Consider the following 55633-nt stretch of genomic DNA (forward strand, 5'->3'; position numbering starts at 1 on the left):
TGTGGTTCGCCGTCGCTCACAACATGATGCGCTTCCTCGCCTTGCACGCCAAGGCACAGGTCGCCGCATGACGAGGAGCCCACGCCAAGCGGCGCCGACAAGCCGCAGCACCGGCCGGAATCGGGAGATCTAGTCAGATCGCGCTCATTCGGCGCCGACTCACCCGAAAAGCCTCAGGGGCGCCGACTCCAACCCATCGGCTGCAAAACCTCCGGGCAAAAGAATCATTCTCACCCTCTGAGGAGCCCGCCCAAAGCGGGCGTCTCGAAGGATGGCCGTAAGAGAAACGCTTCTCACACCGCCGGCTGCGTCGCCAACCTGTCGCGCACCTCGGCCGCGATCTCGAACGAGCGTAGCCGCGCGGTGTGGTCGTAGATCTGCCCCGTGGTCATCAATTCGTCCGCGCCGGTCTCGGCGATCAGCGCCTTCAACTTTTCTTCCACCACCGTGGGCGAGCCGACCGCGGAGCACGACAGCGCTTGCGCAACGCCGGCCGTCTCGGCCGGCGACCACAGCGCGTCCATGTCGCCAGTCGGCGGCGGCAGCGGCCCCGGCGTGCCACGGCGCAGATTGATGAACTGCTGCTGCAGCGATGAGAACATCCGCTGTGCCTCCGCGTCGCTGTCGGCCGCGAACACGTTGACGCCGACCATCGCGTAGGGCTTGTCGAGCTGCGCTGAGGGCTCGAAGCGCGCGCGATATTCGCGCAGCGCCGGCATCATCATCTGCGGCGCGAAATGCGAGGCGAACGCGAAGGGCAGGCCGAGCATGGCCGCAAGCTGCGCGCCAAAAGTGCTCGATCCCAGGATCCACAGCGGCACCTTCGTCCCCATGCCGGGCACGGCGCGGATCGCCTGGTTCGGCTGCACATCGCCGAGCAGCGCCTGCAACTCCAGCACGTCATGAGGAAAATTCTCGGACGTGGTGGCGAGGTCGCGCCGCAGCGCCCGCGCGGTGAGCTGGTCGGTGCCCGGCGCGCGGCCGAGCCCGAGATCGATCCGCCCGGGATAGAGCGATTCCAGCGTGCCGAACTGCTCGGCGATGACCAGCGGCGAATGGTTCGGCAGCATGATCCCGCCGGAGCCGACGCGGATCGTCTTGGTCCCGCCCGCGACATGGCCGATCACCACCGACGTCGCCGCGCTCGCGATCCCCGCCATGTTGTGATGCTCGGCCAGCCAGAAGCGTTTGTAGCCCCACTTCTCGGCGTGCTGGGCGAGATCGAGTGAGTTGGCGAACGCCTGCGCCGCGTCGCCGCCTTGGCGAATGGGCGCGAGGTCGAGGACGGAGAAGGGGATCATATGAGGGCCGCCGGTGTGGAGGGGGCGCGCAATGATGCGCGCTTGCAGGAAACACATGTAGTGGCAGCGCGCAGGATGGGTAGGGCACTTGCGAACCCATCATGCCTCCGCGCAGAAAGCGCGATGGGTTTCTTGCCGCAGTCAGCGGCGGGGCGTAACCTCGCGCAATGACCGTCACGGCCCCCGATCTGAAAGCGTTCTTGCTGGCGACACCGTTCTTCGGCGGTCTCCCAGATCCGAGCCTCGACCTCTTGATCTCAATGCTGGTCGAGTGCCGCTTCGATGCCGGCGCAACCGTCGTGGCGGAGGGCGAACCGGGACGCTCGATGTTCATCGTCAAATCCGGTCGGCTCGTGGTGAGCAAACGGATGAATTCGGGGCGCGTCATCCCAATATCCCGTTTGGAGCCTGGTGATTTCTTCGGCGAGATGACGCTGATCGAAATGCAGAACCGCTCCGCCACGGTGGTCGCGGAGGCCCCGACTGTGTTGTACGAGCTGACGGCCCAGAAGCTCTACGCGTGCTACAAGGCCGACATCCACGCCTATGTGATCGTCCTGCAGAACATCAATCGCGAGCTATGCCGCCGGCTGCGCCGGGCAGACGATCGCTTAGCGGCACGGCAGGTGGATGACGACAATTGATGGTGCGTAGGAGATAGAGCCGTGGCGAAACCATCATCTTTCGTCGCTGAGCAAAGCCTCGATGGGTCTCAGCGATCACGACTTATCGTGCGCGTACTTCTCCAAGACCAACCGATTATACTCGTCTCTCACGGCTCTTCGGGAAACATGCCCTTTTCGATCTTTGGCGATTTTCAGAAGGTCAGGGTCGGTCGGTGCCCTTGATTTCCGCCTAAATCTCGCAAAGAGGGAGCTCGTAGGCGCCGACATTCTTCCAAACAGCCGGTCAAACCATCCCATGGTGTCCTCCCGGACAGGCCGCGAATTACAAGACTATCACCATGAAATGAGGGGTCAACGGACTGTGTGACTGCACCTATTCGAAGAGGCGCAACCGAAAGCTGATGCCGATCGCAACGCTTCCGACCCGTCGGGCAAAACACCCCGCCTCCCGCCCAAACCCGTCAACCCCCTCCTACAAAAATATTCCACTTTACCGAAATTCGGAATTGCGGCATTCTTTCGCCATCCCGGCCCAAGGAGAGGGGCGATCGTACGTCGTCACGAACGGGGGGTGGGGTGCGGTGGACGCGGCAGCGTCGGGCATGCGAGGCGGGACCAGGGCGAGATGAACCTCGTGAGGTCTTGACTGGCGTGCGGACGGACGGCGCTGTGTCCGGCGAAGCTCCTAAAGCGAAGCCGGGCCGACGCGTACGGCAAAACCGTGTGGTCCTGACCGTCGTTGCTACGGTCAAGCCTTGCGGAGATGCTTTTGGGCTCAACCGGGCCTGGAGGTATCGTCAATTCGCGAGGTGACGGAGGCCAGAAGGAACTCGGCTCCGGGGAGAGCAGGCATAAGCCGTCAAACCACTGCGCAGGGAAGGCCGTGTGTTGGGCTTCACCTGTATGCCGCTGTGCAGTTTTCTGCGTGTGCTTTCGCACAGCGGACCGTGGGTGCCAGCCGGCACCCGGCCTTCCCTGCGCCCTCTTCACTTCAAGAGGGCGAAAGAGAAGAGCAAAACTCGGGCGCTTCAAGCCGCGAGAACGCTGCGTCATGTGTCGACACGGGAATGACCGGGCTTTCCCGCTTCGCAGGTCTCGCCTGTCTCAGCGACGGGCGGCGGTCGCCGTCAGCTCCAGTCTGACGCCCGGGCCGAGATTCGCAACGCCGATGGCGGCACGCGCCGGCAGATGGTCCGCGGTGAAATAGCGCTTCCACACCTGGTTGAGCGCTGCCTTGTCGGCGAGATCAGCCAAAAAGATCGTCACCTGCAGAACGCAGGAGAGATCGGAGCCGGCGCCATCAAGCAGGGTCTTCAACTGGCGAAGCACATCGTCGGCCTGGCCTGCCATGTCGAGGCCCGCATCCTCGGGAACGATGCCGCCGAGATAGAGCACGCCATTATGCTCGACGATCTCGTGGAGCAGTCCTTCATAGGGCAGGGAACGTGTGATCACGATCGCATCCGTGGGGGTTGCGGGCTCGCTGCCAGGCGGAGGGCTCGCTTGAATGGGGAAAGCTGGTGCTGCCAGACAGGATTGAACTGTCGACCTCTCCATTACCAATGGAGTGCTCTACCACTGAGCTACGGCAGCATGTGCTGGGATCAGAATCGGCCGCCACTGGGGCCTACCAAGCGGGCCGATATCTGCCACAAGCCCCCCTCCTGTGCAAGCTTGCAAGCCCCGTCAAAACGAGAAAATCGGGCCGATATCGGGGCCAAAATGCCCGTTTTCGCTCGAGATCACCGACTTCCCGCCGATTCGGGGGCCGATATCCCCGCCCAACTGGCCAGTTGGCCCGGGGCCCGGATTCGATCCATTTCGCGTTTCGCACGATCGGATCGAGCTCGCCTCTTGAGCTGCCATGTTCGTTGGGCATGTTATGGCCGATCGCTGCGATGGACCATTGATGACTGACCGGAACGAAAAGAATTCGAAACAGGATCGGGCGTCCCGGGACGACCGGCTGAAATCGGCGCTGCGCGAAAACCTGAAGCGGCGGAAGCTGCAGGCGCGCGAGCGCGCCGCGATCACCGAGCCCTCGCAGAATGACGATGCTTCCCTAAATGAGGGGACCGCCGGCAAGTCCGGCGATTGAAGACCGGCAGCTAGATTTTTGGAATGAGTGGGAATGACGATGGCGCAGGACGAGGTGCAACGAGCCGACAGGGAGGCGCTGATGGCGCAGTTCACACGTCCCGAGCAGACCTTTCCGACGCTGACACAAGTCGAGATCGAGCGTCTGCGCCATTTTGGCGAACTCAGGCGCTATAAGGACGGCGAGCTGCTGTTCGAGACCGGCAAGCCCGGGCCCGGCATGTTCGTGGTGCTGGCGGGCCACGTCGCGATCACCCAGCGCGACGGGCTCGGTCACGTCACCCCGGTGATCGATCAGGGGCCGGGGCAATTCCTGGCCGAGCTCGGCCAGCTCTCGGGCCGGCCGGCGCTGGTCGACGGCCGCGCCGAGGGCGATGTCGAGGTGCTGCTCGTCCCGCCGGACCGCCTGCGCGCGCTGCTGGTGGCCGAAGCCGAGCTTGGCGAGCGCATCATGCGCGCGCTGATCCTGCGCCGGGTCAATCTGATCCAGGGCGGCATCGGGGGGCCCGTGCTGATCGGGCCGTCGAACTCCGCCGGCGTGGTGCGCCTGCAGGGCTTTCTCACCCGCAATGGCCAGCCGCATCATCTGCTTGATCCCGAGAGCGAGCACGATGCCGCCGAATTGATCGCGCGCTATTCGCCGAAGCCGGAGGATTGGCCGCTCGTCGTCACGGCCGGCGGCACGGTGCTGCGCAATCCCAGCGAGACCGAGCTCGGCCGCGCCATCGGCATGATCGGCGGTGCCAAGGACAACCGCATCTACGATGTCGCCATCGTCGGCTGCGGGCCGGCGGGGCTCGCGACCGCGGTCTACGCGGCCTCCGAAGGTCTCTCGGTTGCGGTCGTCGACACCCGCGCCTTCGGCGGTCAGGCCGGCGCCAGCGCGCGCATCGAGAATTACCTGGGTTTCCCGACCGGCATCTCCGGCCAGGCGCTGGCGGGCCGCGCCTTCACCCAGGCGCAGAAGTTCGGCGCCGACATCATGATTCCGATGTCGGTGAGCTCGCTGGATTGCTCGCGCGCCAACGGCACCTTCGCTCTGGCGCTGGATTGCGGCGACACCTTGCGCTCGCGTGCGGTGGTGGTCGCCAGCGGCGCGCGCTATCGCCGGCCTGATATCGCCAATCTCGACAAGTTCGAGGGCCGCGGCGTCTGGTACTGGGCATCGCCCGTGGAGGCGCGGCTGTGCGCCGGCGAGGAGGTGGCGCTGGTCGGCGCCGGCAATTCGGCAGGGCAGGCGGCGGTGTTCCTGTCGGGCCATGCGAAGCGCGTGCTGATGATCATCCGCGGCGGTGGCCTCGGGGCCAGCATGTCGCGCTATCTCATCGAGCGCATCGAAGCGACGCCGAACATCGAATTGATGTTCAACACCGAGATCACCGCGCTCGAGGGCGACGAGACCGCGCTGCTGCGGCGCATCCGCTGGAAGAGCCGGCTGTCGGACGACGAGGATTTTGCCGACATCCGCAATCTCTTCCTGTTCGTCGGCGCCGATCCCGCCACCTCCTGGCTCGACGGCTGCGGCGTGACGCTCGATCGCGGCGGCTTCGTCGTGACAGGCGCGCAGTCCGAGCAGAACCAGGGCAAGCTCGTGGCGCCGCTCGAAACCTCCGTGCCCGGCGTCTATGCCGTCGGCGACGTTCGCTCCGGCTCGGTCAAGCGCGTCGGCGGCGCAATCGGCGAAGGCGCGCAGGTGGTCGCCTCCCTGCACGGCTATCTCGGCGACGCCGCAAAACCGGCGCTTTAAAGCGTTTTCGAGTGAAGTGGATTCCGGTTCGCGTCAAGAAAACGCGTCAAAACAAGAATCTAAAGCCTCGTTCCGATTCCATCGGAAACGGAACGAGGCTCTAGTCAAGGAGAAGGCAAGGGAATGGCAAGCCGAATCCGGCTTGCCATCTAGCCGCGTCCCACAGACTATCGCCTCGTCGCGAGGCCAATCGCGCGTGGAAAAACAAAGATTCCCAAGGGAGGACTCAATGGCTGAAATCGTCGTGCTGTACAAAACACCCAAGGATGCTGCCGCTTTCGACAAGTACTATGCCGAGACGCACATCCCGCTCGCCAAGAAGCTTCCCGGCCTGAAGAAATACGCCGTCAGCAAGGGGCCGGTCGCATCTCCCGCAGGTCCTTCCGGAATCCATCTCGTCGCCATTCTCACCTTCGACAGCGTGGCCGACATCCAGGCGGCATTCGCCAGTCCGGAAGGCAAGGCGACCGGCGCGGACGTGCCGAAATTCGCCAGCGGCGGTGCCGACATCTTGATCTTCGACACCAAGGACGTGTGAAGGATCGCTCCAACTTTCGTCGAAAGCCTGCTGTCGCTTGTGACAGCGCTGCAAGAAATTCAGCCATGCGTTTGTCGAATCGCACGATGACGCGTGGCTGCACCTCTGCATGCGACGACGACGCAGGTGGCAATCCCATGAGGACCGTAATACTACTCTCGTTGTCTCAATGCGGAGAGTAGGGGAGATGTCATGGTCCTTGGGTTGAGTCTGCCTGCCCTTACACTGATCCATGTCATCATCAGCCTGATCGCGATCGTCGCCGGCTTCGTCGTGATGTTCGGCCTGCTCGGCTCGAAGTCGATGCCGGGCCTCACCGCGATCTTCCTGCTGTTCACGATCCTCATCAGCGCCACCGGCTTCCTGTTTCCCTTCAAGGAGCTCTTGCCCTCCCACATCATCGGCATCATCTCGCTGGTGCTGCTCGCGATCGCCTGCTTCGCGCTCTACGGCATGAGGCTCTCCGGGCTCTGGCGTCCGGTCTATATCGTGACCGCGATGATCTCGCTCTATTTCAACGTCTTCGTGCTGGTGATCCAGTCGTTCCTGAAGGTGCCGGCGCTCGCCGCGCTGGCGCCCGCCGTGCCGCCGGCGCCGCCATCGGGGCCGGTGTTCGCGGTGGTGCAGGGCATCGTGCTGGTGTTCTTCGTCGTGCTCACCATCGGTGCCTGGCGCCGCTACAAGCCGATGGCGTTTGCCTGATAGCTGATCCCTCGTCATTCCGGGGCGATGCGAAGCATCGAACCCGGAATCTCGAGATTCCGGGTTCACGCTTCGCGTGCCCCGGAATGACTCTCTCATAACAGGAGCCCCGCAATGCCCACCATCACCACCAAAGACGGCGTCGAAATCTTCTACAAGGATTGGGGCTCGGGTCAGCCGATCGTGTTCAGCCATGGCTGGCCGCTGTCGTCCGACGACTGGGACGGGCAGATGATGTTCTTCGTCACGCGCGGCTACCGCGTCATCGCCCATGATCGCCGCGGCCATGGCCGCTCGGCGCAGGTCGCCGACGGTCACGACATGGACCATTATGCCGACGATCTCGCCGCGCTCACCGCGCATCTCGACCTCAAGAGCGCCATCCATGTCGGCCATTCCACCGGCGGCGGCGAGGTCGTGCACTACATCGCGCGCCATGGCGAGAGCCGGGTGGCGAAAGCCGCGATCCTCTCGGCCGTGCCGCCGCTGATGGTGCAGACCGCAGCCAATCCCGGCGGCCTGCCGAAGAGTGTGTTCGACGGTCTGCAGGCCCAACTCGCGGCCGGCCGCGCACAGTTCTATCGCGACTTCGCCGCCGGCCCGTTCTACGGCTACAACCGCCCCGGTGCAAAACCGTCGGAAGCCGTGATCCAGAACTGGTGGCGCCAGGGCATGATGGGCGGCGCCAAAGCGCATTACGACGGCGTCATCGCGTTCTCGCAGACCGATTTCACCGAGGACCTCAAGAAGATCAATGTCCCCGTGCTGGTGATGCATGGCGACGACGACCAGATCGTGCCCTACGCCGATTCCGCCCCGCTGTCGGCCAAGCTGCTGAAGAAGGGCATCCTGAAGACCTACAAGGGATTCCCCCACGGCATGCCGACCACGCACGCCGAGACGATCAACGCCGACCTGCTGGCGTTTTTTAGGGAGTGAGCGATGCGACCCTTACCCTCTCCCCTTGTGGGAGAGGGTGGCTCGCCGCGCAGCGGCGAGACGGGTGAGGGGTCTGTCTCGGCGCGTGAGATCGTGGAGACAAACCCCTCATCCGGCGCTTCGCGCCACCTTCTCCCACAAGGGGAGAAGGAAAAGACTTCACTTCAATATCGCCCTGATCGCATCGAAAGTGCGCTTCACGAACGCCTCCGGCTTTTCGCGCGTACCTTCACCGATCCAGCTCTCGCCGCCGACGCGCATCGCGCCGGTGGCGATCATGGCGACGAGCCGCGCCTTCAACTGGTCGGACTTGTTTCTCGCGCGCCGTGCAAGCCCCTCGGCCAGCGCGCGCTCGAGCTTTTCGTATTTGAGCTGGTCGCGCGCCTGCAGCGCGGGATTGTCGCGCTTGAGCCGCGACATCGCTGCGGCTTCCGCCGGATCGAGCCGTTTGATCGCCGCTGCGATCGCATTCTCCGCCGCCGTCAGCATGGATTCGTCCGCGGGCCGGGCGACAATCTCGGCGACGAGCGCGCTTGCTGCGCCCTCCTGCCAGGCCGTGACCACGTCCTCCTTCGACGCGAAATAATGGAAGAAGCTGCGTCGCGACACGTTCGCCGCCGCCGCGATGTCCTCGATGGTCGTGGCCTCGAAGCCGCGCTCCAGGAACAGGGTCATCGCCGCACGGGCCAACCGCTCGCGGGTCTCCTGCCGCTTGCGCTGGCGCAGGCCGGTGGCAGCCGGAGATTTTCCTCCCGCGGACAATGACTTGACGCCTTTCCCGGCGACCTTCGAAGCCTTCAAATCATTTCACCTCTTGCAAACTTGCACTGAGTGCACATTTAGACCGGTCGCAGGCCTTTTCCACCCCCTGAAGGCCGCGGAGACATGGCATGACCGACTGGACCACGGCAGAGATCCCCTCACTCAGCGGCAAGACCGTCGTCGTGACCGGGGCGACGGGCGGGCTCGGTTACGAGACGGCGATGGTGCTGGCGGGCGTCGGTGCCATTGTCATACTCACCGGACGCAACGACGCAAAGGGCTTGCGGGCGATCGAAGGCATTTGCGAGCGGTTTCCCAATGCACTGATCGCCTATGAGCATCTCGACCTCGCAAGCCTTGCCTCCGTCGCCGATTTTGCCCGGCGCTTCGCCGCCGACAACGAACACCTCGATCTCCTCGTCAACAATGCCGGCGTGATGGCGCTGCCGAAGCGGCAGCAGACGGAGGATGGTTTCGAGATGCAGCTCGGCACCAATTATCTCGGTCACTACGCCCTGACAGCGCGGCTGTTGCCGCAGCTTCGCCGCGCCAGGGCGCCCCGCATCGTCAATCTCTCGAGCCTTGCGCACCGCTCCGGCGCGATCAATTTCGACGATCTGCAAAGCAAGCATTCCTATCGTCCGTGGCGCGCCTACTGCCAATCCAAGCTGGCGATGCTGATGTTTGCGCTGGAGCTGCAACGCCGCAGCCTCGCCGCCGGCTGGGGCCTGATGAGCCTTGCCGCCCATCCCGGCTACGCGCGGACCGACCTCATTGCGAACGGCCCCGGCGCCGACACGTTGCAGTGGCGGGTCGGCCGGCTGTTGCAGCCGTTGATCAGCCAGTCCGCAGCCGAAGGCGCGTTGCCCACGCTGTTTGCGGCGACCTCGCCTAGCGCCGAGGCCGGCGGCTATTACGGTCCAAACGGGTTTTACGAATTGAAGGGATCACCAGGGCCGGCGAAGATCATGGCGCGGGCGAAGGATCTCGCTGCGGCGGCCATGCTGTGGGATGCCTCGGCAACGCTGACCGGTGTATCCTTCGACGAGATCGCGGCTGCCGCATGAGCCGCGAGGGCCGTTGGGGGCATCGCGATCCGCGTCACCCGGGACGGGTATCCGCGCAAGGTGCTGGAGATGGAGGATGTCAATGGCCTCTGACCTGCCGGCTCGTTAGTTTGTGTGGAAATTTCGCGGCCCGCGCGCGTTGAGCCCCGTCCACTGCGAAGGAGAAGCGTCGGCGATGTCGCCCCAGCTCAAACTGATCGCGCTCGACGCCGACGATCTCGCCGTGATCTCGACCCATGTCCAGGACGCCCGCGTCCAGACGTCCGACATCATCTGGCGGCAGAGCGAGAAGCGGCTTGTGGTCGGCATGAGCCGGCTGGACTGGGAGCAGACGCTGGAGGGCGAGACCGAGCCACGCCGGCTGGTCGCCGCGCTCCGCTTCGACCGTGTGCTCGCCTGCAAGTCGCGCAACATCGACCTCGCCGTGCCGGACAAGGTGCTGGATCTCGTCGGCATTGAGTTTCACCCCCAGGACGGGCGCCACGAGGAGCCCGGCGGGAGCGCCCTGCTCTTGTTCGCCCAGGGCGGCGCCATCCGCCTGGACGTCGAGTGCCTGGAATGCGAGCTGACCGACCTCGGGGCCGACGCGCCGGGGACGGGACCGGGCATCGAGGAATGAGGCGGTATACCAGCGCCCAGCAAACCGGTGTCGTCCCGAATGTCGGGATCCATAGCCACCGGGGCAATTATTGAGCACAATCGGGGCCCCATCTCGTTTTAACAACAAGGCCCTGGGGTTATGGGTCCCGGCGTCCGCCGGGACGACATCTCGCAAGGGTTGACGGCGGGTGGCCGCCGCGCCATTGAGCAGGGGACCTGGTGCGCCGATCCGCCCCTCAAGACCCAGCCAGAAGCCAAGCGAAACATGCCCGTTCGCCTCGACCGCAGCAGCGCCGATTTTGACCAGCGATTCGCCGCCTTCCTCGCCGCCAAGCGCGAGGCCTCGGCCGATGTCGAGGCCGCCGCGCGCGCGATCGTTGACGACGTGGCCAAGCGTGGCGATGCCGCCCTGCTCGAGGCCACGGCAAAGTTCGACCGGCTGAGGCTGGATGCATCCTCCTTGCGCGTCTCCGCCGCCGAGATCGAGGCCGCCGTGAAGGCCTGCGAGCCTGCGACGCTGGACGCGCTCAAGCTGGCGCGCGACCGCATCGAGACCTATCACCGCCGCCAGCTGCCGAAGGACGAGCGCTTCACCGACCCGCTCGGCGTCGAGCTCGGCTGGCGCTACACCGCGATCGAATCCGCGGGCCTCTACGTCCCCGGCGGCACAGCGGCCTATCCATCCTCGGTGCTGATGAATGCCGTGCCGGCGAAAGTCGCCGGCGTTGCGCGTCTCGTGATGGTGGTGCCATCGCCGGACGGCAAGCTCAATCCGCTGGTGCTGGCGGCCGCGCATCTCGGTGGCGTCGCCGAGATCTACCGTGTCGGCGGTGCGCAGGCGGTGGCCGCGCTCGCGCACGGCACCGCGACCATCGCGCCGGTCGCCAAGATCGTCGGCCCCGGCAACGCCTATGTCGCCGCCGCCAAGCGGCTGGTGTTCGGCAAGGTCGGTATCGACATGATCGCCGGCCCCTCGGAGGTGCTCGTCATCGCCGATGACACCGGCAACGCCGACTGGATCGCCGCTGACCTGTTGGCGCAGGCCGAGCACGATGCGAGCGCGCAGTCGATCCTGATCACGGATTCGGCGCGCCTCGCCGCCGACGTCGAAAAGGCAGTCGAGGCGCAGCTGAAGACGCTGCCGCGTGCGGCGATCGCAGGTAGCTCGTGGGCGGATTTCGGCGCCATCATCATGGTGAAGAATCTCACTGAGGCCATTCCGCTCGCCGACGCGATCGCGGCCGAGCATCTCGAGATCATGACCGTTGATCCGGACGCGCTCGCGGCAAAGATCCGCAATGCCGGCGCGGTGTTCCTCGGGCCGCATACGCCTGAAGCGATCGGCGACTATGTCGGCGGCTCCAATCACGTGCTGCCGACGGCGCGCTCGGCGCGATTCTCCTCGGGCCTGTCGGTGCACGACTTCATGAAGCGCACCTCGATCCTGAAATGCGGCCCGGATCAGCTCCGCGCGCTGGGACCTGCCGCGATGACGCTCGGCAAGGCGGAGGGGCTGGATGCCCATTCGCGCTCGATTGGACTGCGCCTCAATCTGTCATGACAAAGCCGCCCGGACAGGACGACTCGACCAATCGCATCGTCGGCGTCACGCTCGACGAGGACTCGATCGGCCGTTCCGGGCCTGATATCGAGCACGAGCGCGCGATCGCGATCTACGATCTGATCGAGCAGAATTTGTTCGCGCCTGATGGTGCCGACGGGCAGGGCCCGTTCACGCTGCATATCGGCATCACCGGCAACCGCCTGATGTTCGACATCCGCCGCGAAGACGGCACGCCTGTCGTCGCGCATCTGTTGTCGCTGACGCCGTTCCGGCGGATCGTGAAGGACTATTTCATGATCTGCGACAGCTACTACCAGGCGATCCGCACCGCGACCCCGGACAAGATCGAGGCCATCGACATGGGTCGCCGCGGCATCCATGACGAGGGATCGCGCACGCTGCAGGAGCGGCTGAAGGGCAAGGTGCGGGTCGATTTCGAGACCTCGCGCCGGCTGTTCACGCTCATTACCGTCCTTCATTGGAAGGGGTGAGCGCGATGGCGGGTCCGCCACGCGCACGTGATCCGCAATCGGTGCTGTTCGCCTGTGCGATGAACAGCGTGCGCTCACCGATGGCCGAGAGCCTGTTGCAGCACATGTTTCCGCAGGGCCTCTACGTGAAGTCGGCCGGCACCAGGAAGGGCGAGCTCGATCCATTCGCAGTGGTCGTGATGGCCGAGCTCGGCCAGGACATTTCGGCTCACAAGCCGCAGACCTTCGAGGAGCTGGAGGATTGGGAGGGGCTGAATTTCGACCTCATCATCACGCTCTCGCCCGAGGCGCATCACAAGGCGCTGGAGCTGACGCGGACACTCGCGGCCGAGGTCGAATACTGGCCGACGCAGGATCCCACCACCATCGAAGGCAGTCGCGACCAGAAGCTCGCCGCCTATCGCGAGGTCTGCGATCAGCTCTTGATGCGCATCCGGCGGCGCTTCGCCAAGGCGGGCGCGGCGTCCGGGTGATCCCGTGATCCGGATGCCGCGCCGCGTCCGGGACACGAGACCTTCCGTAACACCCGCGTCACAGACCGAGGGCAAAGCCGTGTCTGAAGCCTCGAATCACCAAACCTCCGGTTCCCGGGTTGTGAAACCGGCCCCCTTCCGATAGGTTCCGCGCGCAATTCACCCCGCTTCATCCCCCAAATCACCTGATGCTTGGCCGCCCCAAATTCGTACTTGCCTCCGGTTCGCCGCGTCGGCTGTCGCTCCTCAACCAGGCCGGCATCGAGCCGGACGCGCTCCGGCCGGCCGACGTCGACGAGACGCCGAAGCGGGGCGAGCTGCCGCGCGCCTGTGCCAACCGGCTCGCAAGGGCCAAGGCTGACGCCGCGCTGAAATCGGTGCAGCTCGACGACGAGCTGCGTGGCGCCTTCATCCTCGCGGCGGACACGGTGGTGGCGGTCGGTCGCCGCATCCTGCCCAAGGCCAATCTGGTCGATGAAGCCGCGCAGTGCCTGCGGCTGCTGTCGGGCCGCAACCACCGCGTCTACACCGCGATCTGCCTCGTCACGCCGCGCGAAGCCTTCCGCCAGCGCCTGGTCGAGACCCGCGTGCGCTTCAAGCGTCTGTCGGAGGACGACATCCAGGCCTATATCGGCTCCGGCGAATGGCGCGGCAAAGCCGGCGGCTACGCCGTGCAGGGCATCGCCGGTTCCTTCGTGGTCAAGATGGTGGGGTCCTACACCAACGTCGTCGGCCTGCCGCTCTACGAAACCACGACGCTGCTCGGCGGCGAAGGTTTTCCGATCCGCTTCGGCTGGCTCAACGCCGTCGCGGTGTGAGTGCGGCAGCCAAGCCGGCGGCGCCCGCTCCGGACACAAGCGGAAACGCGTTCGTTGGTATCTGGGGAACCCCTTTGCCGAGCAGCGCTTGAACTCCTTCACCCCGTGTAAGCTGCCGAATTCATGGACGACGAAGTCAAAAAGCCCGCCAGCCCGCTGAAGACCTGCCCGATCTGCGGCAAGCCGCAGGCGCAGGCCACCCGCCCGTTCTGCTCCTCGCGCTGCCGCGACGTCGATTTGAACCGGTGGCTGAAAGGCTCCTACGTCATCCCCGGCCGCGATGACGATGTCGATGATGTCAAATAATTAAGTAAAATCAATTCATTAAACGTGCGACCGATGCGCCGCGCGTAAGCCCCGGCAGGAAGGTCCGAGCTTGTGCACAGCCGGGCCGTACCCCGCGAAGCCAAAGGCGAAGCGTGGGTGGACAGGCCGCTTCTAGCCCACTATAAACCGCCCGCTCGATGGGCTTTGGCCCCTCTCTTGGAGCACGCCCAGGTAGCTCAGTTGGTAGAGCATGCGACTGAAAATCGCAGTGTCGGTGGTTCGATTCCGCCCCTGGGCACCATCTCCTCAGCCAATTTGCGAACCGGGGTTTCTCGCCCGGCCAAGCGTGGCCCTGCTATCGTCGTTCGAGCCGATGACGCGCGAGATCGACAAGCACGTGCCTGTGCGCAGTTCACCGCGGAGGATCCGGCTCGGAGACACGTCCGATATCGGAAGAGGTCAGAACGACAACCTCTCCCGTCTCCAGACCGCCCAGCACCTCGACGCCAGTTTCGGTGGTTGCTCCTAAGACGACGGACCGGTCGAACTCTCGGCCCGATCCTGGCTCCCGGATTCTGACCCTTGGCTTCACGCGGGTACCGCCTACGGCTTCGATGGGAACGATCAGCGCCTTTGCATTCGCCATCAGCTCGATCGTCATCCGGGCCGACATGCCCAGCCGCACCATATCGCGCCGCGCCGCTTCGACCGATATGGCCGCGCGGACTTCGAACGAGGGAGCCGGATTTCCACCCTGATTGGCATTCGCTTCGGCGCTCACACCCACGATGTGCCCTGCGATCTCGCCGGCGAAAGCGTCGCTGGTGATCATCGCAGCCTGGCCGACGTGCACGCGATTGACATCGACCTCGTCGATCCTGCCGACCACGATCAAGGTCGAAAGATCGGCAACGGAAAACAAGGCCTGCCCGCGGCTGACCCGGCTTCCGGGCTCGGTCGAGAGAGACCCCTGAGTGCTGGGTGCCGTCGCCGGCGGGCGGACCAGGATGCCTGACGAGGGGGCGAACACTGTGCTGCCATCGAGTTGCTGTTTCAGGTCCGCCAGTCTGGCCTGTGCGTTCTTCATTTCCAGATCCGCCAGCTGGCGGTATTCGGCGTTGCCACGTGCGAGCGTGGTTTGCAGGTCCAGGCGGCTGCTGGCGGCTGCAACCCGTTGTGCGTCCCGCTGTTGCATCAGCCCATCGAATTCGTTGCGCGAGACGATCCCGCGATCGAACAGGGCCTTGGTCTCGGTTACCTGGCGTTCGAGGACTGCAAGCGTGGCGTCTGCGGCCTCGATCGCGCGCTTGGCGCGCGTGACATCCGGGCTGGTGTCCCAATGGACCAGGACGTCAAGCCCCATGCTGGCCTTGAGCAGGGATCCTTGAGCGTCGCGAAAACGGCTTTGCACTTCCCCGGGGTCCATGATGAGAACCGTGTCACCCGCAGCGACACGATCGCCCAGCTGCACCTTGCGCTCGAGTATGGGGCCGTCGAACGGCGCCACAATCGGGACCGTCTTTCCGGCTCTCAAGGTACCGGTCAGGGTCAGGCGTGAAACGACGGCGCTCGATGCAACCGTGAAAGTACGGGCGGTCGTCAGTCCGGCTGGAGTCTGTGGCCGCGAGACGCCGTTCTGCCAAAACCAGGTCGTCAAGCTCAACGCGACAACGGCAAGCAGAGCAGCCGCGATCGTCACGCGTTTGATTTGTCGTGGGACAAATCCGGTCATGCATGCGCGCACCGGGCGCTTCGTCTCCGCGGCGTCCGGCGTCTCGGCGTTCACAGTCAGTCTTTCAACGCGATGCGCCATGTCTCCAGTGTCGTCCCCAATTGAATATCCAGCATCGTGAGGGCGTTGAGGTAGCCGATCAAAGCGCTGAGTTGCTGGCTCTCAGCCGACCGCAGGTCGTTCTCAAGCCCTCGCACCTGGAAATTGGCCGAGCGGCCGGCCTTCAATTTCTCCTTCTCGATCTCCACGGCTCGGGCAGCCAGATGGCCGGCGCGACGTGCCACTTCGAGCTGCCGCCAGCGGATGTCCACATCCGTAAACGAACCGCGCACCTGGAGCTCCACGCCCTGGCGGATGCTGGCAAGCTGCAACTCCGACGTCTGCAATGTCGAGGTCGCCTGCACGAAAGGTTGCTCGCGGCGCAGATCGTTGAGCGGAACGCTGAACGCCGCGCCGACCGTCACGTCGGAGATCCGTTCGGAAACGAAAGCGCCGCCGCCTGTGGTCGTCTCGCGCCCGAACCGGCCGCTTGCGAAGACCGACAGGTCCCACAACCGTTCATTCTGGGCGACGACAATGCCCAACTTGTTTTGCTCGACGACGAGAACCTGCCCGAGATAATCCGGGCGCTGGGCCAGCGCGATCTGCATCAGCCGCGACAGGTTCGTCGCGATCCTCGCCGGATCGGTGCTCTCCCTGGCCACGATCTCGGCACCGAGGTCGATGGACAGAAGGTTCAGCAATTGCAGCCGCGCCGAATCCAGCGTCTTCGTCGCCTCGAGCACGCGAATGCGTTGGTTCTCGAGGTCGGCCTCGGTCTGCACGATATCGACTTCGGCCATGCGTCCGGCGGTGATGAGGGTGCGGTTGATGTCGAGGAGCTCCTGCGCGCGCCCGACCGATGCCTGCGCCAGCTTCAGCTCCTCCTGGGCCTGCAGAAGTGCACGATAGGCGAAGATGACCTGGCCGACGGTCTCTGAGACCGTCGCCTTCAGCCGCAGTCGGTTGATCTTCTCCGTCAGGCGGGCGGCCCGCACCGGCGCCATGTTGACGTCGACGCCGCCTCCGCGCAGCAGAGGCTGCGACAATGTCAGCTCCGCCGTGGAGCTGCGTGTGACGATGCCGGCTGTATCGGTCATGTGGTTCGCCCAGGCCAGGCCGAACGTTGCTCCTGTCGGTAGCAGGGCAATGGCGGCCGGCGTGATCTCGGCACTCGTCGTGTTGATGCCGGCAACCTGCTGACGGGTCGCGCCTCCGTTGATCGAGAAATGCGGCGTGAAGCGGTCCTCGACCACCCTCAGATCGAACTTCTGCGCGATCCTGTCGATATAGGCGCTGCGGATCGTCCTGTTGTCGCGCAGCGCAATCGCGATCGCATCGGCAACGGTGAGTGAAATGCCGGCTGGCCTGGCTACCTCCGTGTCGGCTGTGGCGGCCGGCTGCGCCAGGGCTGCCGATGGACGTGCCGCGCGCTTCGCTTTGACGGCGGGTTTTGAGCCTGGCTCCTGCGCCGCTGCGCCGACAAGCGGGACGGCGGCTCCGATCAGCAGCGCGAACGCAATTCCAAGCCGGTGCTTCCGCCGCGCGCCCATCTAGTCCGACCTCAAGGCGACAATCGGATCGAGCCGGGCGGCGCGCGCCGCGGGATAGCTTCCGAAGAACAGGCCGACGACGAGCGCCATGCCGGCCCCCAGCGGCAATGCGACAGGTGCCATAGCGAAGGTCCAGCCGGATGATCGGGCGAAGAGCCAGCCGGTCAGCGTCCCCAGCACCGTGCCGATCGCCGAGCCGGCCGCCGAGAGCAGCAGGGCTTCGATCAGGAACATCACGCGGATATCGTGGCGACGTGCACCGATCGCCAGCCTGATGCCGATCTCCCGCCGCCGCTCCATCACGCTCATCAGCATCACGTTCATCACGCCGACGCCGCCCACCACCAGCGAGACCGTCCCGATCGCCAGCAGCAGGAGGCCGTAGATGCGCATCTGCTGATCGAGGGTCGCGATCAGCTGTCGCGCGGTCTGCACGCTCACGCCGCCGCCGCGCATGCGCGCGCCGAAATATTCGGAGATCTTCTCCGAGACGATCGTATCATCGTTCGCGATGTCGATCCGTGCCGCGACATTGGTGATTTGAGGGGACGGGATCAGGCGGCGTGCGGCCGCATAGGGAATGACGACGGATCGGTCGAGATCGAGGCCGAGGACCATATTGGAGTAGACGCTGGCGAGGATGCCGATGACGGTCATGACCTGGCCGTCGAGTGAAATCTGGTCGCCGATCCTGACGGGCCTGCCGGTGCTCGCCGCGATGTCTTTGGTGAGAACGGCCCCGAGCACCGCGAACGGCGCAAACCCGTCGAGATCGCACGTCCGTCGTCCAGTCGCGATCTCGGCCTTGGCGAGCGAATAGATACCGTCCGTCGCGGCGACGAGGTTGGCCTGAAGCGAGGAGCGGCCGATCCTGACGGACGTGCCCGTGAGGATGAAGGGAGCCGCGGCGATGACGCCGACCCCGACAGCGGCGACATCACGAGCGGCGTCGAGGGGGATCACGGCATTTTTCATTCCGTCCGATCTCGGGGTGACGTTCACGAGGTCGATGCCGAGCACGTCGAATTGCTGCATCGTCTCCTTGCGGGCATTGTAGCCGATGTGAAGCATCGCGATCACGGCGGCTGTCCCGATCGCGATGCCGACCAGCGCAAGGACGGTGCGCCCCCTGAGGGCCTGCAAGTTCGAAGCGGCATCGAAAGCGAGTTCGCGCAGAACCATGCGATCGCCGCTCATGCCGTCGCTCCGACGCAGCGGAGCTCGCCTCTGTTGTCGTCGACGACGCCGCCGTCGCGCATGATGACGCGCCGGGGGCAACGCGCCGCGAGCGAGGGATCGTGAGTCACGATCACCATGGTGACCCCGGACTCGCGGTTCAGGGACAGGAACAGGCCGAGGATGTCGTCGGCGGATTGGCTGTCGAGGTTGCCGGTGGGCTCGTCGGCGAGGAGCAACGCAGGCTCGCCGACGAGGGCCCGGGCTATGGCCACCCGCTGGCGCTGCCCTCCGGAGAGTTCATCGGGGCGGTGCGCCAGACGATCCGCAAGGCCGACACGATCGAGAGCGGTGGCGGCAGCCTGCCGGCGCCGCGCGCCCGCGACGCCGCGATACAGCAGCGGCAACGCCACATTGTCGAGTGCGGACAGGCGCGGCAGCAGATGGAACGACTGGAAAACAAAGCCGATGTGCCGGTTGCGCAGCCGGGCCGCGTCGTCCTCGCGCAGGCTTGCAACGGATATTCCGTTCAGATGAATCTCGCCGCTGTCGGGCCGGTCGAGCAGCCCCATCAGGTTCATCAGCGTCGTCTTGCCCGAGCCCGACGCGCCTGTCAGCGCGCACATGTCTCCGGCGTTGATCAACAGCGTGACGTTCCTCAGCACGGGCGCGCCGCCCGCAACTCCAGCGTAGCTCTTGCTGACGCGGGCAATGCTCAGCATTCCGCGCGACCTCGGTGACGATAGGGCTGCGAACCGCGGTGAAGACCTTGGACCAATGAACGCCTTCGATCGTCCGAACGATTGAGCAGGCCGGCCAAATGATCGCGATGTTGCAGCACCACGGGTGAGCCGCGCCGCTGCAACATTGCTAGTTTGTTGGGATTGTCCGGCATGGGCGTCTCGTGCCTACGAGACACCCACAGGGGCAGCATCTCTAGTTCATAGTGGTGACGTTAAAGACGTAGGTGCACGTCTTAGAGTCCTCAGTGACAAGGGCCCATTGGCAGACTGGACTAGTGCCAGTCCCGTTACCCTTAGAAAAGGTGATGCTCTTGCCCTCACATCCTGGCCCCGGAAATGTGCTGTTCGGTCCGTAGGCGCTAACCACGAGCTGGCACGACTTTCTCGTGAGACCGTCCATATAGTAGAACCGCGTGCTCATGGTGCGAATGTACTGGGTGCTCGCGGCCGTGTGCGTGAGCACTCCGGTCGTGCCGCTGTTGATGTCATGCGGGATAGTGCAAGTGCCGCCGTTGCAGGCGTTGTATGCCGCTGTAAAGTCACGCCCCATGCCGAAGCCGGTGCTGTTGGTCCAGTTGATGGTGATGGTGTCATTGGCATGAACCGTCGTTGCGAAGGTCGCGACGGCAACAAGAGCGGGTAGGATGGAGCGCAGTATGTTTTTCACAGTGTCTTCTCCGCTGACAAAACTGGAAAGCCGCGAGCCGCAGCATCCGGCGGAGAGCTAAAAGGATCATGCGGGTGTATCACAATCTGAGATAATAAAATTTGACACGCTCGCCTTGGACATTTCGACAATTTCTATGTCGCGCGCGGGCACGCGTGGCTCTCGAAGAGAGAGCGAGCGTGCGTCGCGCGTCAGGCCTCGATGATGTCGAGGCTGACGGCCCTGGCGATCGACTGCATAAGAGTCGCGCATTCCAGCTTTGTGCGTGCGCCCTGCAGATAGAGGCGGACGGCCGTCGGCGACAGATGCAGGTCGGCGGCGATCTGCTTCGGGCTGAAGCCGCGCGCGGCGAGCTGAAGTGTCTCGCGCTCGCGTGCCGAGAGCGATCGTCCGAGCTCCTGTGGTCGCAAGCCTGCTAGCCGCACGGCCTGATCGTGAATGAAATGGGCGATGATCAGAAAATCCCGCACATAGGTCATCCGCCGGCTGGCCCAGGTGTCGGTGGTGACGTTCGAGGCGATCGACAGACGTGCATGCTCGCTGACCGGTCCCCGGATCGGGATCGTCATGCCGCGAGAGCCGGTCTTGCGAAAGAACGTGCGTGCATCCTGTGTCTCCGGGGCGGCCTCGCCCCAGTCGACCGGCAGGAAGCCGCTTCGGCCGTTTTGAAAGACGGAGCCTGCCTGAAGGCCGTCATGCTTGAGATATTGCTTCGCCAGGTCATCGTCGGATGAGAGCAGCATGAGCGGGGTGAGCGTGTTGGTCTCGGGTCGGCGCGCAGCTTGGTATGCTACAAGCGTGAGGCCATAGTCTTTCGAAATCCGAGTCAGCACGAGATTCAGTTCATCGAGAGTCGTCGTGCTCGTGATGTTTGCGAGGGTTCCTTCGATCGGCGGAAACATTTGCGTTCCCCAGCCTTGGCTAGTCGTGAGTTGGCCGGGCGGCGAGTGTTCCCGGTTGGGTTGTGGTAGTGTCGGGAGCTGGTGCGAGGCCGTTGCTGCAGCGTCGGATCTGCGGATCGCTGCGCTGAGGACGAGCTCCGATTGATTTCAATCCATTTCATTCACGAATTTTCCCCGCGCGATGGTTCGCAGCTTGTATGGGATCTTCGGGGCGCGTCATTTGGACGCGCTAGACAGAGCTATCTCGGGGTTCAGCCCCGCCATTTAATAGTCGATTCACCATTGGGGGCTGACTTGCAATTTCGCAGATTGCGCGGGCTTGACCGGAACCGTTAGCCTGCGAGCACTGATTCGGCTTCGCGCCTTGAGGTTGATCAGCCGTAAGTGCGATGAGCGCGGCCGGGAACCCTGTCTATGGCGACATGGCGTCCTTATCGATGCATCCGCTTCGGCCGGTTGAAACTGATTGACGTGCGGTTGCTGTCGCGACGACTGGCATGAGGCCAGCCCCCTGCTTGTGACCCGGCAATGATTGGCGGACGTCCAGGTAACACAGACCAGGAGGCCTAAATGGTTGCCATCAATTCCGTCGGCGCGACAGCGCTCACCGTCCTGAAAGCCGCCAACGTTCAGACGGCTACCGAACCCGACGCAAGTCCCATCGGCGTCATCCCTCATGTTAACGCCGTGTCGTCTCGCCTGGCGCCGGGCGTGTCCGACGCGCTGCTGAAGATCGACGCGCTCATCAACGGAAAGGACGCGCTCGTTAACGCAAAGACGGCCGCGGCGAATGCAGGGAAGTCTGCTGGCAGGGTTATCGCTCGCGACGGCTATGTCGAATCGCCCATGATGAAGCTCTCCGAGCTTCCGGCGGATCAGGCTGAATACGTGAAGAGGTTCGGCGCGGATGCGGCGGTGCGCATTGATCCCGTCGAAGTGAGCCGGGCGGACTTCGAGCGCATGGTCCTGCAGCACGCGATGGAGAGCTGGAAGGATCTGCCGGGCTTCAATGAAGCGCTCGCCAACGGAACGTTGAAGATCCAGCGGGCAAGCGACGTGCCCGAAATCGGCTACGAGTCGTTTCAGTACGATCTCTATAGCGGCGGAAACTATTTCGGCGGCGTAGGCTGGAGCGGCATCAACAACAAGAAGCTCTACTTCGAGATCCAGGCGCAAGGCATTAGTCAGGCCTTCGGGTCGATCCGGGGGCAGGAGTTCTATGTGACCTGGCCGGACGCGAGCTTGGCGAAACCTTCGTAAAAAACTGATCAGCCCCGCGGCGTCGGCCCGTACCGGAAGGAGCGGGGGGCAGCGCTGAAGCAGATCGGCAGGTCGTCGGACATGCCGGTCTGTTACGGAGATAGCGACGCATCGGCGGTGACCGCCGGTGCTCTCCGGCAACGCAAGAGAGGGCGGCCTTCCCCCGGGGTTATACCTCATCGCGCACGATGAAGCTCTCCGAGCTTCCAGCGTATCAGGCCCAATATCTCAAGAAGTTGGGGGCGATGCGGCCGTCCGCATTGGCATCGCCAGCGCGGGGGAAGCAGCCTGTCCATCCCACTAGCGATCGCCCCTTATTCCCCATAATTTATATCATAATTTCAATACTATACGAGTTCGCAATTTTGTTCTGAATGGCGCACCAAATCTCCGCTTTTGTGCTCAGTACTATGATTTTATGCAACGGCGTTGCGTGAGCGCTGGGCTGACCGATTTGTGCTCGTGACGAGGAGCGCTCTACGCCAAACCACGATTTCGTACGACCGGTGCCGCTAGACGGTAATAGCTGTGCCTAACGTCAGCGCCCTCACGACGCATGCCATGGGGCGGGCATGTTTCTCTCAGAAGCGGCCTCGTACACCGCTCGGCCTATCCCCGAAGCGTTGCCGGAACAGGCGGTTGAAATGCGAGACATTGGAATAGCCGACCTGGGCGGCAATCTCGGACACTGGGCGGTCCGGGAATTTCGTTAAGAGCGCGAAGGCCCGCTTCAATCTCAACTCATTCACGCGTGCGGTGAATGATGCTCCCGACTTCTCCAGCAACTCCTGAAGATAGCGCGGCGAGATACCCTGGCGCTCGGCAACATGCGCCAGCGAGAGCTCGGGGTCGGTGAAAGATCTCCCGATCAATTCGATTGCAGCGGACAATCGCGCCGCGGCGGCGCCGCCCCTTGCCTGTTGTCGCGCATCGCGGGTCGGGCCGATCACCAGTGCGGCGAGATCGTGGATGTGGTTGACCGCTGCCTGCCGCAGCGCCGTCTCATCGAGACCGGGCTCCCCTTGGATGAGATGCAGATAACCGAGAAGCAGCCGCAGTGGCGAAGCGCCGTGCGAAATCGGTCTCATGACCGCGCCGGCGATATCGTTCGTCCGTACGGCCAGAGCGGCGCGCGGAAACAACAAATGAAGATGCTTCGTCGCGGAAAACAGGGCCGGCTCGTCCGGGCGGACAATCACGGCATCGCCCTCCCTCAGCACCAACTCTCTGCCACGTTGGGATACGGATGCAGCTTCTCCCAGATTTACAAACAAGCCGATCCAGTCCCCGCCATCGGCAGCCAGCGCGCGTGTGCGATGGAGACGCGCCTCGGAGCCGCCGCAGAGCGCGAGGCGCACGCCCGGGAGATTTTGAAGCACGGCCTCCGCCCTGAACGGAATGTCGCTGGGCAGAGGCTCTATGTCTACACGTACCAGCGTCCTTCCGAACTCCTCGCGCCATCGCGCCAGTCTCTCATTTTCAGGCAATTGGTCGGTGGTGAAGCGCCTGGGCGAGAAATCCTCAGCTGCGGACATGGGCGATGCATTCCAATGAATTTCGGACCTAGTGTTCACCCGGAGATTGCAAATTTCAAGCCGGCTCCCTTTGCGCAAAATGCAAAGGACCTGCTCGTATAAGATCAACTGCGTATTGAATTCGAGGAGCCTGCGGCACGCTGACGCATTTTGTCGTGCAGAGTGCGCAGATTGCAAAGTCTGTAACGTATAACGTCAAGCCTCCAGAAAGTGCTGTGGCCCGCCGGCGACAGAAGTGGCGCGGCCGTTATGCGAAATTGCGTCCGACGATTTTGCGCTGGAGCGCGGGCGGCACAGCCGTCTGCCGAGGAATGCTGGGCATGAACACATTTTCAGTTGGCTTGCGCGACGGTTCAGGTCTGAACGGCCCGCGCATTTCGCTCGCGAAAATCGGGCTATCTCTGGCCCTTGCCTTCGCCATGGCACTATTGCTGGATCGAGCCGCGCGGGCTGACTGTACACCCCAGGCGGCCAACGCTGTGACGGCGACCTGCACGGGCGCCACCTTCAATCAAGGCGGCGGCGCGCCTGGCACCAACGCAGGCACCAGCGGCTACGGCACCGGGGGCGAGATTGGCGTTACCGTCAGCGTTACCGCCGGCATCGCCAACTTGATCTCAGGTACAGACTACGGAATATTCGTCGCAAACGGAACGGTCAACAACAACACCAACGCCTCCATCGGGGGCAGCCTTACCGGCATCCGCGCGAATGCCGGGTCTCTCAACCTCACCAATTCCGGCACCATCTCCGGCATCGCCGGCGCCAGCGATGGCGCCTTTGCCCTTTCCGACGCGACGGTGGTCAACAACGCCGGCGCCACCATCTCGGGCGGCACGCGCGGCGTTGTCGCCATTGGCACAGCCGATGTCACCAATGCCGGGACGATCACCGGCATCGCGACCTACGGCATCTACGCTGGAACCAGCGCGACGGTGATGAACAATAGTGCCGCGGCCACCATTACTGGCGGTCAATCCGGAGTTCACTCTGCCGGCACAGCCAATGTAACCAATGCCGGCACTATTACAGGCACGGCGGATTCTGGCATCTTCGCTCAAATCAAGGCGACTGTGACCAATAACACGGCTGCCAGCATCACGGGCGGACAGTACGGAGTTTATGCCAATGCCGCCGACGTCACCAACGCCGGCAACATCACGGGCGGCCTGTCCGGCATTCGCGCGGCCGGCGGTTCTCTCAACCTCACCAATTCCGGGGCCATCTCCGGCACCGCCGGTGCCAGCGATGGCGCCTTCGCCCTAGCCAACGCGACGGTGACCAACGCCGCCGGCGCCACCATCTCGGGCGGGACGCGCGGCGTTGTCGCCATCAGCGCAGCCGATGTCACCAATGCCGGCACGATCACCGGCATCGCGACCTACGGCATCTACGCTGGAACCAGTGCGACGGTGATGAGCAATAGCGCCACGGCCACCATCACTGGCGGTCAATCCGGAGTTCACTCTGCCGGCACAGCCAATGTAACCAATGCTGGCAGTATTACAGGCACGGCGGATTCTGGCATCTTCGCTCAAATCAAGGCGACTGTGACCAATAACACGGCTGCCAGCATCACGGGCGGGCAGTACGGAGTCTATGCCAATGCCGTCGACGTCATCAACGCCGGCAACATCACGGGCGGCCTGTCCGGCATTCGCGCGGCTGGCGGTTCTCTCAACCTCACCAATTCCGGGGCCATCTCCGGCACCGCCGGTGCCAGCGATGGCGCCTTCGCCCTAGCCAACGCGACGGTGACCAACACCGCCGGCGCCACCATCTCGGGCGGCACGCGCGGCGTTGTCGCCATCAGCACAGCCGATGTCACCAATGCCGGCACGATCACCGGTACCTCGACCTACGGCATCTACGCCGGAACCAGCGCGACGGTGACCAACATGACCGGCGCCAGCATCACAGGTGGGATAATCGGAATCCTGGCCGCGGCCGCCGGCGGCTCTTCGATCTTCAATGCCGGCAGCATCAGCGGCGGCACGGCGATCCAGTTTGCCGGCGCCGGCAACACACTGACGCTGGCACCTGGCTCGAGCATATCAGGCGACGTGCTCGGGACGGGTAACGATACGTTCCAACTCGGCGGCAGTGGCACGGCAAGCTTCAACGTGTCGCAGATCGGTGCAGCCGCGCAGTATCAGGGCTTCGGCACATTCAACAAGATCGGCAGCTCGAGCTGGACGTTGACCGGGACCAGCACCTTTGCAGGTCCGGTGAACGTCAATGGCGGCACGCTCAGCGTCGACGGTGACCTTGCTTCGGCGAGCAACCTCACGGTGAGCGCGGGCGCCACGCTCGGTGGCAACGGCATCGTCGGCAACACGACGATCAACGGCGGTACGCTTTCGCCCGGCCATTCGATCGGTCTGCTCACCGTGCAGGGCAGCCTGGTCTTGACGGCAGTGGCGAGCTACATCGTTGAAGTGTCGTCATCCAGTGTCGACCGGGTCAATGTCACGGGCATCGCCACGCTCGGCGGCGCGACCGTCAACGCAGCCTTCAATGGCAGCCTCGTCTCCAAGCAATACACCATCCTCAACGCCACCGGCGGCTTCAGCGGCACATTCAACCCGGTCGTCAACACCAATGGATCGAACTTCAATGCCGCCTTGAGCTATGATGCGAACAACGTCTATTTGAATCTCGCGCTGAATTTCGGCGGCGGCCTCAATATCAACCAGCAGAACGCCGCGAATGCACTGAGCGATTTCTTCAACGCGAACGGCAACATTCCGGCGGCATTCGGATCGCTGACACCAGCCGGCTTGACGCAGATCTCAGGCGAAACCGCAACCGGAACGCAGCAGACGACCTTCGAAGTCATGAACCTGTTCGTGGGGCTGATGACTGACCCGTTCATCGGCGGTCGCGGCGAAACGGTCGCAACAGGAGGCGGCGCGTCGTCGCCCGCCGGTCAACCCACCCTCGCTTATGCATCCAATGGCCCGGCGCGCCCGCGAAGCGAGCGCGACGCCTACGCTGCGGTCTATCACAAGGCGCCGTCCGCACTGCCGTATGAGCCGCGCTGGAGCGTGTGGGCGGCTGGCTTCGGCGGCTCGCAGTCGACCGACGGCAACACTACGCTCGGTTCGAACAACACGACGAGCCGTATCGCCGCTGGCGCGATCGGCGCCGACTACCGCTTCTCGCCCTCAACCATTGCCGGTTTTGCGCTCGCCGGCGGCGGCACCAGCTTTTCCGTCGCAAATGGCGGCAGCGGTCGTTCCGACCTGTTCCAGGCCGGCGCTTTCGTGCGACACACGGCCGGCCCGGCATACATCGCTGCCGCCGTCGCCTACGGCTGGCAGGACATCACCACCGACCGCTTCGTCACGGCTGCTGGCCTCGATCATCTGCGCGCACAGTTCAACGCCAACGCGTATTCTGGGCGCGTCGAGGGCGGCTATCGTTTTGTCACGCCGTGGATGGGCCTTACGCCCTATGCCGCGGGCCAGTTCACGACGTTCGATCTTCCGGCCTATGCCGAGAGCGCCGTCACCGGAACCAATACGTTCGCGCTTGGCTATGCAGCCAAGAGCGTCACCGCCACGCGCAGCGAGCTCGGGTTGCGTTCCGACAAATCGTTCGTGATGCTGGACGGCATTTTCACCTTGCGCGGCCGACTTGCATGGGCCCACGACTTCAATTCCGACCGCAATATCGCCGCCACCTTCCAGACGCTGCCCGGCGCAGCCTTTGTGGTGAACGGCGCGGCGCAAGCGCATGATGCCGTGCTGACGACCGCCTCCGCCGAATGGAAGTGGCGCAACGGCTGGTCGGCTGCCGCCACCTTTGAGGGCGAATTTTCGCAGGTCACCCGCTCCTATGCCGGTAAAGGGGTCGTGCGCTACGCGTGGTGAGAGCAGCGCCATATGCCAAGCGCTCCGGTGCTCCCCCGCTATATCTCAACTCGCGTACAGATAGTTCGGCAACCACAGCGTCATGCCCGGCCAGAGATACATGATCACCATGCACAGGATCACGATCAGCATGTAGGGCATCATGCCGGCGAAGATCTGGTTCAGCGTAACGTGCTTCGGGGCGACGCCCTTGAGATAGAACGCCGACATCGCGACCGGCGGCGACAGGAACGCGGCCTGCAAGTTCACGAACACCAGCGTGCCCCATAGGATCGGATCGATGTTGAAGTGCTTCAGCATCGGCAGGAAGATCGGCACGAAGATGATGATGATCTCGGTCCATTCGAGCGGCCAGCCCAGCACGAAGATGATCGCCTGCGACAGGATCATGAACTGCACGGGCGTCATGTTGAGCGACAGCACCCAGCTTTCCAGCAGCGCCTGACCGCCGAGAATGGCGAACACCGCCGAGAACAGTGCCGAGCCGACGAACAGCCAGCACACCATCGCGGTCGTCTTTGCGGTCAGGAACACCGCTTCCTTGGTGCGCTTCCAGTCGAGCGTGCGGGCGTGGAAAGCGAGGATGAAGGCGCCGGCGGCGCCGACGCCGGCGGACTCGGTCGCGGTCGTGATGCCGAACAGGATCACCCCCAGCACCACGACGGTGAGGATGCCGAGCGGCATCACCGACGACGTCAGGAGCTTCAACACTTCGAAGCGTTCGCCGTCCATGCGCAAGTAAGAGCGCACCGTCCACGCTGCCATCACGACGGCTGATATCGCGAACCAGATGTAGAACTGGGTGTCCGGTCCCTTTTCGGCGGGCGACAGCTCCTTCGGCTCGACCGGGCTGCCGAGCTGCTGCAGGCCTTCGACGGCTGCGCTCGCGGCGCCGGCCTGCTGGTGGATCACGACGTACCACCAGACCGTGCCGAGCGTGGCCGCGGTCATCAGGAACGGCACCAGCGCAATGAGGAAGTTCTGCACGACCGCGCCATAGCCCATCGGCTTGCCGTCGATCGCGAGCACCTTCGCTTTTGCCGGCGACAACAGCGCCTTGGACAGCCCGACGAACAGGTTCGGCGAGTAGAGGGTCGAGAACTTCGTGATCCATTCCGGCACGTTGACGCGGGTCTGTTCCTCCGGCAGCGGCGGGGCGATCTTCGGGTTGATCATCGCCCAGCCCAAGACATAGACGAGATAGAGGAACGCCAGGAAGAAGCTCGGAAGCATCGCGGCCGCATAGAGCTTGACCACGGACTGGCCCGCGACCGCGGCGTAGACGATGATCATCACCGAGGGCGGGATCAGGATGCCGAGCGTGCCGCCCGCAGTAATGACTCCGGAGGCGAGCTTGACGTCGTAGCCGGCGCGCAGCATCGGGTTGAAGGCGATCACGCCCATCAGCACCACGACCGCGCCGACGAGCCCTGAGGCGATGCCCCAGAAGGTGCAGACGATCAGGGTCGCGACCGCGAGCGAAGCGGGCACGCGGCGGAAGGCAAGCTGGATCGAATAGAACATCTTGTCGACGAGGGCGCCGCGCTCCATCACATAGCCCATCAGCACGAACAACGGGATGGAGATCAATACGTCGTTGGTCATTGCGCCGTAGCTGCGCTGGACCATCAGCTCGAACACCTTGTTGTGCGTCCAGTTCTGCGACGGGTCGTAGAAGGCGATGAAGCCGAAGAACATGCCAAGGCCCATCAGAGTGAACGCCGTGGCGAAGCCCATCATGATGACGACGACGATGAGCGTCAGCATCAACAGGCCGAGTGCCGGATCGCTCATGTGTTCAGGTCCCCGCCCATGCCGCGCTGCCGCGCCATTTCATCGATGCGCTGCGCGCCCTCGATGGCGAGCTTGCGCGATTCCTCGTCCACGTATTCAGAGTGCGCGAGCTGCTCCTCGATGACGTCGGTCTCGGCGACGTCGGCAAGTCGGCTCGGCCATTCGCCGGTCTTCAGGCACACGACGCAGCGGATGATCTCGGCGATCCCCTGCAGCATGATCAGCGCACCCGCGATCGGGATGACGGTCTTGAAGTGGTAGACGGGCGGGCCCTCGGCCGTGACGTTGGAATGCTCGTTGATGGCCCAGGAGTCCGCGGCGTAGAAGTAGCCGGCATAGATCAGCGCGGCGATGCCCGGGATGAAGAACACGAAGTAGAGAACGAGGTCGAGCGCGGCCTGCGTACGCGGGCGCATCGAGGAATACAGGAAGTCGCCGCGGACATGGGCGTTCTGCGCCAGCGTGTAGGCACCGGCCAGCATGAACAGCGATCCATACAGCATGTTCTCGGCGTCGAAGATCCAGGCCGTCGGCATGTTCACGGCATAACGCTTGAACACTTCGATGCAGACGACGCTCATCAGGACGATCATCAGCCAGGCGGTCGCCTTGCCGACCCAGGTCGAGATACCGTCGATCGTGTGCAGTAAACGCTGTACGCTCATGTGACAAGGTTCGGCATGAGAAGCGATTCCAACATAGCACAAGGCACCGCCCGGGTGTCGGTCCGGACGGCGCCTTGCCGGCTTTATTTAGGCGTCAGAGCTTCTTCGCCGCGGCGGTCGGCCCGAAATAGTGATCGTAGGCCATGCGGCGGCTCACCACCGTATCCTGCTCCCACTGCGTCGCGCGCTTGGCAAACTCGATCTGCGACTGCACGATCTCCTTGAACAGCGGGTTCTCCGCCGCCTTCTTCTTGACCACGTCGTCGTAGATCTCGAGCTGCTGCTTCAGGATGCTGTCCGGCGTCTTGTAGAACTTGACGTTGTCCTTGGTCTGCAGCTCGATGTAGTCCTTGGAGTAGCGGTCGATCGCCTTCCAGGACATGTCGGCCGACGCCGCGTCCACCGCGTTGGCGATGATCGCCTTCATCTTGTCAGGCAGTGCGTTGTACTTGTCCTTGTTGAACATGATCTCGAATTGCTCGGCGTTCTGGTGATAGCTCTGCAGCATGCAGACCTTGGATACGTCGGGGAAACCGAGCACGCGGTCGGAAGTGGCGTTGTTGAATTCGGCCGCATCGAGCAGGCCGCGGTCCATGGCAGCTACGATTTCGCCGCCCGGCAACGCGTTCACGGCTGCGCCCATTCCCGAATACACGTCGATGGAGATGCCGACGGTGCGGAATTTCAGACCCTTGACGTCCTCGGGCTTGGCGATCGGCTTCTTGAACCAGCCGAACGGCTGGGTCGGCATCGGCCCGTAGGGGAAGGAAACCACGTTGGCGTTGATCGACGCGTAGAGCTTTTCCAAGAGCTCCTTGCCGCCGCCATAGCGGTGCCAGGCCAGCAGCATATTGGCGTCCATCGCAAAGCCCGGTCCCGAGCCCCAGAGCGCCAGCGCGGTCTGCTTGCCATAGTGATAGACCAGCACGCCATGACCGCCGTCGAGCACGCCCTTGGACACGGCATCGAGCAGGCCGAAGGCGGGCACGACAGCGCCTGCCGGCAGCACTTCGATTTTGAGGTCGCCGCCGGTCATGTCGTTGACCTTCTTGGCGTAGTCGAGGGCGTATTCGTGGAAAATGTCCTTTGACGGCCAGGTGCTTTGCCAGCGCATGCTGATCGGCCCCTGGGCGCTGACGACGCTCGGCGTGGCCACCGTCGCGGCGGCCCCCGCAGCAGCGACCTTGAGAAAGCCGCGGCGGCTCGAGGTGCTGCGCTTATTTGATTTGGTCATGGCTGCCTCCTCCCATAGCGATCCCTTGCGGATCAGCTCCTTTTTTAGTTGGAACAAGTCAAAGTCCTGCGCGGGGGTTTGGCAAGAATGTTCGAGGAGATGCGACGCTACGACGCGGACTACAGTGACGATGCGCCGCAGCAGGACCAGACCACGGAAGCGTAGCCACCCTTCGGAAGAGCAGATCATCGGAATTTTGGAAGAGCATGAGGCCGACGTTTCGGCCGCCGATCTGCCGCAGGTATGGCCTCAGCGACGCAAGCATCTACCGACGTCAGCATCTACAAATGAAAAGCGAAGCTCGGCGGGATGGACGTGCCGGAGGCCTAACGGCTGAAGACGCTGGAGGACGAGAACACGCGGCTGAAGCGGTTGCTGGCCGACGCCATGGTCTGAACGGAATGTATGGTCCACCCCGTCCGTGCAAGGTGTCGTGACGTCGTGGTTGACAATGCAACGCGGTTTAGACGCTGGCGCCTTAAATATATAATTATATCAATGATATACGAGTTCGCAGCTTTATTCTGAATGGCACGCCATTTCCCTCTCCTTGTTCGATCCCTGTTGCCATGAACCCGCTCGCCGCCGAGCGCGGCGAAGCCGAACTGCGGTCACACTGCACGCGATGCACGCTCGAACTCCGCGGCCGCGGGGGCTGCGAGCGATCCGACCGGATCGAGCCGACGTTGCCTCAATGGTGGGCCGACACGCCCTTGACGCATTGCGTCAACAGATCAGCGGTGGCGGATTGCCCGACATCACCCAGGCTGATCATGCCGACCATCCGCTTGCTCTTGTTGATCACAGGCAGCCTGCGGATCTTCAGCGTCTCCATGTGGTGCACGGCTTTCGCCAGATCGTCGTCTTCCCGGCAGCAATGGATGCCTTCAGTCATCACGTCCCGCGCTGTCATGCCCGCGGCGTTGAAGTCCTTGCGCGCAAGGCCTTTGCAGACGATGTCGCGATCAGTCACCATCCCGATCAAATGGTCATCTTCGCCGATCGGAATGCAGCCGATGTCGTGCCCTCGCATCAACTTCGCGATCTCGGTAATCGGGGTGTCGGGGCTGACCCAATCGACGCCCTTGTGCATCACGTCCTTGACTTTCATGGAGGACCTCCCTTGCGAACACAGCCCCCCCGCGACGTGACTATACTACGAACTGGACGCAACCGCACGCGTCGCCGCGACGGGCGTGCCTGGAATCATCCTGCTGTCACGCCGTCAGTCGTGCCTGCTGAAGCGTCCATGCGGTGCATTGGCCGTCAGGCGCGCGAACTGCGCATGGGTGAGCTGAAGCAACGTCTCGTGATCGCCGGCTTCGATGTAGACCTCAGGCTGGGCCTGGATGCTGTCGTCGACGATGAGATCGAGGCCGTAGCATCGGCCAACCGCCGGAACGGCTCCGGGCGCGCAGTCCGCGAACAGCCGGTTGATCTCGCTTTCGTTGGCCATGGCGAGATCCTCGCCAAGCCTCTCCTTCAGGTCCGGCAGGTTGAGATGGTGCGAAGCCGGCACGACCGCGAGCATATAGCCGCCGTCATGCCGCAGCACGATGGCCTTGGCGAGGTGATCGCCCGAGACGTGACAGGCCTGCGCCGTGCGGGCGGATGACATGGTGAGAGTGTGTGGGATCTCGGCATACTCGATGTTCTCGGCAGCCAGATACCGGTGCAATGTGGGGGCAATGGTCATGGCGTCGCCTTTCGGATGGGTGTGCGAGCCATCCAGCGTGAGGCTGCCCCGCCGCACGATGGGCGGCCGCGTGATTGCCGGGCTTCAGCATAGACCTTGCCCTCGAAGGCCGCAATCAGGGCGTTTTTCCAGCGAAGCGGACACCGGTTCGCGCGAAGAAAGCGCGCAAGACAGCATCTGGAGCCCGGTTCCGATTCGTCGGACATCCCCGAGATGTGCCTGAGCCACTACCCTCATTCGCTATACGTGCCCGGCTGCCGCTGATATGATCCTCGGACGGTAAACGGCAGCTCGCCACCATACTTATTCTGCGAGGCCGGCCTTCTGATCGAACTCGATCCCGCTCGCGCCATTTCGCATTGCCTCGATAAGAACGCTGAACAAATTCGTCAATGGCTGTCGTGTCCCCACTCACATTGGGAGATGTGCCATGGCTGCATCGGACTGGCGTCTCGAAGGCGAATGGATGAAAAATTGCAATTGCGCGTTTGGCTGCCCCTGCGATTTCAACGCTCTACCGACCCACGGCTATTGCAAAGGCATGGTCGGCATGCGGATCGCGAGGGGGCATTTTGAAGGTGTCAAGCTCGACGGCCTTTGTTTTGCGGTCGTGGTGGATTTCCCCGGCGCGCTGCATCAAGGCAACGGCAAGATGCAGCCCATCGTCGACCAGCGCGCCACGCCGGAGCAGCGACAGGCACTGTTCAACATTCTGTCGGGCAAGCATTCGGCCGAGGGCACGCTGTTCCATATCTTCAGCCTGATCGTGACGACCATTCACGATCCGGTTTTCGCGCCGTTCGAATTTTCCTTCGACAAGAATGGCCGTGTCGCAAAGCTCATTGCCGGCGATGTGCTGGAGACCGAGGTGGAGCCGATCAAGAATCCCGTGACCGGCGCTCCCCATCGCGTTCAGGTGGTCATGCCCGAGGGCTTCGAGCACAGGGCTGCCGAGGTCGCGTCCGCCAATATCCGCTCGACCGGTGCGATCTCATTCGAGACCCAGGGCACGCACAGCTCGCTCGCCAATGTCGTGCAGACGCCCGAGGGCGTTGCGGCGTGATGCGGCGCTGACACCGAGACAACATCCCGGTGTCAGCTCCTCATCGCCATCCTGGACAAATCGATGCAGGGGCGGCTGATGTTGGAACACCTGCTCCACCGCGACCGGCTGATCGTCGCGATCGGGACCGCCGCAGTGGTGGCGCTCGCCTGGGCCTATCTCGCTGCGGGCGCCGGCATGGATACCGAGATGATGGCCGACATGCCGGACATGGCGCCGATGCCATGGACGCCGCTTTATGCAGTGCTGCTGTTCGTGATGTGGTGGATGATGATGATCGCGATGATGGCGCCGAGCGCGGCGCGCACCGTTCTCTTGTATGCGACCGTCAAGCGCAAGCAGGAGACTGCCTCCCGCGCCGCGATCGATACCTGGATCTTTCTCGCCGGCTATCTCGTGACGTGGGCCGGGTTCAGTCTCGCTGCGGTCCTGGTGCAAGGGGCGTTCGAACGCTTCGGGTTGCTGTCGATGGCGATGGCCAGCACCAGCGCGATTCTGGGCGGCGGCGCTCTGATTGCCGCGGGGCTTTATCAGTTCACGCCGCTCAAGCAGGCCTGCTTGCGCTACTGCGAGAGCCCGCTGTTGTTTCTCAGCAGGCATTGGCGGCCCGGCACGCGCGGGGCAATCCGCATGGGATTTCGCCACGGTAGCTACTGCGTGGGCTGCTGTTGGTTTCTGATGATATTGTTGTTCGTCGGCGGCGTGATGAACCTGGTCTGGGTCATCGGTATCGCGCTCTATGTCGCCGCGGAGAAGCTGCTGCCCTTCGGCCGAAGATTGAGCTATGCGGCAGGCGCGATCCTCATTCTGTCCGGCGCGATCGTTCTCGCGCGCGCAGTGTGACGCCCGGAACTGCGGGGGGGCTGCTGAATGCCGCCTTCCCAATATGCCAATACCGCCCGGTTGCTCAAAACCGGCTGACCACCGTGATCATACGGACGTCGCAAGCCGAAAAATTGAGCTTTGTTCCAACCGAAACTTAAGGCTGGCCTGACTAGCTTCGGGCCATGGACAGGCCCGCATCCCGTTTCCGGCTGTGGCCGTGCCTGTGCAATCGAGGCGGAGAAGAGGCGTGCTGTTTTCGGCGATGAGCACTGTTCTGCCCCTGCGGCCGACGCGGGAGAGGGCATGATGATGCTCGCGAGATCAATCCGCAGGGTGGCGCTGACGATTCTGCGCAATGCACCGCTGCAGGTCGCATTGTTCTTCCTGCCCCTGGTCTGGATCGGCTACTTCGCGATCACGTCATCGGAGCGGGCGGATGCGATCGAGCAGGCGCGGTCGCACGGCGACAGCGTCGCCGAATTGTTCGAGGAAAACACCGAACGGATCTTCGAGCGCGTCGATCAGTCATTGCTGGTGGTGCGAGCGCTCTACGCCCAGGACCCGCTCACCTTCAGCCTGAAGTCATGGTCGGACAAGGCCCGCATCGCGACCGGCGACGTGGTTCAGTTCGCACTGATCGGATTGGACGGCTACATGCTCGATACCACGGCGGGCTATTCCGGCCCGCCGCTCTATCTCGGCGATCGCGAGCACTTCATCAACGTCATGGCGCAAGCCGATGATCGCCTCTACGTGGCCAAGCCGGTGCTGGGGCGGGTGTCGCATCAATGGACCATCCAGCTCGCGAGAAAGGTGTTCGACCTCGCGCGGAATCCGGCCGGCGTGGTCGTCGGCTCGATCAGCGTGGATGTCATCGGCAGGTTCTACGAAACGGCGAAGCTGGGCGCCGGAGGAACGCTAGTGCTCAGAAATGCGAACCACGTCGTGCTCGCCGCCCGGGGCATGGACCAGGGCTCCGTGCTGGGACAACGCGCACCGAACCGCGTCGAGGGCGAGCTGGGTGACGGCTTCTACGCGCAATATTGGAACGAGAACCGACCGAACCGCAGCGACCGGCTGATCACCGCGCGCAGGTCGCGCGCGTTTCCGCTCATCTTTACCGTCGGCATTTCGGAGCAGGAGATCTATTCCCGCGCCGCCTTCAGGCAGAAGGTCTATTTCGGCGGCGCGCTGCTGCTTACGTTCATCATCCTGGCCGCAACGACGTTCCATTGGCGGCGGCAGCAGGCGCTGGATCGCGCCCACCGTGAGCTGCACGATTTTGCCAGCAAGTTCGAGGACGCGCTCAGAAACCTTCCCCAGGGCTTGAGCATGTTCGACGGCCGTGACCGCCTGATCGCGTTCAACCGGCAATGGCTCGAACTCTACGGACTCATACCGGAAGACATCCGGATCGGCATGGACTTCCGGGAGGTGTTCGCGAAGCAGACCGCCGTGCTCGACGTTGAGGCGTACCTCGTCGATTTGAAGAACCGGCTCGCCCAGTCGGAGCAGATCTCGAACACCGTGCAGTTTCCGGATGGACGGGTCGTCTACATCTCCTACGGCCGGCGCGAAGGGGGCGGCTGGGTTGCTACGCATGAGGACATCACCGAGCGCAAGGCGTCGGCGGACCGCATCGAGCGGCTGGCGCATTATGACAGCCTGACCGGTCTTGCCAATCGCAACCTGTTCAAGGAGCGCATCGACGCGGCGCTGGCCCGCTCCCGCCGGCTGGAGCCCGCGTTCGCGGTGCTCCTGCTCGATCTCGACAAGTTCAAGTCCGTCAATGATGCGCTCGGCCATCAATGCGGCGACGCGTTGCTGAAGCAGGTTGCCGACCGGATCAAGTCGCAGATTCGTGACGCCGATACGGCGGCGCGAATCGGCGGCGACGAGTTTGCCGTGATCGTGGCGCCGGGCCGGGCCGCGATGCGCGACGGCGCTGCGAGCCTGGCGGCGCGGCTGGTCCAGGCCATTGCCGAGCCCTATCATATCGATGGCCATCCCGTCGTGATCGGCTGTAGCATTGGCCTTGCACTCGTGCCCGAGCACGGCACGCGGGTCGACGAGATCCTTCGCAACGCCGATCTTGCGCTCTACAGGTCGAAGAATGCCGGCCGAAGCTGCTTCCATGTCTATTCAGCGGAGCTCAAGGCCGAAGCGGATCAGCGCAACGTGCTCGAGATCGAGCTGCGCGAAGCGATCTGGCGCGAGGAGATCGAGGTGTTTTATCAGCCGGTGATCGAGCTCGGCACCGGTCGGGTCAAATCGGTCGAGGCCCTGGCGCGCTGGCATCACGGCACCAAGGGCTACATTCCTCCGGCAGAGTTCATTGCGGTTGCGGAGGCGGGGGGCCTGATCGTCGAGCTCGGCAATCAGGTGCTCGCCAGGGCCTGTCGCGATGCGACGAGCATGCCGGCCGATGTCAAGGTCGCTGTCAACCTCTCCGCCCTGCAATTTGCCGGCACCAATCTCGTCGACACCGTGACGTTTGCGTTGGCGCAGAGCGGCCTTCCGCAAACCCGGCTCGAGCTCGAGATCACCGAGAGCGTATTTCTCGCCGACACCGAGGAGAACCTCAAGACGCTCCAGCGCCTCAAGGCGCTCGGCGTCTCCATTGCCCTCGATGATTTCGGTGTCGGTTACTCGTCATTGTCCTATCTGACCGCGTTTCCGTTCGACAAGGTCAAGATCGACAAATCATTCATCGACCGGGTCGATCGCAGCGAGACCGTTGCCGTGCTGAAGTCCATCGTGCAGCTCGCGAAGACGTTGAAGCTGTCGATCGTCGCCGAGGGGGTCGAGTCCTCCGAACAGGTCAGACGGCTCCAATCGCTCGGCATCCCGCTCGGCCAGGGATTTCACTTCAGCAAGCCCGTGCCGCTCGCCGGCCTCTCCTGGCAAGGCCCCGCGGCGCGCCGGAAACGGCGGGCGGCGTGAGCTGAATGCCTCCGGCGTTTGTCATCATGGCCCGCCACTGCAGCCCTTGCGCCCAAGAGTAGCAGGTGAACCTCCCTGAATTGCCGAAGGACGGCGCCGCGCGAAGGACTGATATCGCCGGTCGAGCAGGCTGATCGGCTCGGACCATGCGCCGAGCTCGCGCGCCGTCAGAAGCCGAAGCGCAATCCGGCGTTCACTCCGACGCTGTTCGCGCCGCGATTGGCGACCAGTCCCTCGGCCGAAACGGTGAGCCGCGCATTCGGACTGACGTCGTAGCCAATGCCGCCGGCGATCCGGACATAGGTGTCGTTGAACGGCCGCACCGGCGTGAAGATCGGCACGGCCGGTGCCAGAGTGAATGTCGTCTGCAACACCCGCGTCGCATCGCGCAGGTCCTTCTCCACGGTGACGTCGACGAAGCTGTCGGCCCGTGCACCGAAGACGGCGATACGAGGTTGGAAGCGAATTCCGCCGCTGACTACGGCTGATTGTAGCGACTGGCCTGCCACCGTCTGGGTCAGGAACGGATCGCCCGTCTCCGAATAGCCGTCCACACGGGTGTGCGAATAGGTGAAGCCGCCGATCGGGCCCAGACGCCCGAGGCCCACGTCAAACAGGTACCCGGCTTTGATCGCGGCGACGCTTGTGTTTCCATCGGTCTTCGGGGTGATCGGCGCGCCAAATCCGGTGCGCGAAACGTCAAATCGATTCCAGCCATAAGCTGCAACCGCGTGCACGAACAGCGCGCTGGTGTCGTAGGCGAAAAAACCACCGAGATGGTAGGAGTCGAGGTCGGTCGAGCCAAGTCCCTGTCTGAAATCGGCGGCCGTGCGGGTGTAGCCGAAGGTTGGACCGATGGTGACGTTCGGCGTGACGTAGAACTTTGCTCCGGCCAGCACGCCGCCCGAATCATAGCTGTACTTGGTCGAGCCGAATGCGTCGGCGCGGTCGCCGTGATGGTAATTGCCCTGAACGAACAGCGCGATCCGACAAGGATTTGCGATCGGCGGTGCCTTGACGACGGGAGCCTTGGTGACCAGCGGCGCTGGCGCCGCGGGCGCCTGATCGATGCAGGCCTGTCCGCGGCCGGTGTCGAGTTGCGAAAACAGGTCGCGGGAAAAATCCTGGCCGCTGAGCTGGGCCATGCTCGGCAGCGCCGCCGCGGTCTCCGGCGCGAATAGAAGATTTGATGCCACGCGCTGGAGATAGCCGGTTCCGAGTGCCGCGATCGGGGAGGCCGCGAGCTGGATCACGATCGCCGATGAATTGTTGCCGGTCTGCGCGACCGCCGAGGCATTGGTCGGGCCGACCTGGATGACATAGGCATGGCTGAAATCGCCGGTCTGGGTGATCGCCGCGGTATTTGTTGCATCAACCTGGATGATCGCGGTACGGTTGTAAAAACCGGTCTGGGTGACCGTCGCCAACGGATTCGGCGCCAACTGAACGATGCCCGCAATGTTCTGCCCGGGTCCGAACGCCTGGTTCACGACGATCGGCCCGTCCAAGGACACAAAGCCGTAGCCGGTGGTATCGATGAAACCAGTCTGGGCGCTCGCCGATTCAGCGAGCAGCACAGTGGCGGCCAGCCCGAGCGCGTAGCCACACAACCATTGCCCAGACAATGCCTTGCCAGCTGATTTGCTCTTCATCGCCCCACCTTGCCCCGCCTGAAAGGAACGCGCTTGAATCCGCCGACGATGGGCACATTAGCGCAGTGGGACCCGGCTGCCTGTTGCCGCGAGGTGACAGCCGCTGATATCTTTCGACACAGTTTTATCGGCGATGATTGACGCGGGAACCCGCGCCAGCGATCAGGCTTGCGCGGTTCCAATTGCGATGGCTCTGGCCGGCGCCGCTGCAGACTACATCTTCTTCTGCAAACCCAGCGATTTCATCAGATTATCCAAAGTCTGCTGTGATTGCGGCGAAGCACCCTTGCGGACCTGCCGGTAGACATCTGAATCGGTGAGCGCGGGTCCACGCTCGTCATCGCTCTCGGTTCCATCCGGCGCCGTCGGTCCATTCGGGGTGTTGCCACCTTCGGTGTCGGTGCCATCAGGCGAGCCGGGCTTCGAGCGCTGGATGATCGTCGCCGAGTTGCCGCCGTTGCGCTGCTCGATATGCGTGTAGCCGGGGCGGGTATCCACCCGCTTGTCCGTCTTCGCCGGATCTCCGCTCTGGGTGATGTTCGCCGAATTGCTGCCGTTATTCACCGAGGTCGTCTCGGCTCGCAACGACGCGCTCGCGAGAGCGGCCATCAGGCTTCCAGCGACCACGAAAGCCGGCCATTGGATCAGCTTCATCTGTTTCTCCTGTCATGAAACGCGCGTTGGACGAGGGGGCTCGCCCAACCGCGTCCGGCTCCGACCTTGCGAGCCGACGTCCTACCATTGACGAACGTTGACGCGATTGCCGTTTCCAACCTGCATGGCGCCGGCGCTGTTGTCACGGCCACGTTGGCTGAGGCGGGTCGAGTTGCCGTTGCCGAGCTGAAGCTGGCTCGACGTGTTGCTGGTTCCGGATTGCCGCGCGCCGGCTGACATTCCGTTGCCGGCCTGCACCTGGCCATTCATGTTGTATTGGCAGTTCTGGCTGACGTTATCGCTGGCGCCGTTACCGATCTGCGTTCTGGCGTGCACGCATGCCGTGACACCGCCGGCGAAAGCAGGAGCGGAGATCAGCACCAGCGCAGCGCTGGTGACGAACAGAAGCTTTTTCATCGGGTTTCTCCCTTCGAGGGTTCGCGACGCGGAAAGGAATGTGAGGACGGGCCGTCACTGTTCCTTTCCGCGCGATGAGATCAGCGGATCAGCGGCGGCTGCGCTGCCAAACCCCACCGTAGTTGCCGTCGCCGTTCTGGCCGATGCCGGCGTTGTTGTTGCGACCGACCTGATGGATGCCGGCGCCGTTGCCGTTACCGAACTGAATGACCTGGCTGTCGTTGTTGCGGCCCCTCTGGAAGGTCTCGGCGGCGTTGCCGTTGCCGTTCTGCACGATCGAAGAGGAGTTGCCTGCAAACGCGCTCGAAGCAGTGAGCGAGAGGACGGCGGCGGAGACGATGAGGATGGAGCGAAACATGGGCGTGATCCTTTCTGGTCAGTTCGAGCCGCGTGATTGCGTTCGATGGTTGGACGATAGGACTCATCGGCGCATACTTCCGTGTGATGGATCACAGTTATCGAAGGATTCGGAATTCTCACGCTGCCATCACGAAATGATGAAGAGTTTTTCAATGCTCATGATAGAGAGTTGCGAATAAATTGATATGCAACCGATCAGGTCGATCTGGACCAGGTCTACCTTCACATTCGACTCCCATCCTGCCGAGCGGCCAACTGCCGGACCCAACCCGCGCCTGCCCGTCCTGGCACTGCCCTTGCTCAGTCATGACCCAACCCCTGGCTTCGGAGGAGAGGCCGTTTCAGGTTGAGGCAAGTGATGCAGGAAGTGTCCCGTTCTGGTGCTGCTGATGAACTCCGGCTCGACGCGTTGATCGCCGACTTATGGTGGCGCGTTCGGCTGATCAACACCGACATTCTCGAGGAAGAGGCTCGCGCCGGGGTGTTCGACCCGACTCAGCCGACCTATCCGCTGCTCGCGCTCAACCTTCGCGCCCGGCGCGACAATTTGGTCGCGACCATCGGCGTGCTCGAGCTACGCGCGAAATCGGTGTCCGAAGCGGCTTGACGGCGGTTCGCGGGCGCGTCGGCAGCGCAACGACTGGGTTAACCTGCCGGCCGCAGCACCGGAAGCGGGCTCGGGATGCAACGCGCATCATCGCATGGCTCGAATGCCTCCGGCGCTTGTGCCGGTAACAGTTGAATTCAGACCGCGCCTGTCCGTGCTATTGCTGGTCTCTGCAATCCCGCGAGGCCTTCATGCTCCCCATTCCCGCCGATATCTTCACCGAGCCCGAGGACGTCTCGCCCGACGGACTTGCCAATCTCGGCCCCCTCCGCCGTCTCGCCGGCACCTGGCAGGCGGACAAGGGCATCGACATCAATCCGAAGGCGGAAGGGCCGGAGCGGCGAACGTTCATCGAGCGCATCCGCATGGACCCGATCGATCCGCAGGCCAACGGGCCGCAGCTGCTGTACGGGCTGCGTTATCACATCCACATCAACACGCCCGAGGAAGACATCACCTTCCACGACCAGGTCGGCTACTGGCTGTGGGAGCCGGCGACCGGGTTGATCATGCAGACGCTGGCGATCCCGCGCGGGCAGGTGCTGCTGGCCTCGGGCAAGGCCGGGCCGGATGACAGGACGATCTCCGTTACCGCGAAGCGCGGCGACACCGCCTACGGGATCTGCTCGACCGATTTTCTGGAACAGGCCTTCCGCACTGACTCCTACCGCTGCGACATCACCTTCAACGACGACGGCAGCTGGACCTATCTGATCCAGACCGAGTTGCTCGTGCGCGGCGCGCCGTTCAATCATCGCGACACCAACACACTCCAGCTCGTCGCGCCGCCAAAGCTCAACCCGCTGGCGGTGATCGTCAACGATCGCGCCAAGGAGAATGCAGGTGGCGATGGATCAGCGGCCTGAGCGTTGCCCGGAGGATTGCATGAAGCCCTATGTCATCTGTCTGATGCATTCGAGTCTCGACGGCCGCACGCATCCCAGCCGCTGGCGCCCGAAAGGCGCGGGCACGGACTGGTTCGAGACGATCCATGACGAGCTCGGCGGCGATGCCTGGGTGATCGGCCGCGTCACCGGGTCGGAGTTCGCCAAGGGCAAGCCCTATCCCGCGACGGACGCGAAATTTCCGCGCGAAAACTGGTTCGCGCGGCGCGATGCGAAGACCTATGGCGTCGTGCTCGATGCGCAGGGCAAGATCGGCTGGGGTCGTGCGGACATCGGCGGCGATCCGATCGTCGTCGTGCTGACCGAAAACGTCCCGGATTCGCATCTCGCCGGGCTCCGCGGCGAGGGCGTGTCCTACATCTTTGCCGGCAAATCCGAGATCGATCTGGGGCTGACGCTGGACATTCTCGCCCGCGAGCTCGGCGTGAAGCGTCTGCTGGTCGAGGGCGGTGGCGTCGCCAACGGCGCGTTCCTGCGCGCCGGCCTCATCGACGAATTCAATCTGATCCTCAGCCCCGCGATCGACGGCGCAAAGGGCGCCCCGTTCGTGTTCGATTCGACGGAGGCGGACAGCGACCGGCGCGCGCCGATCACCGCGATGATGCTGGAGAGCACCCGCGAGCTCGGCGGCGGCGTCCTGCTGCTGCGATATCTGATCAAGAACGATCCGCAAGCCGCGAGCCGGTAGGGCGCGGCCATGTCCGATACATCCGAGCACATCGTCATCGTCGGCGCCGGCGCGGCCGGCCTGATGGCGGCGCGCGAGCTGGCGCGTGCCGGCCGGAAGGTGACGATTCTGGAGGCGCGCCAGCGCTGTGGCGGCCGCATTCATCCGCTGCCGGCCTCGGATTTCGGCTATCCCGCCGACGGCGGCGCTGAGTTCGTCCATGGCGAGGCGCCGGTCACGCGCGCACTGCTGCGCGAGGCCGGGCTGTCCCTCCAGGAGCTTGAAGGCGAGCAGTGGAGCTTTGACGGGACCAAGCTCTCCCGCGAGGAGCGCCTCGATCCGCATGAGGCGGAGCTTCAAGCCGTGCTGCGGGACTTGAAGGACGACCTCACGGTCGCCGACTTCCTGCGCCGGTATTTCGCCGGGGACGACTACGCGCCGATGCGCCATTCGATCGAACGCATGGTCGAGGGTTATGACGCGGCCGATCCTGAGCGCGCGTCCACGCTGGCGCTGCGCGCGGAATGGATGGATGGCGGACATGCTCCGCAGGCGCGCATCGATGGCGGATACGGCGCGATGATCGACGTGCTGGCCGCCGACTGCCGCAGGCACGGCGTCACCATCCGCCTCGGCAGCGTCGTGTCGGCCATTGCGGAGGAGGGCGGCGCGGTGGCCGTTCGCTGTGCCGGCGGCGATGTGCACGCCTGCGATCGCGTGATCCTCACCGTGCCGCTGCCGCTGCTGCGCGAGATCGCGCTGCCGGCGGGCGCGCGCGCGAAGCTCGCTGCTGCCGACGATATCGGCTTTGGCAACGTCATCAAGATCCTGCTGCGCTTTGCGCGACCATGGTGGCGCGAGCGCAACGACAAGCTCGCGGACATGACGTTCCTCTTGTCCGACCAGGCGATCCCGGTGTGGTGGACGCAATATCCGAGCCAGCATGCCGTGCTCACGGGCTGGTTCGGTGGCCCGCGTACGACAGAGCTGGACAGCCTCGATCCGCAGGGACTGATCGATGTCGGGGTCGATTCGCTCGCCGTCGTCTTCGGCCTGCCGCGCGATGACATCGCGCGCGAGCTGGTGGCGACGGCGGCGACCAACTGGGCGCATGATCGCTTTGCGCGCGGCGCCTATTCGTGGGCGACGCCGCGGACGCGGGAGGCACAAGCGATCCTCGTACGTGCCGATGGGCGGGTGCTGTTTTCCGGCGAAGCGCTCTATCGCGGCCGCGACATGGGCACGGTCGAGGCGGCGCTCGCGAGTGGCCTGGAGACAGCGGGGGCGATTTTGCAGGGATAGCAAAAGAGGCCCGCATCGCGGCGGGCCTCTTGTCTTGTGTCTTACCAGCGACCGCCGCCAAAGCTGAACGTCACGCCGGGACCTCCGCCGTAATAGCCGTACGGTCCGCCGCCGTAATAGCCGTGGTGCCGCGGGTAGTAGCCGTAGCTTCTGTAATAGGGCCGGTAATAGCTGTGATGACGCCCCCAATGATGGTGGTAACCATGCCAGCGATGGTACCTGCGGTGCGCGCTAATGTCGGTGGACTGGCTTTCCTGCACGGTCTGCTTGGCGCTTACGCTGCCGGCCGCGCTCGCCGCCGATCCGCCAGTAAGCGCCGCAGCGCCGACGGCCATCGCGACAATGAGATATTTCATGTCATCACTCCAGTTGAATGTCGTGTGACAACACATGAGCATCCGGCGCGTTCCCGCCAGTGCGGGCGTCGAAACGACGCAGACGTGAGTTCCGATTAACGCGCGTTAACGTCTGTGGATGTTCGAACGCCGCGTGTTCTATTGTCGCATGACCGCGCGTCGCCTCCGGACTCGTGCCCCGGACGCAGTGCAGCGTCTCTTCGACGATGCGCTGCTGAGCCGGGGCGCATGTTCCTGGTCTGACCGCTGCATGGGTCCCGGCTCTGCGCAGCAGCGCAAAGAGCGCTGCAGCGCGTCCGGGACACGAGAGTGGGCACGCAGATTTTCGCAAACACTCTCACGGATGCGGATCGGGAAAGCCGTGGCGCTCGGAGAGCGCGGCGAGGATGGCGTCCTTGTCGGCGACGAAGGCGCGGCCCTGGTGGCTGCCGGTCTGGTGCGGCGAAGTCGCCCCAGTCGCGAGCACGAGCAGCGGCAGCGACTGGTTCTCCTCGCCGACCAGCGTGATCACGGCTTGCCGCGGCCGTGGCCAGGGGATCCGCTCGACGTCGAGCTTGTCGGCGAGCTGTGGAAACGAGGCCAGCACGCCCTCGATCAGCGCACAATGCCAGCAATAGAACCGGCGGCCCGGAAAAGCCGGATCCTCGAACCCGGGACGCAGCAGGTACAGGCGGTCGCGCGTCATGGGTGGCTCCGAAGCATGGCCGCCTTGCTGAGGATCAAGGCGGCGCGGTCTGGCCGGCCTAGTGTCGAGGCCCCAAATGGTTGGGGATCGATGAGGTTAAGAAAGAACGCCATGCCGGGGCCGATCAGTCAACCGCCGTCGCTCGCTGACGTCGCGACATTGCCGGAGCTCTTGCGCTGGCGCGTCCGTGCGACGCCGACGGCAGAGGCCTATCGCCATTTCGATGCGGCGGCAGGGCGCTGGATCAGCCGGTCCTGGCAGGAGATCGACGCGGAATTCGAGCACTGGCGGCGGGCGTTGGCTGCGGAGGGTTTTTCACCCGGCGAGCGCGTCGCCATCCTGATGCCGAACGGCATTGCGCACGTCGCGATGGACCAGGCGGCGCTGGCGCGCGGGCTCGTGCCGGTGCCGATGCATGCCGTCGATAACCCCGATAGCATCGCCTACATCCTCGCCGATTCCGGCGCGCTGCTGCTGTTCGTGGATACGCTGGCGCGCTGGCAGGCGATCACCGCCACCGGCCAGCCGCTCGACCATCTCAAACGCATCGTCTGCGCGGATGCGGCGGGGCTCACTGCCGCCGATGCCCGTATCGTCGCGCTCGACCGCTGGCTCGCAGAATCCTCCGGCGTAAGCGCGCCGCTGACTGACGTCGCGGTCGAGCCGGGCGATCTTGCCGCCATCGTCTATACCTCGGGCACGACCGGCCGGCCCAAGGGCGTGATGCTGTCGCATGGCAACATCGTCGCCAACGTGAAGGCCGTCGCGCAGCGCATCGCGGCCGTGCCGAACGACGTGTTCCTGTCCTTCCTGCCGCTCTCGCACACCTTCGAGCGTACCGGCGGCTATTATTATCCGATCGCGGTGGGGGCCTGCGTCGCCTATGCGCGCTCGGTGCCGCAGCTGGCGGAAGACCTGAAGATGGTTCGGCCGACGGTGCTGGTCTCGGTGCCGCGCATCTATGAGCGGATCTACGCTCTGATCATGCAGCATCGTGCGGCCGCCGGTGGCGCAGAACGCGCGCTGCTCGATCTTGCGCTTGCCGTCGGGGGGCGGCGCTTCGATGCGCGGCAAGGGCGTGGTTCGCTGTCGCTGTTCGACCGGCTTGCCTGGCCGCTCCTGAAGCGCTTCGTCGCCGACAAGGTGCTGGCCCGGTTCGGCGGACGCCTGCGTGTTGCGGTCTCCGGCGGCGCGCCGATCGCCGAGCCGGTCATCCGCCTGTTTCTCGCGCTCGGGCTCGACATCCTCCAGGGCTACGGCATGACCGAGACCTCGCCAGTCGTTTCCGTCAATACGCCCGACGACAACGATCCGTCCTCGGTCGGGCGCGTCCTGGACGGAACAGAGGTCAGGCTCGGCGAGCGCGATGAGCTGCTTGTTCGCGGACCCGGCGTGATGCTCGGCTACTGGCATAATCCGGAGGAGACGCGCAGGGTCAAGCAGGTCGACGGCTGGCTGCACACCGGCGATCAGGCCCGCATCGCGAACGGGCGCATCACCATCACCGGCCGCATCAAGGACATCCTGGTCACTTCAACCGGCGAGAAGATCGCGCCGGTGGATCTGGAGACCGCGATCCTCGCCGACCCCTTGTTCGAGCAGGCGCTGGTGATCGGCGAACAACGGCCGTTCCTCACCGCGCTGGTCGTGCTGAATACAAGAGCCTGGGAGCAGGAGAAAGAAAGGCTCGCGGCGAGCGGCAACCAAGGCGCCGCGGCGGAACGGACCGCGCTGCTGGCCAGAATAGCGGCAGCCGTGAAGGCCTATCCGTCCTACGCGACACCGCGCGCGGTATGGTGGACGTTGGATCCGTGGACCATTGCCAGCGGCTTGCTCACGCCGACACTGAAGAACAAGCGCCCCGCGCTGGAGCGCCGCTTCGCCGCCGAGATCGAGCAGATCTACGCCAAGAAGCCCGTGGTGATAACGTCGACGTGATTTCGCCTCGCGTCGCCCTTGATCCAGCGCAACTTTGGCCGCCGCCGCCCGATGCAATGTCGCTGCGACATTGGAATGAGAGATCGGGGCAGGTCATGAAGGCGTATTTCATCGGCGGTGGCATTGGATCGCTCGCAGGCGCAGCGTTTCTCGTTCGCGATGCGCAGCTGCCGGGGCGCGACATCGTGATCTACGAGGCGCAGCCGCTGATCGGCGGTAGCCTCGACGGCGCGCAGCTCGCGAACGGCGCCTACTCGCTCCGCGGCGGGCGCATGCTCACCACCGACCATTACGAGTGCACCTGGGATCTGCTCTCGCGCATTCCCTCGCTCGAACATCCCGGCCTCAGCGTGCGCGAGGAGACGGTCGCGTTCAACGTGGAGAATCCGGCGCACTCCCGGGCACGTCTGGTCGACCGCAATTGCTTCAAGGTCGATGTTTCGCATATGGGCTTCTCCGCGCGCGACCGGCTCGAGCTGCTGCGGCTCACCGAGGCTGCGGAGGAGACGCTCGGCAATAGCCGCATCACCGACTGGCTGTCGCCCGGATTCTTCGAGTCCAATTTCTGGTACATGTGGCAGACCACCTTCGCCTTCCAGCCCTGGCACAGCGCGGTCGAGCTGAAGCGCTATCTGCATCGCTTCATGAACGAGTTTCCGCGCATCGAGACGCTCGGCGGCGTCAAGCGCACCGTCTACAATCAGTATGACGCGATCGTGCGGCCGCTCGCCGACTGGCTCAAGCGCCAGGGCGTGCAGTTCGTGCGCGGCACGCGCGTCATCGACATGGCGTTCGAGGCCGACGGCGCGCGCGTGCGGGTGCGCCAGCTCACGCTGGACCGCGACAGCCGCACCGCCAACGTCCGGCTCGAAGACGACGATCTCGTCTTCTTCCAGAATGGCTCGATGACGGACGCATCGAGCCTGGGCACGATGACCGAGCCGCCGCCGCGCCTGACCAAGGCCGACAGTCAGGGCTGGGCGCTATGGGAGACGATCGCGAAAGAACGTCCCGAATTCGGCAATCCGTCGGTGTTCAACGATTCGATCCCCGAATCCTATTGGCTGTCCTTCACCGTCACCTGCCGCGATCCGCGGTTCTTCGACCAAATGGAGGCGTTCTCCGGCAACAGGGCCGGCACCGGCGGGCTCGTCACGTTCAAGGATTCCAACTGGCTGATGTCGGTCGTGCTCTATCACCAGCCGCATTTCACGGGACAACCGAGGAACGTGCAGGTGTTCTGGGGGTATGCGCTGCATCCCGATCGCATCGGCAATTTCGTGGCAAAGCCGATGTCCGATTGCGGCGGCGCCGAGATCCTGAAGGAGCTCTGCGGTCACCTGAACTTCGATTCCGCCGTGTTCGAGGATGCGATCTGCATTCCCTGCCGCATGCCTTACATCACCAGCATGTTCATGCCGCGCAATCTGGCCGACCGGCCGCTGCCGGTGCCCAAGAATTCCGTCAATCTCGCCTTCGTCAGCCAGTTCGTCGAAATTCCCGATGACGTCGTGTTCACCGTCGAATATTCGGTGCGCGCGGCGCAGATGGCGGTCTATCAGCTCATGAAGATCGATCGCCCTGTGCCGCCGGTGACGCGGCACGACAAGTCGCTCGCCGTGATCTTCGCGACGCTGGAAAAGGCGTTCGCGTGATGGATGGAGCTACTTGAACGGGTCCTGGATCGACGGGACCGACTGGCGGATGCGGCGCACGCTGACCGGCGTGCCGTCGGAGACGAACAAGAGCTCGTAGGTCCGCCCCTCGTTGTCGGTCGCCGAGCAGGTGACGTCGTTGACCTTCCGGGCGGCGAAATTGCCAGTCTGGCGGCAGAGACCCGTGGAGGTCTGCTCGGCGGGCACCGGCAGGCCATCGACCTTTGGCCGGTCCTTGGAGTTGAGCAGCATGCGATCGATCGGCAGCTCGTAGGAATTGTCGTCGGCGCGTTTGCCGTTCTCGCCGGAGAACGACACGACGTGGCTGTCATCGGAGGGGTCGTCGACCGCGACCGCGAAATTGACCCGGCCCTTGTCGCCATGGGCATAGGCCACCGTCTTGCACGGGAAGGTGCGGCCTTGGACCCTGAACGTCTTGCAGTGGCCTGACATCAGCGCCAGGAGATCGATGAAGGCGTTCTGCTGCGCCAGCGGATTGTTCACCGGGAGGGGTTTGGAAGTCTCGGCAAAACAAGGACTTGCCAAAGCCACGAGCAACGCGGCGAGGACCGGTCGGCAGAGGCGCATCGTCGGGCTCATGTGCCAGGGGGCCGTTGCGGCGGAGAGGCTCCGCACCATAACCATCGAACCGTAAATTGGTTGCGATCCTGTTCGCTTTGCAATTCCCGCCTGGAATACCACCGCGCTCATCCCCGACGACGATTCGTACAAATCGCACAACCCGTCCCATCAGGCACATGCCATCAGGGCGGTGTTTTTTTCGTGGCGGAGCTAGCCCATCGCCGCCTGCCAGCGTGCATCTCGAAGTGAGGGCCGGCGATGGAGGCGGGCGTCCAGCAGGGCACGGGCGCGGGGCAGCTCACCGCTACGCATCAGTGCGACGATAAAGGTGTCCTCGATCAGCTCGCGCTGGGCGTGGCTGCCGCCGATGCGCACGACCTCGCCGAGCACCGGCGCGAGCATCTGCACGCAAGTCCCGTAATCCTCGTCCGCGAACGCCCGGAAGATCGTCGGCACCACGGGGCCGGCCGGCAGCTTGCCGTCAGCGAGCCGCTGCTCGATCACCGCAAGGCGCGCGGCGAGCGCTTCGCGATTCTGCGTCGCGGCCGCGAACAGAGCCATGTGGACGTCGGCAAAGGACAGGCTCGATTTCGGAAACAGTTTCTGCGCGGCGGTGTCAGCTTGCAGCCACAGCGCCTTCGGCACGGCATGGCCGTAAGCCGACAGGCGCCAGAGCAGCGAGGCGCTGTCGGTGATGACGTTGAGCGGCGGCGCCTGCGTCGCGGCGGGCTGAAGCACGTCGGCATAGATCGCAAGCGCCCGTGTGGCATTGCCATATTCAAGCGCGCCGAGCGCCTGATGCCAGCGGATATGGCCGTGCAGGATTCCGGCGCGGTCGTAAGTCGGGATCCATTCGTCGACGAGACGGTCGGCCGCGTCGATCGATCCATCCTCGAACATCGCATGCAGCACCGCGTGCGCGGCATGGGCATTCGCCCGGCGCAGATTGAAGCCGCGCTCGGTGACGGCGCGACCGCGCGCGACGTCGCCATTCTCGGTCATCGCCCAGCCGGACATCGCGAGGAACCACCAGTCCTCGCCGTAATGCTGCGCGACGCGCTCGCAGAGCTCGTGCCGGGCGCGATCGTGGTCTGCCATGCCGGAGAAGGCGAACAGGCCGAACGCGCCGAGCGGCAGCGACAGCACCAATGCGTCGCGGGGCCATGCGTCGATGTGCTTCAGCGTCGAAGCGATCGCCTCCGGCAGCCGGCCCTCGATCGCGAGCGCCAGCGTCTCGACATGCGAGCGCTCGCGCTCGGTGCCGCGCTTGGCCACCAGTTCGCGCGCCAGCGCCGCCTTGCCTCGGGCGAGATCGCCCTGCTGGTAGAAGGCATGCACGCGGCCGCGAGCGATATGGGCCAGCGCGAAATCCGGGTCAGCCGCAATCGCGCGCTCCAGCGTCTCCGCCGTGCCGGTCCACCCCGCGAGCATCAGGTCGGCGCCGTCGCGATAGGCGCCTGCTGCCTCATGCGAGGTGGTGGAGAGCGGCAGGCCGTAGCGGTCTTCAAGCGCCATCGTTGTCTCCCGTTCTCAAGCCGTCCGCGCGCGGCGGCCTTCGATCGGATAGGCCGGATCGTTATAGCCGGGCGTCGAGGGGTGACCCGGCGTCACCAGCCGGTCGATCAGCGCCTCGTCCTCCGCGGTGAAACGATAATCGAGCGCGCTGACGTAGCCGTCCCATTGCTCCTCGGTGCGGGGACCGGCGATCACCGACGAGACGAAGGCGGAGTTCAACACCCAGGCGACCGCGAACTGGCCGGCGGTGATGCCTTTCTTCTCCGCATGGGTCTTGATCTCCTGCGCGAGCTGGAGCGATTCCGGCCGCCATTCCGTTTGCATCATGCGGGTGTCGTTGCGGCCCGCGCGCGTCTCTTTGTCGGGGGCTGCATCGGGCCTGTACTTGCCGGTGAGCACGCCGCGCGCCAAGGGACTATAGGGCACGATGCCAAGGCCGTAATAGGAACAGGCCGGAAAGTGCTCGACCTCGGGCATGCGGTTCATCGCGTTATAGTAAGGCTGGCTCACCGCGGGCCGGTCGATGCCGAGCCGATCGCAGATGTTGCAGATCTCGGCGACGCGCCAGGCGCGGTAGTTCGAGACGCCGAAATAGCGCACCTTGCCGGCGCGGATGAGGTCGCCCATCGCGCGCACCGTCTCCTCCAGCGGCGTCGCATGGTCTTCCTTGTGCAGGTAGTAGATGTCGATGCGATCGGTGCCGAGCCGCCTCAGGCTTTCGTCGGCGGCCTGCAATACCCAGCGTCGCGACAGCCCGCCGCGATTGGGATCCTCGCCCATGGGGTTGGCCAGCTTCGTCGCGAGCACCCAGTCGTTGCGATTGCTGGCGATGGCGCGGCCGACGACCTCCTCGGACGCGCCCTTCGAATAGGCGTCCGCCGTGTCAATGAAATTGATCCCAGCATCGCGCGCCTTGTCGATGATCCGCTTTGACGCGGCTTCATCGGTCGGCCCGCCGAACATCATGGTGCCGAGACAGATCGGCGACACTTTCAGGCCGCTGCGGCCGAGCTGACGGTATTGCATGAGCGGGTCCTCGAGATATCGTTGGATGGCAGCATAGCCATCCCATCTCGTCATTGCGAGCGCAGCGAAGCAATCCAGAACTGCATTCGCGGCAAGATTCTGGATTGCTTCGCTGCGCTCGCAACGACGGTGTGGGGCGCGCCTGTGCCTCATATTCGGTGTCATCGTCCGCGAAGGCGGACGATCCAGTATTCCAGAGGTCGCAGTGATGGAGCCGACAAGCCGCGGCGTACTGGATTCCCCGCCTTCGCGGGGAATGACAGCGGTGGCGTGTTGGCAGCGGGGCTGCCTAGCCTGTGACTACGCCGGACCTTTCAAAATCTTGAACACGCCGTTCGCCATCACGATGCAGCGGTTGTCCACCGTCACCTCGGTGCTCATGAAGATCAGGCTGCGAGTCGAGCGCACCACGCGCGGGCGGGAGATCAGGATGTCACCGATCTGGCCGGCTTCCACGAAGTGGGTGTCGAGCTGCACCGTCGCCATGAACTCCTTGCCGGAGACGTAGCGGGCGGTCATGCCGCAGGTGCGGTCGGCGAACGTCATCATCACGCCGCCCTGGACCATGCCGCGGCGGTTGTGGTGCTTGTCTTCGGTGGCGAGTGCGAATTCGTATTGGCCGTCGACCTTGCGCTCCCACAACGGGCCGATCAGGTGCAGGAAGCCCGTGGTCTCAAGGATGCTCCAGCCCTCTGATTTGAGCCTTGCGGCGGCCTTGTTGGTCATCTCGTCGTCCGTTCCTGTGCGGGCTCATTTCATCGGGGCCGGACGTGGTGTAGTCAAGCATCATGAGACCGTTCGACGATGCCACACGGCGGAATATCGCGGAGGCCTGCGCAGCCTTCAGGCGGCTGGGGGACGATGATGCGCCGGCGACGCTGAAGCGCGCTGCGGTGGCGGTTGCGCTGACCGCGAGTGAGGGCGACGACACTGCGCTGCTGCTCACGCTGCGGGCATCGCATCTGCGCGCCCATCGCGGTCAATGGGCGCTGCCTGGCGGCCGCTGCGATCCCGGCGAGACGCCGGTCGACGCGGCGCTGCGCGAGCTCGACGAGGAGCTCGGCCTTCGCCTCAACGATGCGGATGTGCTCGGCACGCTGGACGATTACCCGACACGTTCCGGCTATCTGATCACGCCGGTCGTGGTCTGGGCCGCCGATAGCGCCGCGATCAGACCGAACCCGGACGAGGTCGCGTCCGTCCATCGCATCGCGCTCGCCACGATCGAGCGCGACGATGCCTTCGATTTCACCGCGATCCCCGAAAGCAGCCGCCGCGTGATCCGCTTCCATCACCAGATGAGCCTGATCCACGCCCCGACGGCAGCGCTGATCTATCAGTTCCGCGAGGTGCTGGCGGGGCGGCACACCCGCGTCACCGACCTGGAACAGCCGGTCTTTGCCTGGAAGTGACGATGGTAAACGGCGCGTTAACGTGACGGTTACCGGATGCCTGCTAAGAGGGCAGCATGCATCACATACCGATTCGACGCGTCCTGACGCTGGTTCCATTCGCGCTCGTGCTGCTCGCGCCGGCCGCGCGCGGCGGCGAGGCCGACACGCTGCCGCCGGCCGCTCGCAACGCCAACGCCCAGCTGCTGTCGCAGTTTTTCGCGCAAGGTGGGGGTGCGTCTCCGGCCGTGCTCGAATATCGCCGCAAGCTCGCGGAATATCAGGCCGCGCGTGCCGCCTTCGATGCCGAGGCCGGCGCTTATTGGAGCCTGATCTCCGAGAAGCGGAAGACCCGCAACGCCAAGCGGCGCAGCGGACAGCAGATCACGCTCGACGATTACGTGCTGGAGCATCCGCCGCTCTATACCGGGCCGAAGCGGCCGGTGAACCCAGAGCCGGAAGAGACGCCGGAGCGCCCGCCCCGAAAGCCCATTCCGGTTGTCGCCGATTTGCTGCGTGCGGCGCAGGAGCTCTACCAGTTCACGCCGCAACGCCCGTCCGGCGAGCTCGAGTTCAAGCGCGCCTATGCGCGCTATGCACTGGCCTTAGGGCTGACACGCGAGCAGGCGGTGCGGGTCTATTCGTTCGAAACCGGTGGCACCGGCAGTTACGACGTGCAGGCCGGCATCGAGCATGGCGGCAAGCGCGCGATCTCGACCGCGATGGGCTATAACCAGCTGCTGACCACCAACAGCGTCGAGCTGCTCGCCGAGCAGGGGCATGAATTCATTCGTGCGCTCTCGGAGAAGGTGGCGCGAACCTCGGGGCCTGCGCGCCAGGCGCTCGAGCACAAGCTCGCCGTGCTGAAGAAGATGGTGGCCCACGCGAAGTCGGTGCCCGACACCTGGTCGGAGCACGAGAAGATCGGCAACACGCCGCAGGGCTGGGCCATGCATGCGATGGTGCTGGACATCGACATCGGGCCGATGCTGCAGACCCATAAGCTGCTGACCTCGGTGCTGTTCGCCCGCGCCAAGGGATACAGCCGCCCGCTCACTGCGGCCGAGCTCGAGATGATGAACCTCACCGGCGACGGCACCGGCCTCGACATGGTGACGATGCCACAGGCGATGCGCGAGCAGGTGCCGACCTCGAACTTCTTCCAGCGCGGCGGCTATGAGCGCAACCCCGTCGCGATCCGCCACAACACGGTGGCGAAGTTGCTCGCAGTGACGGATGACCGCATGGACTCGAACAGCAGCAAAGCCGGCGCAAGGGAGCTGGCGGGGGCGTTTTGAGAGCTTTCGCTCTTGCCACGTCTTCCGCTGTCATGCCCCGGCTTGACCGGGGCATCCAGGGCGCCGCGGCGTCTCCGTGTTCAACCGCGCTCTCTGGAATACTGGATCACCCGCCTTCGCGGGTGATGACACCGTGTATGTGGCGCTGCTTCGGCCGTCTCTACTGATCCGGCCCGAACTTGAACTTGCCGTCGCCCTCCAGATACGGGCCGGTGCGCATGTAGAGCTGGCCGTTGTGGCCGATGAAGAACAGCGTGCCCTTGGGCACCTTCTTGGCGCCCTTCAGCAGCTCGCCGGCGTTGCTGGTGCCCATCTTGTAGGAATAGGTCTTGCCGTCCTTGTCGTAGGCGTAGCCCGTGTCGGGCCTGAGCTCCCAGGGCGTCGCTGCGGTTTGCGCCAATGCGGGCGCCGCGAACGCGCCGAGCGCGGCTGCGATTGCAAATGTCTTGATTGAAAATGCCGTCATCCCATCCTCCCACGGTCGGGACATTCCAGGCTTGAACAAATCACGAACGATGTGTCCGGGTCAATTTGCGAAAGCGCCGCAGCGCATCACGTCTTGCCCAGCAGCTTGTGATTTTCCCTTCGTCCCCTCGCGACTATGTTCCGCTTTCCGTCTAGAACGCAACTCGACAAAATTATCGGTGGGGATGATTCGGATGCGCCATGTGATCAAGTTTTGCTGGGCCGCTGTAGTGTCGCTGACGGCGCTGGCGCCGGCAGCCCGGGCCGATGATTACCAGCTCAGCCACAACCAACGAATTTCGTGCAGCCGCGGCCTTGCCCCGGGCAAGCTGAACACGGCGACCTGCAAGTCCTATACCTACCTCTTCAACACCAGGACCTCGGAATATTTCCGCTGCCAGGTCTCGCTGGCGCTGACCCGCGACAACAAGGAAGTCATCAACGTCCAGACCGACGGCGGCTGC

General features: G+C 64.1%; 53 protein-coding genes, 2 tRNA genes and 1 pseudogene (1 of these 56 cut by a window edge). 29 read left to right on the plus strand and 27 right to left on the minus strand.

Features of this window, described 5'->3' with window-relative positions:
* Positions 1-293 precede the first annotated feature (293 nt).
* Positions 294-1301 (minus strand): LLM class flavin-dependent oxidoreductase, encoded by a 1008-nt coding sequence (locus tag CVM73_RS11830; protein ID WP_100232171.1) that lies wholly within the window; start codon positions 1299-1301, stop codon positions 294-296.
* A gap of 167 nt (positions 1302-1468) precedes the next feature.
* Between CVM73_RS11830 and CVM73_RS11835 the strand changes: the two genes are divergently transcribed.
* Complete coding sequence (locus tag CVM73_RS11835) at positions 1469-1945, plus strand: cyclic nucleotide-binding domain-containing protein (RefSeq protein ID WP_100232172.1); 477 nt, start codon at positions 1469-1471, stop codon at positions 1943-1945.
* A gap of 1086 nt (positions 1946-3031) precedes the next feature.
* On the opposite strand, the gene CVM73_RS11845 is transcribed toward CVM73_RS11835, so the two are convergent.
* Together CVM73_RS11845 and CVM73_RS11850 are read right to left on the minus strand one after the other, a co-directional pair.
* Positions 3032-3382, minus strand: a complete 351-nt coding sequence (locus CVM73_RS11845) for a RidA family protein (RefSeq protein WP_100232173.1) — start codon at positions 3380-3382, stop codon at positions 3032-3034.
* A 63-nt stretch (positions 3383-3445) separates the two neighbouring features.
* Positions 3446-3520 (minus strand) — tRNA-Thr (locus tag CVM73_RS11850).
* A gap of 316 nt (positions 3521-3836) precedes the next feature.
* On the opposite strand from CVM73_RS11850, the gene CVM73_RS11855 reads away from it, so the two are divergent.
* The 5 genes from CVM73_RS11855 to CVM73_RS11875 all read left to right on the plus strand — a co-directional run bounded on the left by CVM73_RS11855 (position 3837) and on the right by CVM73_RS11875 (position 7950).
* Positions 3837-4025, plus strand: a complete 189-nt coding sequence (locus tag CVM73_RS11855) for a hypothetical protein (RefSeq protein ID WP_100232174.1) — start codon at positions 3837-3839, stop codon at positions 4023-4025.
* 39 nt (positions 4026-4064) lie between these two features.
* Positions 4065-5771: an FAD-dependent oxidoreductase gene (locus CVM73_RS11860; RefSeq protein ID WP_100232357.1), complete on the plus strand. Its 1707-nt coding sequence runs from the start codon at positions 4065-4067 to the stop codon at positions 5769-5771.
* 229 nt (positions 5772-6000) lie between these two features.
* Positions 6001-6309, plus strand: coding sequence for an EthD family reductase (locus tag CVM73_RS11865; RefSeq protein WP_167406788.1), 309 nt, complete (start codon positions 6001-6003; stop codon positions 6307-6309).
* Between the two features lie 192 nt (positions 6310-6501).
* The gene (locus CVM73_RS11870; RefSeq protein ID WP_100232176.1) at positions 6502-7011 is read left to right on the plus strand and encodes a hypothetical protein; all 510 of its coding nucleotides are present in this window, start codon (positions 6502-6504) and stop codon (positions 7009-7011) included.
* A gap of 114 nt (positions 7012-7125) precedes the next feature.
* Positions 7126-7950, plus strand: a complete 825-nt coding sequence (locus CVM73_RS11875; RefSeq protein WP_100232177.1) for an alpha/beta fold hydrolase — start codon at positions 7126-7128, stop codon at positions 7948-7950.
* Between the two features lie 159 nt (positions 7951-8109).
* Here CVM73_RS11875 and CVM73_RS11880 read toward each other — a convergent pair whose 3' ends face one another.
* Entirely contained in the window at positions 8110-8751 is a 642-nt protein-coding gene (locus CVM73_RS11880) for a TetR/AcrR family transcriptional regulator (protein WP_100232178.1), read from the minus strand.
* Positions 8752-8840: 89 nt separating this feature from the next.
* Here CVM73_RS11880 and CVM73_RS11885 point away from each other — a divergent pair, with 89 nt between their 5' ends.
* The 8 genes from CVM73_RS11885 to CVM73_RS11920 all read left to right on the plus strand — a co-directional run bounded on the left by CVM73_RS11885 (position 8841) and on the right by CVM73_RS11920 (position 14293).
* The gene (locus CVM73_RS11885; protein ID WP_100232179.1) at positions 8841-9779 is read left to right on the plus strand and encodes an SDR family oxidoreductase; all 939 of its coding nucleotides are present in this window, start codon (positions 8841-8843) and stop codon (positions 9777-9779) included.
* 175 nt (positions 9780-9954) lie between these two features.
* A complete protein-coding gene (locus CVM73_RS11890) occupies positions 9955-10398 on the plus strand; it encodes a DUF2948 family protein (RefSeq protein ID WP_100232180.1) in 444 nt (147 codons plus the stop codon).
* Between the two features lie 246 nt (positions 10399-10644).
* The gene (gene hisD / locus CVM73_RS11895; RefSeq protein WP_100232358.1) at positions 10645-11940 is read left to right on the plus strand and encodes a histidinol dehydrogenase; all 1296 of its coding nucleotides are present in this window, start codon (positions 10645-10647) and stop codon (positions 11938-11940) included.
* On the plus strand, positions 11937-12434 hold the full coding sequence (locus tag CVM73_RS11900; RefSeq protein WP_100232181.1) for a UPF0262 family protein: 498 nt from the start codon (positions 11937-11939) through the stop codon (positions 12432-12434). The genes hisD and CVM73_RS11900 overlap by 4 nt, the downstream gene beginning before the upstream one ends.
* A 5-nt stretch (positions 12435-12439) precedes the next feature.
* Complete coding sequence (locus CVM73_RS11905; RefSeq protein WP_100232182.1) at positions 12440-12907, plus strand: arsenate-mycothiol transferase ArsC; 468 nt, start codon at positions 12440-12442, stop codon at positions 12905-12907.
* 188 nt (positions 12908-13095) lie between these two features.
* Positions 13096-13725 (plus strand): Maf-like protein, encoded by a 630-nt coding sequence (locus CVM73_RS11910; RefSeq protein WP_100232183.1) that lies wholly within the window; start codon positions 13096-13098, stop codon positions 13723-13725.
* Positions 13726-13848: 123 nt separating this feature from the next.
* Positions 13849-14031 (plus strand): DNA gyrase inhibitor YacG, encoded by a 183-nt coding sequence (gene yacG / locus CVM73_RS11915; RefSeq protein ID WP_100232184.1) that lies wholly within the window; start codon positions 13849-13851, stop codon positions 14029-14031.
* 186 nt (positions 14032-14217) lie between these two features.
* Positions 14218-14293 (plus strand) — tRNA-Phe (locus tag CVM73_RS11920).
* A gap of 111 nt (positions 14294-14404) precedes the next feature.
* Here the strand turns inward: CVM73_RS11920 and CVM73_RS11925 are convergent.
* From CVM73_RS11925 to CVM73_RS11950, 6 genes are all read right to left on the minus strand, one after another.
* Positions 14405-15805: an efflux RND transporter periplasmic adaptor subunit gene (locus tag CVM73_RS11925; RefSeq protein ID WP_100232185.1), complete on the minus strand. Its 1401-nt coding sequence runs from the start codon at positions 15803-15805 to the stop codon at positions 14405-14407.
* Complete coding sequence (locus CVM73_RS11930; RefSeq protein WP_100232186.1) at positions 15781-17316, minus strand: TolC family protein; 1536 nt, start codon at positions 17314-17316, stop codon at positions 15781-15783. Before CVM73_RS11930 ends, CVM73_RS11925 begins: the two co-directional genes overlap by 25 nt.
* Positions 17317-18513 carry an ABC transporter permease gene (locus CVM73_RS11935; RefSeq protein WP_100232187.1) on the minus strand — a complete coding sequence of 399 codons (1197 nt, stop codon included), beginning with the start codon at positions 18511-18513 and terminating at the stop codon, positions 17317-17319.
* Positions 18510-19214 (minus strand): ABC transporter ATP-binding protein, encoded by a 705-nt coding sequence (locus CVM73_RS11940; RefSeq protein ID WP_100232188.1) that lies wholly within the window; start codon positions 19212-19214, stop codon positions 18510-18512. The genes CVM73_RS11935 and CVM73_RS11940 overlap by 4 nt, the downstream gene beginning before the upstream one ends.
* Positions 19215-19428: 214 nt before the next feature.
* Positions 19429-19902 carry a hypothetical protein gene (locus CVM73_RS11945; RefSeq protein WP_100232189.1) on the minus strand — a complete coding sequence of 158 codons (474 nt, stop codon included), beginning with the start codon at positions 19900-19902 and terminating at the stop codon, positions 19429-19431.
* Between the two features lie 191 nt (positions 19903-20093).
* Positions 20094-20804: a helix-turn-helix transcriptional regulator gene (locus tag CVM73_RS11950; RefSeq protein WP_100232190.1), complete on the minus strand. Its 711-nt coding sequence runs from the start codon at positions 20802-20804 to the stop codon at positions 20094-20096.
* Positions 20805-21374: 570 nt separating this feature from the next.
* On the opposite strand from CVM73_RS11950, the gene CVM73_RS11955 reads away from it, so the two are divergent.
* Complete coding sequence (locus tag CVM73_RS11955) at positions 21375-22064, plus strand: hypothetical protein (protein ID WP_100232191.1); 690 nt, start codon at positions 21375-21377, stop codon at positions 22062-22064.
* Positions 22065-22645: 581 nt separating this feature from the next.
* On the opposite strand, the gene CVM73_RS11965 is transcribed toward CVM73_RS11955, so the two are convergent.
* Positions 22646-23599, minus strand: coding sequence for an AraC family transcriptional regulator (locus CVM73_RS11965; RefSeq protein ID WP_100232193.1), 954 nt, complete (start codon positions 23597-23599; stop codon positions 22646-22648).
* A 155-nt stretch (positions 23600-23754) separates the two neighbouring features.
* Here CVM73_RS11965 and CVM73_RS40900 point away from each other — a divergent pair, with 155 nt between their 5' ends.
* Positions 23755-27474, plus strand: a complete 3720-nt coding sequence (locus CVM73_RS40900) for an autotransporter domain-containing protein (RefSeq protein WP_245452288.1) — start codon at positions 23755-23757, stop codon at positions 27472-27474.
* 45 nt (positions 27475-27519) lie between these two features.
* On the opposite strand, the gene CVM73_RS11975 is transcribed toward CVM73_RS40900, so the two are convergent.
* The 3 genes from CVM73_RS11975 to CVM73_RS11985 form a co-directional block, all read right to left on the minus strand.
* Positions 27520-29268, minus strand: a complete 1749-nt coding sequence (locus CVM73_RS11975) for a TRAP transporter large permease (protein ID WP_100232194.1) — start codon at positions 29266-29268, stop codon at positions 27520-27522.
* Positions 29265-29933, minus strand: coding sequence for a TRAP transporter small permease subunit (locus tag CVM73_RS11980; RefSeq protein ID WP_100232195.1), 669 nt, complete (start codon positions 29931-29933; stop codon positions 29265-29267). Before CVM73_RS11980 ends, CVM73_RS11975 begins: the two co-directional genes overlap by 4 nt.
* A 94-nt stretch (positions 29934-30027) precedes the next feature.
* Positions 30028-31167, minus strand: coding sequence for a TRAP transporter substrate-binding protein (locus CVM73_RS11985; protein ID WP_100232196.1), 1140 nt, complete (start codon positions 31165-31167; stop codon positions 30028-30030).
* 130 nt (positions 31168-31297) lie between these two features.
* On the opposite strand from CVM73_RS11985, the pseudogene CVM73_RS40645 reads away from it, so the two are divergent.
* A pseudogene (locus CVM73_RS40645) lies at positions 31298-31560 on the plus strand (transposase); the annotation flags it as partial.
* A 298-nt stretch (positions 31561-31858) separates the two neighbouring features.
* Here the strand turns inward: CVM73_RS40645 and CVM73_RS11995 are convergent.
* Both CVM73_RS11995 and CVM73_RS12000 read right to left on the minus strand, forming a co-directional pair.
* Positions 31859-32278, minus strand: coding sequence for a CBS domain-containing protein (locus tag CVM73_RS11995; RefSeq protein ID WP_100232197.1), 420 nt, complete (start codon positions 32276-32278; stop codon positions 31859-31861).
* Between the two features lie 114 nt (positions 32279-32392).
* Complete coding sequence (locus CVM73_RS12000; RefSeq protein WP_208639195.1) at positions 32393-32863, minus strand: aminoacyl-tRNA deacylase; 471 nt, start codon at positions 32861-32863, stop codon at positions 32393-32395.
* A 430-nt stretch (positions 32864-33293) separates the two neighbouring features.
* On the opposite strand from CVM73_RS12000, the gene CVM73_RS12005 reads away from it, so the two are divergent.
* The 3 genes from CVM73_RS12005 (at position 33294) to CVM73_RS41465 (ending at position 37694) form a co-directional block, all read left to right on the plus strand.
* Positions 33294-33926, plus strand: a complete 633-nt coding sequence (locus CVM73_RS12005) for a DUF1326 domain-containing protein (protein ID WP_100232198.1) — start codon at positions 33294-33296, stop codon at positions 33924-33926.
* A gap of 78 nt (positions 33927-34004) precedes the next feature.
* A complete protein-coding gene (locus tag CVM73_RS12010) occupies positions 34005-34769 on the plus strand; it encodes a DUF2182 domain-containing protein (protein WP_245452289.1) in 765 nt (254 codons plus the stop codon).
* 285 nt (positions 34770-35054) lie between these two features.
* Positions 35055-37694, plus strand: a complete 2640-nt coding sequence (locus CVM73_RS41465) for a bifunctional diguanylate cyclase/phosphodiesterase (RefSeq protein ID WP_100232200.1) — start codon at positions 35055-35057, stop codon at positions 37692-37694.
* Between the two features lie 167 nt (positions 37695-37861).
* Here CVM73_RS41465 and CVM73_RS12020 read toward each other — a convergent pair whose 3' ends face one another.
* The 4 genes from CVM73_RS12020 to CVM73_RS12035 all read right to left on the minus strand — a co-directional run bounded on the left by CVM73_RS12020 (position 37862) and on the right by CVM73_RS12035 (position 40775).
* Positions 37862-39346 (minus strand): autotransporter domain-containing protein, encoded by a 1485-nt coding sequence (locus CVM73_RS12020; RefSeq protein ID WP_100232201.1) that lies wholly within the window; start codon positions 39344-39346, stop codon positions 37862-37864.
* A gap of 213 nt (positions 39347-39559) precedes the next feature.
* A complete protein-coding gene (locus tag CVM73_RS12025; protein WP_245452290.1) occupies positions 39560-39955 on the minus strand; it encodes a hypothetical protein in 396 nt (131 codons plus the stop codon).
* Positions 39956-40081: 126 nt separating this feature from the next.
* Positions 40082-40417, minus strand: coding sequence for a hypothetical protein (locus CVM73_RS12030; RefSeq protein WP_100232203.1), 336 nt, complete (start codon positions 40415-40417; stop codon positions 40082-40084).
* A gap of 88 nt (positions 40418-40505) precedes the next feature.
* A complete protein-coding gene (locus CVM73_RS12035) occupies positions 40506-40775 on the minus strand; it encodes a hypothetical protein (RefSeq protein ID WP_100232204.1) in 270 nt (89 codons plus the stop codon).
* 360 nt (positions 40776-41135) lie between these two features.
* On the opposite strand from CVM73_RS12035, the gene CVM73_RS12040 reads away from it, so the two are divergent.
* The 4 genes from CVM73_RS12040 to CVM73_RS12055 all read left to right on the plus strand — a co-directional run bounded on the left by CVM73_RS12040 (position 41136) and on the right by CVM73_RS12055 (position 44258).
* The gene (locus tag CVM73_RS12040; RefSeq protein ID WP_100232205.1) at positions 41136-41384 is read left to right on the plus strand and encodes a hypothetical protein; all 249 of its coding nucleotides are present in this window, start codon (positions 41136-41138) and stop codon (positions 41382-41384) included.
* 191 nt (positions 41385-41575) lie between these two features.
* Positions 41576-42250, plus strand: coding sequence for an FABP family protein (locus CVM73_RS12045; RefSeq protein ID WP_100232206.1), 675 nt, complete (start codon positions 41576-41578; stop codon positions 42248-42250).
* A 19-nt stretch (positions 42251-42269) separates the two neighbouring features.
* Positions 42270-42977: a RibD family protein gene (locus tag CVM73_RS12050; RefSeq protein WP_100232207.1), complete on the plus strand. Its 708-nt coding sequence runs from the start codon at positions 42270-42272 to the stop codon at positions 42975-42977.
* A gap of 9 nt (positions 42978-42986) precedes the next feature.
* The gene (locus CVM73_RS12055; protein ID WP_100232208.1) at positions 42987-44258 is read left to right on the plus strand and encodes a flavin monoamine oxidase family protein; all 1272 of its coding nucleotides are present in this window, start codon (positions 42987-42989) and stop codon (positions 44256-44258) included.
* Between the two features lie 41 nt (positions 44259-44299).
* Here CVM73_RS12055 and CVM73_RS12060 read toward each other — a convergent pair whose 3' ends face one another.
* Positions 44300-44614 carry a hypothetical protein gene (locus CVM73_RS12060; protein ID WP_167406789.1) on the minus strand — a complete coding sequence of 105 codons (315 nt, stop codon included), beginning with the start codon at positions 44612-44614 and terminating at the stop codon, positions 44300-44302.
* A gap of 337 nt (positions 44615-44951) precedes the next feature.
* Complete coding sequence (locus CVM73_RS12065) at positions 44952-45299, minus strand: DUF3088 domain-containing protein (RefSeq protein ID WP_100232209.1); 348 nt, start codon at positions 45297-45299, stop codon at positions 44952-44954.
* A gap of 111 nt (positions 45300-45410) precedes the next feature.
* Here CVM73_RS12065 and CVM73_RS12070 point away from each other — a divergent pair, with 111 nt between their 5' ends.
* Together CVM73_RS12070 and CVM73_RS12075 are read left to right on the plus strand one after the other, a co-directional pair.
* A complete protein-coding gene (locus CVM73_RS12070) occupies positions 45411-47237 on the plus strand; it encodes an AMP-dependent synthetase/ligase (RefSeq protein WP_167406790.1) in 1827 nt (608 codons plus the stop codon).
* A gap of 95 nt (positions 47238-47332) precedes the next feature.
* Positions 47333-48892, plus strand: coding sequence for an oleate hydratase (locus tag CVM73_RS12075; RefSeq protein WP_167406791.1), 1560 nt, complete (start codon positions 47333-47335; stop codon positions 48890-48892).
* Positions 48893-48901: 9 nt separating this feature from the next.
* Here the strand turns inward: CVM73_RS12075 and CVM73_RS12080 are convergent, their stop codons facing one another.
* From CVM73_RS12080 to CVM73_RS12095, 4 genes are all read right to left on the minus strand, one after another.
* Positions 48902-49480, minus strand: coding sequence for a hypothetical protein (locus CVM73_RS12080; RefSeq protein WP_100232362.1), 579 nt, complete (start codon positions 49478-49480; stop codon positions 48902-48904).
* A 204-nt stretch (positions 49481-49684) separates the two neighbouring features.
* Complete coding sequence (locus tag CVM73_RS12085) at positions 49685-50989, minus strand: tetratricopeptide repeat protein (RefSeq protein WP_100232212.1); 1305 nt, start codon at positions 50987-50989, stop codon at positions 49685-49687.
* A 15-nt stretch (positions 50990-51004) separates the two neighbouring features.
* A complete protein-coding gene (locus tag CVM73_RS12090) occupies positions 51005-52015 on the minus strand; it encodes an aldo/keto reductase (protein WP_167406792.1) in 1011 nt (336 codons plus the stop codon).
* A gap of 300 nt (positions 52016-52315) precedes the next feature.
* Entirely contained in the window at positions 52316-52741 is a 426-nt protein-coding gene (locus CVM73_RS12095) for a PaaI family thioesterase (RefSeq protein ID WP_100232214.1), read from the minus strand.
* 62 nt (positions 52742-52803) lie between these two features.
* On the opposite strand from CVM73_RS12095, the gene CVM73_RS12100 reads away from it, so the two are divergent.
* The gene (locus CVM73_RS12100; protein WP_167406793.1) at positions 52804-53427 is read left to right on the plus strand and encodes an NUDIX hydrolase; all 624 of its coding nucleotides are present in this window, start codon (positions 52804-52806) and stop codon (positions 53425-53427) included.
* A 56-nt stretch (positions 53428-53483) separates the two neighbouring features.
* Positions 53484-54704, plus strand: a complete 1221-nt coding sequence (locus tag CVM73_RS12105) for a hypothetical protein (RefSeq protein ID WP_100232216.1) — start codon at positions 53484-53486, stop codon at positions 54702-54704.
* 160 nt (positions 54705-54864) lie between these two features.
* On the opposite strand, the gene CVM73_RS12110 is transcribed toward CVM73_RS12105, so the two are convergent.
* Positions 54865-55170, minus strand: coding sequence for a hypothetical protein (locus CVM73_RS12110; RefSeq protein WP_100232217.1), 306 nt, complete (start codon positions 55168-55170; stop codon positions 54865-54867).
* A 193-nt stretch (positions 55171-55363) separates the two neighbouring features.
* On the opposite strand from CVM73_RS12110, the gene CVM73_RS12115 reads away from it, so the two are divergent.
* Positions 55364-55633 carry the 5' portion of a hypothetical protein gene (locus tag CVM73_RS12115; protein WP_167406794.1) on the plus strand. The gene runs 210 nt beyond the window's last position, so only the first 270 of its 480 coding nucleotides appear in the window; its start codon is at positions 55364-55366; its stop codon lies off the right edge, out of view.

The organism is Bradyrhizobium forestalis (genome assembly GCF_002795245.1).
GTDB classification, from domain to species: Bacteria; Pseudomonadota; Alphaproteobacteria; order Rhizobiales; family Xanthobacteraceae; genus Bradyrhizobium; species Bradyrhizobium forestalis.

What these genes read in the sequence shown, in the direction of transcription:
- CVM73_RS11830 (WP_100232171.1), bottom strand. Translation starts at nt 1,301, where the DNA reads ATGATCCCCTTCTCCGTCCTCGACCTCGCGCCCATTCGCCAAGGCGGC.
- CVM73_RS11835 (WP_100232172.1), top strand. Translation starts at nt 1,469, where the DNA reads ATGACCGTCACGGCCCCCGATCTGAAAGCGTTCTTGCTGGCGACACCG.
- CVM73_RS11855 (WP_100232174.1), top strand. Translation starts at nt 3,837, where the DNA reads ATGACTGACCGGAACGAAAAGAATTCGAAACAGGATCGGGCGTCCCGG.
- CVM73_RS11860 (WP_100232357.1), top strand. Translation starts at nt 4,065, where the DNA reads ATGGCGCAGGACGAGGTGCAACGAGCCGACAGGGAGGCGCTGATGGCG.
- CVM73_RS11865 (WP_167406788.1), top strand. Translation starts at nt 6,001, where the DNA reads ATGGCTGAAATCGTCGTGCTGTACAAAACACCCAAGGATGCTGCCGCT.
- CVM73_RS11870 (WP_100232176.1), top strand. Translation starts at nt 6,502, where the DNA reads ATGGTCCTTGGGTTGAGTCTGCCTGCCCTTACACTGATCCATGTCATC.
- CVM73_RS11875 (WP_100232177.1), top strand. Translation starts at nt 7,126, where the DNA reads ATGCCCACCATCACCACCAAAGACGGCGTCGAAATCTTCTACAAGGAT.
- CVM73_RS11885 (WP_100232179.1), top strand. Translation starts at nt 8,841, where the DNA reads ATGACCGACTGGACCACGGCAGAGATCCCCTCACTCAGCGGCAAGACC.
- CVM73_RS11890 (WP_100232180.1), top strand. Translation starts at nt 9,955, where the DNA reads ATGTCGCCCCAGCTCAAACTGATCGCGCTCGACGCCGACGATCTCGCC.
- hisD (WP_100232358.1), top strand. Translation starts at nt 10,645, where the DNA reads ATGCCCGTTCGCCTCGACCGCAGCAGCGCCGATTTTGACCAGCGATTC.
- CVM73_RS11900 (WP_100232181.1), top strand. Translation starts at nt 11,937, where the DNA reads ATGACAAAGCCGCCCGGACAGGACGACTCGACCAATCGCATCGTCGGC.
- CVM73_RS11905 (WP_100232182.1), top strand. Translation starts at nt 12,440, where the DNA reads ATGGCGGGTCCGCCACGCGCACGTGATCCGCAATCGGTGCTGTTCGCC.
- CVM73_RS11910 (WP_100232183.1), top strand. Translation starts at nt 13,096, where the DNA reads ATGCTTGGCCGCCCCAAATTCGTACTTGCCTCCGGTTCGCCGCGTCGG.
- yacG (WP_100232184.1), top strand. Translation starts at nt 13,849, where the DNA reads ATGGACGACGAAGTCAAAAAGCCCGCCAGCCCGCTGAAGACCTGCCCG.
- CVM73_RS11925 (WP_100232185.1), bottom strand. Translation starts at nt 15,805, where the DNA reads ATGGCGCATCGCGTTGAAAGACTGACTGTGAACGCCGAGACGCCGGAC.
- CVM73_RS11930 (WP_100232186.1), bottom strand. Translation starts at nt 17,316, where the DNA reads ATGGGCGCGCGGCGGAAGCACCGGCTTGGAATTGCGTTCGCGCTGCTG.
- CVM73_RS11935 (WP_100232187.1), bottom strand. Translation starts at nt 18,513, where the DNA reads ATGAGCGGCGATCGCATGGTTCTGCGCGAACTCGCTTTCGATGCCGCT.
- CVM73_RS11940 (WP_100232188.1), bottom strand. Translation starts at nt 19,214, where the DNA reads ATGCTGAGCATTGCCCGCGTCAGCAAGAGCTACGCTGGAGTTGCGGGC.
- CVM73_RS11950 (WP_100232190.1), bottom strand. Translation starts at nt 20,804, where the DNA reads ATGTTTCCGCCGATCGAAGGAACCCTCGCAAACATCACGAGCACGACG.
- CVM73_RS11955 (WP_100232191.1), top strand. Translation starts at nt 21,375, where the DNA reads ATGGTTGCCATCAATTCCGTCGGCGCGACAGCGCTCACCGTCCTGAAA.
- CVM73_RS11965 (WP_100232193.1), bottom strand. Translation starts at nt 23,599, where the DNA reads ATGTCCGCAGCTGAGGATTTCTCGCCCAGGCGCTTCACCACCGACCAA.
- CVM73_RS11975 (WP_100232194.1), bottom strand. Translation starts at nt 29,268, where the DNA reads ATGAGCGATCCGGCACTCGGCCTGTTGATGCTGACGCTCATCGTCGTC.
- CVM73_RS11980 (WP_100232195.1), bottom strand. Translation starts at nt 29,933, where the DNA reads ATGAGCGTACAGCGTTTACTGCACACGATCGACGGTATCTCGACCTGG.
- CVM73_RS11985 (WP_100232196.1), bottom strand. Translation starts at nt 31,167, where the DNA reads ATGACCAAATCAAATAAGCGCAGCACCTCGAGCCGCCGCGGCTTTCTC.
- CVM73_RS11995 (WP_100232197.1), bottom strand. Translation starts at nt 32,278, where the DNA reads ATGAAAGTCAAGGACGTGATGCACAAGGGCGTCGATTGGGTCAGCCCC.
- CVM73_RS12000 (WP_208639195.1), bottom strand. Translation starts at nt 32,863, where the DNA reads ATGACCATTGCCCCCACATTGCACCGGTATCTGGCTGCCGAGAACATC.
- CVM73_RS12005 (WP_100232198.1), top strand. Translation starts at nt 33,294, where the DNA reads ATGGCTGCATCGGACTGGCGTCTCGAAGGCGAATGGATGAAAAATTGC.
- CVM73_RS12010 (WP_245452289.1), top strand. Translation starts at nt 34,005, where the DNA reads ATGTTGGAACACCTGCTCCACCGCGACCGGCTGATCGTCGCGATCGGG.
- CVM73_RS41465 (WP_100232200.1), top strand. Translation starts at nt 35,055, where the DNA reads ATGATGATGCTCGCGAGATCAATCCGCAGGGTGGCGCTGACGATTCTG.
- CVM73_RS12020 (WP_100232201.1), bottom strand. Translation starts at nt 39,346, where the DNA reads ATGAAGAGCAAATCAGCTGGCAAGGCATTGTCTGGGCAATGGTTGTGT.
- CVM73_RS12025 (WP_245452290.1), bottom strand. Translation starts at nt 39,955, where the DNA reads ATGGCCGCTCTCGCGAGCGCGTCGTTGCGAGCCGAGACGACCTCGGTG.
- CVM73_RS12030 (WP_100232203.1), bottom strand. Translation starts at nt 40,417, where the DNA reads ATGAAAAAGCTTCTGTTCGTCACCAGCGCTGCGCTGGTGCTGATCTCC.
- CVM73_RS12035 (WP_100232204.1), bottom strand. Translation starts at nt 40,775, where the DNA reads ATGTTTCGCTCCATCCTCATCGTCTCCGCCGCCGTCCTCTCGCTCACT.
- CVM73_RS12040 (WP_100232205.1), top strand. Translation starts at nt 41,136, where the DNA reads ATGCAGGAAGTGTCCCGTTCTGGTGCTGCTGATGAACTCCGGCTCGAC.
- CVM73_RS12045 (WP_100232206.1), top strand. Translation starts at nt 41,576, where the DNA reads ATGCTCCCCATTCCCGCCGATATCTTCACCGAGCCCGAGGACGTCTCG.
- CVM73_RS12050 (WP_100232207.1), top strand. Translation starts at nt 42,270, where the DNA reads ATGAAGCCCTATGTCATCTGTCTGATGCATTCGAGTCTCGACGGCCGC.
- CVM73_RS12055 (WP_100232208.1), top strand. Translation starts at nt 42,987, where the DNA reads ATGTCCGATACATCCGAGCACATCGTCATCGTCGGCGCCGGCGCGGCC.
- CVM73_RS12060 (WP_167406789.1), bottom strand. Translation starts at nt 44,614, where the DNA reads ATGAAATATCTCATTGTCGCGATGGCCGTCGGCGCTGCGGCGCTTACT.
- CVM73_RS12065 (WP_100232209.1), bottom strand. Translation starts at nt 45,299, where the DNA reads ATGACGCGCGACCGCCTGTACCTGCTGCGTCCCGGGTTCGAGGATCCG.
- CVM73_RS12070 (WP_167406790.1), top strand. Translation starts at nt 45,411, where the DNA reads ATGCCGGGGCCGATCAGTCAACCGCCGTCGCTCGCTGACGTCGCGACA.
- CVM73_RS12075 (WP_167406791.1), top strand. Translation starts at nt 47,333, where the DNA reads ATGAAGGCGTATTTCATCGGCGGTGGCATTGGATCGCTCGCAGGCGCA.
- CVM73_RS12080 (WP_100232362.1), bottom strand. Translation starts at nt 49,480, where the DNA reads ATGCGCCTCTGCCGACCGGTCCTCGCCGCGTTGCTCGTGGCTTTGGCA.
- CVM73_RS12085 (WP_100232212.1), bottom strand. Translation starts at nt 50,989, where the DNA reads ATGGCGCTTGAAGACCGCTACGGCCTGCCGCTCTCCACCACCTCGCAT.
- CVM73_RS12090 (WP_167406792.1), bottom strand. Translation starts at nt 52,015, where the DNA reads ATGCAATACCGTCAGCTCGGCCGCAGCGGCCTGAAAGTGTCGCCGATC.
- CVM73_RS12095 (WP_100232214.1), bottom strand. Translation starts at nt 52,741, where the DNA reads ATGACCAACAAGGCCGCCGCAAGGCTCAAATCAGAGGGCTGGAGCATC.
- CVM73_RS12100 (WP_167406793.1), top strand. Translation starts at nt 52,804, where the DNA reads ATGAGACCGTTCGACGATGCCACACGGCGGAATATCGCGGAGGCCTGC.
- CVM73_RS12105 (WP_100232216.1), top strand. Translation starts at nt 53,484, where the DNA reads ATGCATCACATACCGATTCGACGCGTCCTGACGCTGGTTCCATTCGCG.
- CVM73_RS12110 (WP_100232217.1), bottom strand. Translation starts at nt 55,170, where the DNA reads ATGACGGCATTTTCAATCAAGACATTTGCAATCGCAGCCGCGCTCGGC.